At 65.2% G+C, this 56019-nt stretch carries 55 protein-coding genes (2 of these 55 only partly in view); 23 read left to right on the forward strand and 32 right to left on the reverse strand.

What is annotated here, in order from left to right:
* Together ACQY80_RS06060 and ACQY80_RS06065 are read left to right on the forward strand one after the other, a co-directional pair.
* Positions 1–142, forward strand: partial view of a beta/gamma crystallin-related protein gene (locus ACQY80_RS06060; RefSeq protein ID WP_428684634.1) — the 3' end only. Its footprint begins 473 nt before the window's first position; the window shows 142 of its 615 coding nt (coding positions 474–615); its start codon lies off the left edge, out of view; it ends in the stop codon at positions 140–142.
* Positions 143–155: 13 nt separating this feature from the next.
* Complete coding sequence (locus tag ACQY80_RS06065) at positions 156–476, forward strand: MliC family protein (protein WP_428684636.1); 321 nt, start codon at positions 156–158, stop codon at positions 474–476.
* Here the strand turns inward: ACQY80_RS06065 and ACQY80_RS06070 are convergent.
* The 10 genes from ACQY80_RS06070 to gluQRS all read right to left on the reverse strand — a co-directional run bounded on the left by ACQY80_RS06070 (position 471) and on the right by gluQRS (position 8284).
* On the reverse strand, positions 471–1613 hold the full coding sequence (locus ACQY80_RS06070; RefSeq protein WP_428684638.1) for an epoxide hydrolase family protein: 1143 nt from the start codon (positions 1611–1613) through the stop codon (positions 471–473). The two genes, ACQY80_RS06065 and ACQY80_RS06070, sit on opposite strands and share 6 nt — an antisense overlap.
* A gap of 21 nt (positions 1614–1634) precedes the next feature.
* On the reverse strand, positions 1635–2123 hold the full coding sequence (locus tag ACQY80_RS06075) for a hypothetical protein (RefSeq protein ID WP_428684640.1): 489 nt from the start codon (positions 2121–2123) through the stop codon (positions 1635–1637).
* 95 nt (positions 2124–2218) lie between these two features.
* Positions 2219–2701 (reverse strand): hypothetical protein, encoded by a 483-nt coding sequence (locus tag ACQY80_RS06080; RefSeq protein WP_428684642.1) that lies wholly within the window; start codon positions 2699–2701, stop codon positions 2219–2221.
* Positions 2702–2812: 111 nt separating this feature from the next.
* The gene (locus tag ACQY80_RS06085; RefSeq protein WP_428684644.1) at positions 2813–3289 is read right to left on the reverse strand and encodes a DUF2314 domain-containing protein; all 477 of its coding nucleotides are present in this window, start codon (positions 3287–3289) and stop codon (positions 2813–2815) included.
* Positions 3290–3309: 20 nt separating this feature from the next.
* Positions 3310–4176: a 3-hydroxyacyl-CoA dehydrogenase NAD-binding domain-containing protein gene (locus ACQY80_RS06090; protein ID WP_428684646.1), complete on the reverse strand. Its 867-nt coding sequence runs from the start codon at positions 4174–4176 to the stop codon at positions 3310–3312.
* A gap of 70 nt (positions 4177–4246) precedes the next feature.
* The gene (egtD, locus tag ACQY80_RS06095) at positions 4247–5233 is read right to left on the reverse strand and encodes an L-histidine N(alpha)-methyltransferase (protein ID WP_428684648.1); all 987 of its coding nucleotides are present in this window, start codon (positions 5231–5233) and stop codon (positions 4247–4249) included.
* Between the two features lies 1 nt (position 5234).
* Entirely contained in the window at positions 5235–6512 is a 1278-nt protein-coding gene (gene egtB / locus ACQY80_RS06100; RefSeq protein ID WP_428684650.1) for an ergothioneine biosynthesis protein EgtB, read from the reverse strand.
* Positions 6513–6604: 92 nt separating this feature from the next.
* Positions 6605–7186 (reverse strand): cob(I)yrinic acid a,c-diamide adenosyltransferase, encoded by a 582-nt coding sequence (locus ACQY80_RS06105; protein ID WP_428684652.1) that lies wholly within the window; start codon positions 7184–7186, stop codon positions 6605–6607.
* A gap of 12 nt (positions 7187–7198) precedes the next feature.
* Entirely contained in the window at positions 7199–7423 is a 225-nt protein-coding gene (locus ACQY80_RS06110) for an HIG1 domain-containing protein (RefSeq protein WP_428684654.1), read from the reverse strand.
* A gap of 9 nt (positions 7424–7432) precedes the next feature.
* Complete coding sequence (gluQRS, locus tag ACQY80_RS06115) at positions 7433–8284, reverse strand: tRNA glutamyl-Q(34) synthetase GluQRS (RefSeq protein ID WP_428684656.1); 852 nt, start codon at positions 8282–8284, stop codon at positions 7433–7435.
* 170 nt (positions 8285–8454) lie between these two features.
* Between gluQRS and ACQY80_RS06120 the strand changes: the two genes are divergently transcribed.
* From ACQY80_RS06120 to ppc, 3 genes are all read left to right on the forward strand, one after another.
* Positions 8455–9021: an HNH endonuclease gene (locus tag ACQY80_RS06120; RefSeq protein ID WP_428685768.1), complete on the forward strand. Its 567-nt coding sequence runs from the start codon at positions 8455–8457 to the stop codon at positions 9019–9021.
* 73 nt (positions 9022–9094) lie between these two features.
* Positions 9095–9517, forward strand: a complete 423-nt coding sequence (locus tag ACQY80_RS06125) for a YbaY family lipoprotein (RefSeq protein WP_428684658.1) — start codon at positions 9095–9097, stop codon at positions 9515–9517.
* A 65-nt stretch (positions 9518–9582) separates the two neighbouring features.
* On the forward strand, positions 9583–12252 hold the full coding sequence (ppc, locus tag ACQY80_RS06130; protein ID WP_428684660.1) for a phosphoenolpyruvate carboxylase: 2670 nt from the start codon (positions 9583–9585) through the stop codon (positions 12250–12252).
* A gap of 50 nt (positions 12253–12302) precedes the next feature.
* Here the strand turns inward: ppc and ACQY80_RS06135 are convergent, their stop codons facing one another.
* From ACQY80_RS06135 to ACQY80_RS06150, 4 genes are all read right to left on the reverse strand, one after another.
* Positions 12303–12821 carry a hypothetical protein gene (locus ACQY80_RS06135; protein WP_428684662.1) on the reverse strand — a complete coding sequence of 173 codons (519 nt, stop codon included), beginning with the start codon at positions 12819–12821 and terminating at the stop codon, positions 12303–12305.
* Between the two features lie 187 nt (positions 12822–13008).
* Positions 13009–13812: an SDR family oxidoreductase gene (locus tag ACQY80_RS06140; protein WP_428684664.1), complete on the reverse strand. Its 804-nt coding sequence runs from the start codon at positions 13810–13812 to the stop codon at positions 13009–13011.
* A 16-nt stretch (positions 13813–13828) separates the two neighbouring features.
* The gene (locus ACQY80_RS06145; RefSeq protein ID WP_428684666.1) at positions 13829–14947 is read right to left on the reverse strand and encodes an acyl-CoA dehydrogenase family protein; all 1119 of its coding nucleotides are present in this window, start codon (positions 14945–14947) and stop codon (positions 13829–13831) included.
* Between the two features lie 3 nt (positions 14948–14950).
* Positions 14951–16132, reverse strand: a complete 1182-nt coding sequence (locus ACQY80_RS06150; RefSeq protein ID WP_428684668.1) for an acyl-CoA dehydrogenase family protein — start codon at positions 16130–16132, stop codon at positions 14951–14953.
* Positions 16133–16302: 170 nt separating this feature from the next.
* On the opposite strand from ACQY80_RS06150, the gene ACQY80_RS06155 reads away from it, so the two are divergent.
* From ACQY80_RS06155 to ACQY80_RS06210, 12 genes are all read left to right on the forward strand, one after another.
* On the forward strand, positions 16303–17160 hold the full coding sequence (locus ACQY80_RS06155; protein WP_428684670.1) for an SDR family NAD(P)-dependent oxidoreductase: 858 nt from the start codon (positions 16303–16305) through the stop codon (positions 17158–17160).
* Positions 17157–18608: an MFS transporter gene (locus ACQY80_RS06160; protein ID WP_428684672.1), complete on the forward strand. Its 1452-nt coding sequence runs from the start codon at positions 17157–17159 to the stop codon at positions 18606–18608. The genes ACQY80_RS06155 and ACQY80_RS06160 overlap by 4 nt, the downstream gene beginning before the upstream one ends.
* A complete protein-coding gene (locus tag ACQY80_RS06165) occupies positions 18605–20044 on the forward strand; it encodes an MFS transporter (protein ID WP_428684674.1) in 1440 nt (479 codons plus the stop codon). The genes ACQY80_RS06160 and ACQY80_RS06165 overlap by 4 nt, the downstream gene beginning before the upstream one ends.
* 113 nt (positions 20045–20157) lie before the next feature.
* Positions 20158–21447, forward strand: coding sequence for an acyl-CoA dehydrogenase family protein (locus ACQY80_RS06170; RefSeq protein WP_428684676.1), 1290 nt, complete (start codon positions 20158–20160; stop codon positions 21445–21447).
* Between the two features lie 24 nt (positions 21448–21471).
* Complete coding sequence (locus tag ACQY80_RS06175) at positions 21472–22563, forward strand: Zn-dependent alcohol dehydrogenase (protein WP_428684678.1); 1092 nt, start codon at positions 21472–21474, stop codon at positions 22561–22563.
* The gene (locus ACQY80_RS06180) at positions 22560–23633 is read left to right on the forward strand and encodes a phosphotransferase family protein (RefSeq protein ID WP_428684680.1); all 1074 of its coding nucleotides are present in this window, start codon (positions 22560–22562) and stop codon (positions 23631–23633) included. Before ACQY80_RS06175 ends, ACQY80_RS06180 begins: the two co-directional genes overlap by 4 nt.
* Positions 23630–24403: an SDR family NAD(P)-dependent oxidoreductase gene (locus tag ACQY80_RS06185; RefSeq protein WP_428684682.1), complete on the forward strand. Its 774-nt coding sequence runs from the start codon at positions 23630–23632 to the stop codon at positions 24401–24403. Before ACQY80_RS06180 ends, ACQY80_RS06185 begins: the two co-directional genes overlap by 4 nt.
* Before the next feature lies 1 nt (position 24404).
* The gene (locus tag ACQY80_RS06190; RefSeq protein WP_428684684.1) at positions 24405–25208 is read left to right on the forward strand and encodes an SDR family NAD(P)-dependent oxidoreductase; all 804 of its coding nucleotides are present in this window, start codon (positions 24405–24407) and stop codon (positions 25206–25208) included.
* A gap of 15 nt (positions 25209–25223) precedes the next feature.
* Positions 25224–26171 carry an aldo/keto reductase family protein gene (locus ACQY80_RS06195; protein ID WP_428684686.1) on the forward strand — a complete coding sequence of 316 codons (948 nt, stop codon included), beginning with the start codon at positions 25224–25226 and terminating at the stop codon, positions 26169–26171.
* Between the two features lie 8 nt (positions 26172–26179).
* The gene (locus ACQY80_RS06200) at positions 26180–27382 is read left to right on the forward strand and encodes a serine hydrolase domain-containing protein (RefSeq protein WP_428685770.1); all 1203 of its coding nucleotides are present in this window, start codon (positions 26180–26182) and stop codon (positions 27380–27382) included.
* A gap of 19 nt (positions 27383–27401) precedes the next feature.
* The gene (locus tag ACQY80_RS06205; RefSeq protein WP_428684688.1) at positions 27402–29435 is read left to right on the forward strand and encodes a 3-hydroxyacyl-CoA dehydrogenase NAD-binding domain-containing protein; all 2034 of its coding nucleotides are present in this window, start codon (positions 27402–27404) and stop codon (positions 29433–29435) included.
* A gap of 151 nt (positions 29436–29586) precedes the next feature.
* Positions 29587–29799: a hypothetical protein gene (locus tag ACQY80_RS06210; protein WP_428684690.1), complete on the forward strand. Its 213-nt coding sequence runs from the start codon at positions 29587–29589 to the stop codon at positions 29797–29799.
* On the opposite strand, the gene mmsB is transcribed toward ACQY80_RS06210, so the two are convergent.
* The 10 genes from mmsB to ACQY80_RS06260 all read right to left on the reverse strand — a co-directional run bounded on the left by mmsB (position 29793) and on the right by ACQY80_RS06260 (position 37857).
* Positions 29793–30665, reverse strand: a complete 873-nt coding sequence (gene mmsB / locus ACQY80_RS06215; protein WP_428684692.1) for a 3-hydroxyisobutyrate dehydrogenase — start codon at positions 30663–30665, stop codon at positions 29793–29795. The two genes, ACQY80_RS06210 and mmsB, sit on opposite strands and share 7 nt — an antisense overlap.
* Before the next feature lies 1 nt (position 30666).
* Positions 30667–31449 carry an enoyl-CoA hydratase-related protein gene (locus tag ACQY80_RS06220; RefSeq protein WP_428684694.1) on the reverse strand — a complete coding sequence of 261 codons (783 nt, stop codon included), beginning with the start codon at positions 31447–31449 and terminating at the stop codon, positions 30667–30669.
* Positions 31446–32501, reverse strand: coding sequence for an enoyl-CoA hydratase/isomerase family protein (locus ACQY80_RS06225; protein ID WP_428684696.1), 1056 nt, complete (start codon positions 32499–32501; stop codon positions 31446–31448). The genes ACQY80_RS06220 and ACQY80_RS06225 overlap by 4 nt, the downstream gene beginning before the upstream one ends.
* Positions 32498–33643 (reverse strand): acyl-CoA dehydrogenase family protein, encoded by a 1146-nt coding sequence (locus tag ACQY80_RS06230; RefSeq protein ID WP_428684698.1) that lies wholly within the window; start codon positions 33641–33643, stop codon positions 32498–32500. The genes ACQY80_RS06225 and ACQY80_RS06230 overlap by 4 nt, the downstream gene beginning before the upstream one ends.
* Before the next feature lie 2 nt (positions 33644–33645).
* Positions 33646–34116, reverse strand: a complete 471-nt coding sequence (locus ACQY80_RS06235) for a hypothetical protein (RefSeq protein WP_428684700.1) — start codon at positions 34114–34116, stop codon at positions 33646–33648.
* Positions 34113–34436 carry a RidA family protein gene (locus ACQY80_RS06240; RefSeq protein ID WP_428684702.1) on the reverse strand — a complete coding sequence of 108 codons (324 nt, stop codon included), beginning with the start codon at positions 34434–34436 and terminating at the stop codon, positions 34113–34115. The genes ACQY80_RS06235 and ACQY80_RS06240 overlap by 4 nt, the downstream gene beginning before the upstream one ends.
* Positions 34437–34506: 70 nt before the next feature.
* Positions 34507–34812 carry an I78 family peptidase inhibitor gene (locus ACQY80_RS06245; protein WP_428684704.1) on the reverse strand — a complete coding sequence of 102 codons (306 nt, stop codon included), beginning with the start codon at positions 34810–34812 and terminating at the stop codon, positions 34507–34509.
* A 22-nt stretch (positions 34813–34834) separates the two neighbouring features.
* Positions 34835–35359 carry a hypothetical protein gene (locus tag ACQY80_RS06250; RefSeq protein WP_428684706.1) on the reverse strand — a complete coding sequence of 175 codons (525 nt, stop codon included), beginning with the start codon at positions 35357–35359 and terminating at the stop codon, positions 34835–34837.
* 47 nt (positions 35360–35406) lie between these two features.
* Complete coding sequence (locus tag ACQY80_RS06255) at positions 35407–36345, reverse strand: polysaccharide deacetylase family protein (RefSeq protein ID WP_428684708.1); 939 nt, start codon at positions 36343–36345, stop codon at positions 35407–35409.
* A gap of 6 nt (positions 36346–36351) precedes the next feature.
* Entirely contained in the window at positions 36352–37857 is a 1506-nt protein-coding gene (locus ACQY80_RS06260) for a CoA-acylating methylmalonate-semialdehyde dehydrogenase (RefSeq protein WP_428684710.1), read from the reverse strand.
* Positions 37858–37954: 97 nt separating this feature from the next.
* On the opposite strand from ACQY80_RS06260, the gene ACQY80_RS06265 reads away from it, so the two are divergent.
* Positions 37955–38842 (forward strand): LysR family transcriptional regulator, encoded by an 888-nt coding sequence (locus tag ACQY80_RS06265; protein WP_428684712.1) that lies wholly within the window; start codon positions 37955–37957, stop codon positions 38840–38842.
* Here the strand turns inward: ACQY80_RS06265 and ACQY80_RS06270 are convergent.
* Genes ACQY80_RS06270 through ACQY80_RS06285 form a run of 4 tightly spaced genes read right to left on the reverse strand, consistent with a single transcriptional unit; the run spans position 38839 to position 43697 of the window.
* The gene (locus ACQY80_RS06270) at positions 38839–40158 is read right to left on the reverse strand and encodes a mannitol dehydrogenase family protein (RefSeq protein ID WP_428684714.1); all 1320 of its coding nucleotides are present in this window, start codon (positions 40156–40158) and stop codon (positions 38839–38841) included. The two genes, ACQY80_RS06265 and ACQY80_RS06270, sit on opposite strands and share 4 nt — an antisense overlap.
* Positions 40155–41567: a glucuronate isomerase gene (gene uxaC, locus ACQY80_RS06275; protein WP_428684716.1), complete on the reverse strand. Its 1413-nt coding sequence runs from the start codon at positions 41565–41567 to the stop codon at positions 40155–40157. Before uxaC ends, ACQY80_RS06270 begins: the two co-directional genes overlap by 4 nt.
* Before the next feature lie 4 nt (positions 41568–41571).
* Complete coding sequence (locus ACQY80_RS06280; protein WP_428684718.1) at positions 41572–42879, reverse strand: MFS transporter; 1308 nt, start codon at positions 42877–42879, stop codon at positions 41572–41574.
* A gap of 23 nt (positions 42880–42902) precedes the next feature.
* Positions 42903–43697, reverse strand: coding sequence for a 2-keto-4-pentenoate hydratase (locus ACQY80_RS06285; protein WP_428684720.1), 795 nt, complete (start codon positions 43695–43697; stop codon positions 42903–42905).
* Between the two features lie 166 nt (positions 43698–43863).
* Between ACQY80_RS06285 and ACQY80_RS06290 the strand changes: the two genes are divergently transcribed.
* Together ACQY80_RS06290 and ACQY80_RS06295 are read left to right on the forward strand one after the other, a co-directional pair.
* Positions 43864–44916: a LacI family DNA-binding transcriptional regulator gene (locus ACQY80_RS06290; RefSeq protein ID WP_428684722.1), complete on the forward strand. Its 1053-nt coding sequence runs from the start codon at positions 43864–43866 to the stop codon at positions 44914–44916.
* A 4-nt stretch (positions 44917–44920) separates the two neighbouring features.
* Positions 44921–46438: a UxaA family hydrolase gene (locus ACQY80_RS06295; RefSeq protein WP_428684724.1), complete on the forward strand. Its 1518-nt coding sequence runs from the start codon at positions 44921–44923 to the stop codon at positions 46436–46438.
* 28 nt (positions 46439–46466) lie between these two features.
* On the opposite strand, the gene ACQY80_RS06300 is transcribed toward ACQY80_RS06295, so the two are convergent.
* Positions 46467–47666 carry a pectate lyase family protein gene (locus ACQY80_RS06300; RefSeq protein WP_428684726.1) on the reverse strand — a complete coding sequence of 400 codons (1200 nt, stop codon included), beginning with the start codon at positions 47664–47666 and terminating at the stop codon, positions 46467–46469.
* Positions 47667–47669: 3 nt separating this feature from the next.
* Positions 47670–50621 carry a TonB-dependent receptor gene (locus tag ACQY80_RS06305; protein ID WP_428684728.1) on the reverse strand — a complete coding sequence of 984 codons (2952 nt, stop codon included), beginning with the start codon at positions 50619–50621 and terminating at the stop codon, positions 47670–47672.
* A gap of 251 nt (positions 50622–50872) precedes the next feature.
* Between ACQY80_RS06305 and ACQY80_RS06310 the strand changes: the two genes are divergently transcribed.
* From ACQY80_RS06310 to ACQY80_RS06320, 3 genes are read left to right on the forward strand one after another with little or no spacing between them, the layout of a single operon-like run.
* Positions 50873–52252, forward strand: a complete 1380-nt coding sequence (locus ACQY80_RS06310; protein WP_428684730.1) for a pectate lyase family protein — start codon at positions 50873–50875, stop codon at positions 52250–52252.
* Positions 52249–52650, forward strand: coding sequence for a cupin domain-containing protein (locus tag ACQY80_RS06315; RefSeq protein ID WP_428684732.1), 402 nt, complete (start codon positions 52249–52251; stop codon positions 52648–52650). Before ACQY80_RS06310 ends, ACQY80_RS06315 begins: the two co-directional genes overlap by 4 nt.
* Positions 52647–53618 carry an alpha/beta hydrolase gene (locus tag ACQY80_RS06320; RefSeq protein ID WP_428684734.1) on the forward strand — a complete coding sequence of 324 codons (972 nt, stop codon included), beginning with the start codon at positions 52647–52649 and terminating at the stop codon, positions 53616–53618. Before ACQY80_RS06315 ends, ACQY80_RS06320 begins: the two co-directional genes overlap by 4 nt.
* Here ACQY80_RS06320 and ACQY80_RS06325 read toward each other — a convergent pair.
* Complete coding sequence (locus ACQY80_RS06325) at positions 53615–55141, reverse strand: carboxylesterase/lipase family protein (RefSeq protein WP_428684736.1); 1527 nt, start codon at positions 55139–55141, stop codon at positions 53615–53617. The two genes, ACQY80_RS06320 and ACQY80_RS06325, sit on opposite strands and share 4 nt — an antisense overlap.
* A protein-coding gene (locus ACQY80_RS06330) for a sugar kinase (RefSeq protein WP_428684738.1) crosses the window boundary here: on the reverse strand, positions 55128–56019 show its 3' portion. 116 nt of this gene lie beyond the right edge of the window; only the last 892 of its 1008 coding nucleotides appear in the window; the start codon falls outside the window, past its right edge; it ends in the stop codon at positions 55128–55130. The genes ACQY80_RS06325 and ACQY80_RS06330 overlap by 14 nt, the downstream gene beginning before the upstream one ends.

Here is a 56019-nt window from a genome sequence, read left to right on the forward strand (position 1 = left end):
GTCGACGGCCAATTGCGCAGCGCGCACCGCCGACACCTGGTGCCGGTCGATCGGGTGGAACGGGTCGGCGCGCGAGCATATGGAGACCGTCTCCGGTCGCGAATATCTGGCCGACGTTCTCTGCGTCCGTTCGGGCTATTGAGGGGAGAATGGCAATGAAGATGATAGTGACGCTGGCTGCCGCCGGCGCTGCGCTGGCGCTCGCCGGATGCACCTCGATGCCGCCGCGCAACACCGGCACCAGCTATGACTGCAACGGCGGGACGAAGCTGAAGGTCGACTATGTCGGCAATGGCGCGATCGTCCGGATCAATGGGCGCCGCACGGTGACGCTGCGCCAGACGCCGTCGAACCGCGGCCCGGTCTATGAGAACCGGAGTGGCATGCGGCTGGAGCGCAACGGCAATGACGTGACGTGGAACACTTCGGCGCGGTCCGCGTCCGAAAGCTGCCGCGTCGTCTACACACCGCTATAGCGTCATTTCGGCGAAGGCCGCGCGCACTTCGCCGGCGAACAGATCGGGCTGTTCCCACGCGGCGAAATGGCCGCCGCGGGGCAGTTCGTTCCAATAGACGATATTCTTGTAACGCCCCTCGGCCCAGCGCCGCGACAGGCGCATGATCTCGTTCGGGAACAGGCTGCACCCCGTCGGGACGTGGATTTCGCCGAAACCGAATTTGGCGAAGCTGTGCCAATAGAGCCGCGCCGACGAGGCCGCGCTGTTGGTGAGCCAATAGAGGCTGACCGTGTCGAGCATCGCGTCCCTGGTCACCGCCTTTTCGGGATGGCCGCCGATCGACTGGCCGCCGGGTTCGTGCCCGCAATCGGTCCAGCCATGGAATTTCTCGACGATCCAGCACATCTGCCCGACGGGCGAGTCCGCAAGGCCATAGCCGACGGTCTGCGGCCGCGTCGCATGCTGGGTCGAATAGCCATTGTCCTTCGCACGGTACCAGCCGAAGCGCGCAAGATAGGCCTTTTCGTCGTCGGTGAGCTCACCCATAGTCGCGGGGTCGGGCTGGCCGACGATCATGTTGACGTGGATACCCGCGCAATGGTCGGCGTAATTGCCACCGATCGCGCAGGTCACCGCGCTGCCCCAGTCACCGCCCTGCGCAAAATAGCGATCATAGCCGAGCGCACGCATCAGCGCGTCCCACGCCGCGGCGATATGCTCGACGCTCCATTTCGCTTCCGCCGGCTTGCCCGAAAAACCGTAGCCGGGAAGCGAGGGGATCACGAGATGATAGTCGGCCGACAACGGCTCGATGACGTCGAGAAACTCGAGCACCGACCCCGGCCAGCCATGGGTGAGGACGAGCGGCCGCGCCGCCGGGTTCGCCGACCGGATATGCAGGAAATGGATGTCGAGACCGTCGATCGTCGCGAGATGATTGGGCCAGGCGTTGAGGCGCGCCTCGATCCGGCGCCAGTCGTGGCTGCTTTGCCAATAGGTCGCGAGTTCCTGCGCATAGGCGAGCGGGACGCCCTGGTCCCAGTCGTCGACCGTCTCCTTCTCGGGCCAGCGCGTATTGGCAAGCCGCGCTTTCAGATCGTCGAGCGCCGACTGCGGCACCTCGACGACAAAGGGCCGGATATTGTCTACCTGCATCATTCCCTCCCCGATTGCCGGTTATGGCCGCGCCGGCGCCTTGCAGCCGCGCTCCAGACCGACGCCTTTCAGAAATCCGCGCCGCACCGTTCCGGCATAGACCGCCTCGGCGTAGCGGCGCCGTTCGGCATTGGCGCCGGTCACCTCGCCGATCAGGCCGCGGAACGGGATGATCGACCCCGCGACGCTACCCGCCACGCGCCCCGCGGTCTCCTCACGCTTTTGCGCACGGCTCTTGTCGACGGTCTCGTTGACGTCGGGGCCGAGCACTTCGTCGAGTTCGGTAACCTCGCGAATGATCGCCGCGCATTTACCAAGCCCGGCGAGCGAATAGGGCGCGCCCTGGATCGCCTGCAACTTCGGCGGCACTTCCTTGCCGTCGAAGGGTTCGGCGACGGTGTTGGCCGTATCCTTGACCGTCGAATCCTTGGGCGCCCCTTCCTGCGCATGCAGGGGGACGGCGGCGGCGAGAGCGAAAAGCGGCAGGCTGACGGCGAAGTGACGGAACATGGCTTGTCTCCCGTTGCCCCGCAGGCCCTTGCCGCGGGGTTCTGATATCCAACGCAAAGCGGCCCGTTCGGCTCCCTGCTCTCTGTCGCCGTCGATCAATCCCCGGTCGTATAGCCGCCGTCGATCGCTTCCTGCCCGATCGCGGCCGTATCCGACGCCCAATAATCGAAGATGCGCTTGAGCTCGCTTTGCGGCAATCCTTCGATGACATAGGCGCCGAACATATAGAGTTGACCCTGATCATTGGTGCCGATGCGCAGCAGATCGAACTCGTCGTTCATCTTTTGCATCCACGTCGGCGGCGCGTTGAGCACGTCGCTGTACGATGCGACGAGGGTCATATATTTGCAGTCCTTGCCCGCGGTGCAGCCCTGAAGCCGCAAGGTGGTGGTGAACCCCTCGATCTCGATATCGAACTCGGGCACCGTATCAGCCTTGGTAATCGGCGTCGGCGCATAGCCCATCGCCTTCAGCGTCGACCAGAAAGCGGCCGGATTCCTGATGCTGACCGACTGGGCCTGTGCCGGGGCCGCCGACACGAGAAAGGCTGCCGCCGCAGCCGCGATAAACAAACGCATGATGTCCCCCCAAAGGAAAAGCCTTCGACCCCTGCCGCAATCCTGTGCAACGCGGCGGCAGCCGTCCAGCCCTAATTTGGGAGGGCCGCCCTTTTTGCGGGAGCGGCCGTGCTACCAGCCCATATAGTCGATGGTCGACCGGCGCGTCTCTTCATCCATCAGGCCCAGCATCACGCGCGTCGTGCGATGGCCGACGATGACACCGTCGGTGCCGCGATACGCCCAGTCGCTGATATCGGACACCGGAACGCGAACCTCCTGCCCGATGCGGAAGCCCGGCTGTTCGGGGACATTGGCGAGCTGGCCGACCAGCGTATCGCCCTCGATCCGGTCGAAGCTGACCCAGATATGCTCGAAACCGCCAAGCGGATATTTGAACACGAAGCTGTCGCTATCATATCGCCCGGAGCGATAGGCGGCGAGGAAATCGGGGAAGCTGCGCTTGGCCTCGGCGATCGCCGCATTCATCTTTGCGTCGGCTGCGTCGAAGTTGATGATATCGGTGCGTTCGGCAGGCGCCGGCGGCGCGGCAACCGCACCCGTCTCCAGCGCGTACGCCATCATCACCGCAACGAACATCTTCCCCATGATCCCCTCCCTGTCCGGTGTCAGCGCGTCGGAACCGGCTCCGGCCCCGTCCAGTCATAGAAGCCGCGGCCTGCTTTCTTGCCGACCCAGCCCGCCTCGACATATTGGACGAGCAGCGGCGCGGGGCGGAATTTGGGGTCGCCGGTTCCCGACTGCAGGACACGGATAATCTCGAGGCAAGTGTCGAGGCCGATGAAGTCGGCGAGCGTGATCGGGCCCATCGGATGGTTGAGGCCGAGGCGGCAGCCGGCGTCGATATCCTGCATCGTCGCGACACCTTCGCCGAGCGCGAAGATCGCTTCGTTGATCAGCGGCATCAGCACGCGGTTGACGATGAAGCCCGGCGCGTCATTCGCATGGACGATCTCCTTGCCGAGGCCGCGGCCATAGGCTTCGACCTTCGCCAGCGTATCGTCGCTGGTGGCGAGGCCGCGGATCAGCTCGATCAGGCCCATCACCGGCACGGGATTGAAGAAATGGACGCCGATGAAGCGCGCTGGATCGGGCGCGGCCTGCGCAAGCCGCGTGATCGGGATCGAGCTGGTGTTCGACGCAAGGATCGCCGTCGCCGACAGATGCTGGCCGACGCTGGCGAAGATCGCGCGCTTGATCTCCTCGCGCTCGGTCGCCGCCTCGATCACCAGATCGGCAGGCGCGAAAGCGCTATGGTCGGCAACCGGCGTGATGCGACCGAGCAGCGCGTCGGCATCGGCCTGCGTCATCTTTTCCTTCGACACGAGACGGCCCAGCGCCTTGGCGATCCCCGTCTTGCCCGCTTCGGCGCGAGCGATGTCGATGTCGGAAAGCAGCACGTCATGACCGGCACCCGCCGAAACCTGCGCGATGCCCGCGCCCATCTGTCCCGCACCGATAACGCCGACGATCATAATATGCCCTTTCGCTGGAAACCTTGCCCGTGCCCCTACGACCTCAAGACTTCGCGTCAAGGGTGGAGCGTCAGGGCGCCGAGCGGAATTCGGTCGCCTCGGCCAGGATCAGCGCGAAGGCGGGATCGACGTCATCCCATGTCGCGACCGGCGTCCAGCCCCCGGCCCGCAGCAGCAGGTTCGCGTCGCGCGGGCCATATTTGTGGCTGTTCTCGCTGTGGATCGTCTCGCCCTTCGCCATCGCATAGCGGCGGCCGTCGATCGTGAAGACCATGTCGCACGCCGCGACGAGATGCATCTCGATGCGCGCATGGACATCGTCCCAGATTGCGCGGTGGGCGAAATTCTCGACCGGAATATCGCCGCCGAGTTCGCGGTTGATCCGTTCGAGCAAATTGAGGTTGAACGCCGCCGTGACGCCCGCCGGATCGTCATAGGCGCGCGTCAGCACATCCACGTCCTTGATCCGGTCCACCCCGATCAGCATCAGCGATCCGTCGCCGAGCGCGGCGCGCCAGTTGCGGAGCAGGTCGATCGCCGAGCGCGCGACCATATTGCCGATCGTCGAACCCGGAAAGAAGCCGAGCTTGGGAAGCGGGCATATCTCGCGCGGCAGGTCGACCTTCTGGGTGAAATCGGCCTCGACCGGATAGATGGCGAGGCCGGGAAAGCGCGCCGCGAGCGCGTCGGCGCTGGCCCGCAGAAAATCGCCCGAAATATCGACGGGCACATAGGCCGCGGGGTCGATAGCCTGCAGCAGCAGCGGCGTCTTGGTCGAGCTGCCCGAGCCGAGTTCGACAACCGCACGCCCGGGGCCGATCGCCGCCGCCATTTCGCCGGCGTGGCGCGTCAGCAGGTCGGTTTCGCTGCGCGTGGGATAATATTCGGGAAGCGCAGTAATATCCTCGAACAGCGCCGAGCCCGTAGCGTCGTAAAACCAGCGCGCGGGGATTGCCTTTTGCGATTGCGCCAGCCCGGCATGAACGTCGGCGCGAAAGGCGATATCGACACCCGCATCGTCGGCAGAAATCTGCCGAAGTTGACGCACAACACTCATGTCACAGATCCTTGGCGAGCCGCACGCCGGTGAACTGCCAGCGCTGGTGGGGGTAAAAGAAATTGCGGTAGGAGGCGCGCATATGACCGCGCGGCGTGGCGCAGCTTCCGCCGCGCAGGACGAACTGCCCGCTCATGAACTTGCCATTATATTCGCCGACCGCGCCGGGCGCGGCGCGAAAGCCGGGATAGGGGCGATAGGCGCTGCCGGTCCATTCCCACACGCTGCCGAACATCTGTTGCAGATCGGTGTCGGCGTTCGCGGCATCGGGCTGAACCGGACCCGCCGCATCGAGTTGCTGCCCCGACGACGCGTCGAAGGCCGAGGCGGCGGCTTCCCATTCGAACTCGGTCGGCAGGCGCGCCCCCGCCCAGCTCGCAAAGGCGTCGGCCTCGAAGAAGCTGATGTGCGTCACCGGCGCGGCGGGATCGATGTCGCGCCACCCCGACAGGGTGAAATATTGCCCGTCGCGCCAATAAGCCGGCGCCTCGATATCCTCCGCCTGCACCCATGCCCAGCCGTCGCTGAGCCACAGCGACGATATGTGGTAACCGCCGTCATCGATGAACTGGCGCCATTCGTCATTGGTGACCGGACGGCTGGCGAGCGCGTGCGGGGCAAGCAGCGTGTCATGGCGTGGCCCCTCGCAGTCAAAGGCGAAGCCTTCCCCGGAATGGCCGGCCGCCGCGATCCCGTCGGCGCCCTTCACCCATTTCATCGCGGAAAACTGCGTAACTTCATTCGCGATTGCAGCCTTCCACACGGCGGGGCCGAGCGGGTTTTGCGCAAAGAGATGTTTGAGGTCGGTGAGCAGCAATTCCTGATGCTGCTGTTCGTGATGGATGCCCAGCTCGACCAGCCCCTGCGCGGCGGGTGGCAGATCGGGGAGCGCGGTCTGCACTGCGGCATCGACATGCGCGCGCCACACGCAGATTTCGTCGAGCGACGGGCGCGTCAGCAGGCCGCGGCTCGGACGCGCATGGCGCGGCCCCTCGGCCTCGTAATAGCTGTTGAAAAGATAGGGATAGCGCTCGTCGAACAAGCGATAGCCCGGAAGATGATCGCGGAGAACGAAGGTTTCGAAGAACCAGGTCGTGTGCGCGAGATGCCATTTCGCGGGCGACGCGTCCGCCATCGACTGCGCGCTGGCATCGGCATCGGACAATGTCCGGACAAGGTCGAGCGACAGGCGCCGCGTCGCGGCGAAGCGACCGCCAAGCGCTTCACCAAGCTTTTCCAATGACTCGGTTTTTTTCGACATGTCGGTGCGGCTGGCCATGACTCAGACAATCCCCCGAGGTGCGATTCGGTTTCGCGACTGAACAGAATATGGTTACAGCGCGAGGGAATGTCTAGAACATTAAGGGAACATCACCGCGTCGCGCCGGGTTTCCACAATATGTCACCGCCCGCCGCCGCATTGATATGGCGCGTCATCACGAACAGATGGTCGGACAAGCGGTTGAGGTAATTGAGCGCGAGCGGATTGAGATCGCGGTCGGCATTCGCCGCGACGGCCGCACGCTCGGCGCGGCGCGTCACCGCGCGCGCCAGATGCAGCCGCGCCGCAGCCTCGGTCCCGCCGGGCAGGATGAAGCTTTTGAGCGCGTCGAGATTGTCGTTCATACGATCGATCTCGTCCTCGAGACGCGCGATCTGGCTGGGCACGATGCGCAGCGCCATGTCGTGCGGGCCAAAGCCGAACTGGATGTCGGGCGGGGTCGCAAGGTCGGCCCCGAGGTCGAAAAGCTCGTTCTGGATGCGGACGAGCATCGCCGCTTCCTCGCTCGCGCGATCGAGTACCGCCACCGCCAGCCCGACGAAGCTGTTCGCCTCGTCGACATCGCCGATCGCCGCCATCAGCGGGGCCGACTTGGCGATGCGCGATCCATCGACGAGGCCCGTGGTGCCGTCGTCGCCCGTGCGCGTGTAAATCTTGTTGAGCTTGACCATGTGCGGGTCGGCTTAGCTGCCGCCGGCGGTCAGGCCGATAATGATGAGCAGGATGATGGTGATTGCCTGCCACTTCACGCGCGCCATCATCATCTTGTTCTGCAGCACCTGATTTTCGTGCGCGGTGCCGTCCATCGCCGCGCGGTGTCCCTGCGCGAAATAGAAAAGCCCACGAGCCAGCGAGAAGAGGACGAAGCCAGCCGCTCCGATGACGGCAAGGACGAGGATGATCTGCATGACACCACTTTACGGATTTTGCAGCGAATATCCAGCGGGAAGCCGTCCCGCTCGTAAATCGGCGGCGAGCGCACGTCCGTCGACCCCGGCGTCGCGAAGCGCCGCGAGCCCGGCGGCGGCATCGCGCTTGGCGAGGCGCTTGCCGTCAGGGCCGCACACGAGGGCGTGGTGGCGATAGAGCGGCGTCGGAAGGTCGAGCAGCGCCTGGAGCAGCCGGTGAACATCGGTCGAAGCGATGAGGTCGGCGCCGCGGATCACATGCGTTACCCCCATCGCCGCATCGTCCACCGTGCTCGCGAGATGATAGCTGGCGGGCGCATCCTTGCGCGCGAGGACGACATCGCCGTGCGCCAGCGGGTCGGCGGCGCGCGTACCCTGTCCTTCCTCCTCCCAGACGAGTTCGCCAGCAAGCGCCACTGCGCGCGCCATGTCGAGCCGCCAGCAATGCGGCTCCGACGCCACGCGGCGCGCGCGTTCGGCGTCGGAGAGGTGGTGGCAGGTGCCCGGATAAAGGATACCGGAAGGTCCGTGCGGCGCGGCGAGGCTTTGCGCGATGTCGGCGCGGGTGCAGAAGCAGGGATAGACGAAGCCCCGCGCGCGAAGCCGTTCCAGCGCCGCGGCATAGTCGCCGAGATGCGCCGACTGGCGCACCGGATCGCCGTCCCATGCAAGGCCAAGCCAGTCGAGATCGGCGAGCGAGGCGGCGACAAACTCCTCGCGCGAGCGGCTGCCGTCGATGTCGTCGATGCGGATATGGAAGCATCCGCCAGCCGCGCGCGCCGCTGCATGCGCCAGTGCGGCGCTATAGGCGTGCCCCAGATGCAGGTCGCCGGTTGGACTGGGCGCGAAGCGGGTCAGCATCGCGGCGCAAACGAATCCATATGCTGTGCCGCGCCGAAATGAATCATTCCATATCTTGCGGCACATGCCCCCTTGACGCCAGATTCTGATGCGTCATGTAATGACAGTGTCACGCGCGGGAGGCAGTGGCGCGCCATCCCGTGAAGCAATGGGGGCAGCGTTACCAAGCCATGTTCCATCCCGATCTTGCCCGGCATCCCGACTCGTGTCCTGCCCTGGTATTGAACGCCGATTACACGCCGCTCAGTTACTATCCCCTGAGCCTGTGGCCGTGGCAGACCGCGGTCAAGGCGGTTTTCCTCGACCGCGTCACGATCGTCGAAAATTACGAGCGCGAGATTCATTCGCCGACGCGGACGATGCCGATCCCCAGCGTGATCGCACTCCGCCAATATGTGAAGCCGTCGCAATATCCGGCCTTCACGCGCTTCAACCTGTTCCTGCGCGACCGCTTTGCGTGCCAATATTGCGGGTCGGGCAAGGATCTCACCTTTGACCATGTCGTCCCGCGCCGCCTCGGCGGGCGCACGACGTGGGAAAATGTCGCGACCGCCTGCGCCCCGTGCAACCTCAAAAAGGGCGGCCGGACGCCGCAGCAGGCGCATATGCCGCTGCACCAGCAGCCGTGGCGCCCGACGAGCTGGCAGTTGCAGGACAATGGCCGCTGCTTCCCGCCGGGCTATTTGCACGAAAGCTGGATCGACTGGCTTTATTGGGATGTGGAACTGGAAGGCTGAGAAGGATAGTATCCCGGGACAGCGAAGGTTCACCTCGGCCATCCTATCGGGCCGCCAACAAAGGAGACCCGACATGATCCGTACCGCCCTTCCTCTCGCCCTCGGCCTCGCAAGCCTGTCGCTCGGCGCCTGCGCGACGATCATGCCTTCCGAACAGCCCGTCGCGGTGACCGGCAGCATCGCCTATCGCGAACGCATCGCGCTGCCGCCGACGGCGCAGGTCGAAATCCGGCTCGACGACGTCAGCCTTGCAGACGCGCCGTCGCGCACGATCGCGCAGCAATCGTTCACGGCGGACGGCCGGCAGGTGCCTTTTGTGTTCCGGCTGACCGTTGACCAGCGCCGCCTCGATCCGCGCCACAGCTATGCGGTATCGGCGCGCATCACCGACGCCTCGGGCCGGCTGATGTTCATCACCGACACGCGCAATTCTGTTACATTCGATGGCCGCCCGGCGATCGACATGGGCATGCTGAATCTCGTCAAGACGAACTGATCTGTCCCAGGCATAGCTATGCGCGGCTTGACCCTGCCCCTTCGCAGGTGCAGCAAGCTGGGCCCATGGGCCCACCGATCCAGATTTCGCAAAATCCCGACATCCGCTATCTCGGGCGGATCCTCGGCGATGTCATCCGCGCCTATGGCGGCGAGAAATTGTTCCGGCAGACCGAATATATCCGTTCGGTCAGCGTCGACCGGCATCGCGGCCTCGACGGCGCCGAAGCGATCGACACCGGGCTCGATGCGCTGAGCCTCGACGACACCGTCGCCTTCGTGCGCGGTTTCATGCTCTTCTCGATGCTCGCGAACCTCGCCGAGGACCGGCAGGGCGTGGCGGCCGAGCCTGAAGCAACGGTCGCCGCGGCGCTCGGCAAGCTGCGCGCCGACGGAATCGACGCGCAAGCGGTCGCGGCGCTGCTGAACGCCGCGCTCGTCGCCCCGGTATTGACCGCGCACCCGACAGAGGTGCGGCGCAAGTCGGTGCTCGACCACAAGAACCGCATCGCCGAGCTGATGGGGCTGCGCGACGCGGGGCAGGACGAGACGCCCGAAGGCGACGTCGTCGAGGACGCCATCCGCCGTCAGATCGTGCTGCTGTGGCAGACGCGGCCGCTGCGCACCGAAAAGCTGTTCGTCGCCGACGAGATCGACAATGCGCTGACCTATTTGCGCGACGTCTTCCTGCCGGTGCTGCCCAAGCTCTATGCGCGCTGGGAAGCCGAACTCGGCCAGCGTCCCGCCCCCTTCCTGCGCGTCGGAAGCTGGATCGGCGGCGACCGCGACGGCAATCCCTTCGTCACCGCCGAAACCCTCCAGATGGCGACCAGCCGCAACGCCGCGGCGGTGCTCGGCCATTATGCCGACGCCGTCCACGCGCTCGGCGCCGAACTGTCGGTCTCGTCGGGGCTCGCCCCCGTTCCCGAAGCCGTCGAGGCGCTCGCCGAGGCCAGCGGCGACAATGCGCCGAGCCGCGGCGACGAGCCCTATCGCCGCGCGCTGTCGGGCATCTATGCCCGCGTCTGCGCGACTTATGCGGGCATCGTCGGCAAGCCGCCGCCGCGCCCGTCGGCGCTGAAGGGCAAGGCCTATGCCACCCCGGCCGATTTCCGCCGCGACTTGCTCGTGATTGCGAACGGCCTGTCGGCAAGCGGCGAAGGCCAGCTCGGCGGGATCGGCGCGCTCGGGCGGCTGATCCGCGCGGTCGAGGTTTTCGGCTTTCACCTCGCGACGCTCGACATGCGGCAGAACAGCGCGGTCCACGAACGCGTGCTCGCCGAACTGCTCAAGGTGTCGGGGGTCGAGAGCGACTATCTGGCACTGGACGAAGAGGCGCGGGTTGCGCTCCTTCGCAAGGAGCTCAGCGTCAACCGTCCGCTCGCAGCAAGCTGGCATGAATGGAGCGAGGAAACCGCGGGCGAACTCGCGATCGTCCACGCCGCCGCCTCGGTTCGGGGCCGCCTCGGTCATCAGGCGATCGTCCAGTGGATCATCAGCAAGGCCGAAAGCCTGTCCGACCTGCTTGAGGTCCATGTCCTCGCGCGCGAAGCCGGGCTGTGGTCGGCCGAGGGGCAGGACACGCTGATGGTCGTGCCGTTGTTCGAAACCATCGCCGACCTCGACGACGCGCCCACGATCATGGCGCGCTATTTCGCGCTGCCCGAAATCGCGCCGCACATTGCCGCGCGCGGGCATCAGGAAGTGATGATCGGCTATTCGGATTCGAACAAGGACGGCGGCTATCTGACCTCGACCTGGGGGCTGCATCAGGCGTCCGACGCGCTGACCCCGGTGTTCGAGGCAGCCGACACGTCGATGCAGCTGTTCCACGGCCGCGGCGGCGCGGTCGGGCGCGGCGGCGGCAGCGCCTTTGCCGCTATCCGCGCGCAGCCGGCGGGCACGGTGCAGGGCCGCATCCGCATCACCGAACAGGGCGAGGTGATCGCGGCGAAATATGGCACCGCCGAGAGCGCGGCGACGAACCTCGAGGCGATGGTCTCGGCCAGCCTGCTCGCGAGCCTCGAGCCCGAGGGCGTGGCGGACGCCGACCATGGCCGCTTCGTCGCGGCGATGGACGCTTTGTCCGATACCGCTTTCGCCGCCTATCGCGGGCTCGTCTATGACACGCCGGCGTTCAGAGATTTCTTCCGCGCGATGACCCCGATCGCCGAGATCGCGGGGCTCAAGATCGGATCGCGCCCGTCGAGCCGCACCAAATCGACCGCGATCGAGGATCTGCGCGCGATTCCATGGGTGTTCAGCTGGGCGCAGGCGCGCACGATGCTGCCGGGCTGGTACGGGACGGGCGAGGCCTTTTCGGGTTTCGGCGACAAGGCGCTGCTCGCCGACATGGCGGAAAGCTGGCCCTTCTTCGGCGCGCTGCTGGGCAATATGGAAATGGTGCTCGCGAAATCCGATATGGGAATCGCGGCGCGCTATGCCGAGCTCGCGACCGGGGTCGAGGGGCATGACGCGATCTTCACCCGCATCCGCGACGGCTGGAACCGCGCGCATGACGGGCTTCTCGCCATCACCGGACAGTCGCGGCTGCTGGAAAAGAATCCGGCACTCGAGGCGTCGATCCGGCTGCGGCTGCCCTATATCGAGCCGCTCAACCTGCTGCAGATCGAACTGATGAAGCGCCACCGCGCGGGCGAAACCGACCCGCGCATCGGCGAGGGCATCCAGCTGACGATCAACGCGATCGCGACGGCGCTGCGGAACAGCGGGTAAGCCTTTCGTCATTGCGAGCGAAGCGAAGCTCCTCGCAATGACGTGGACGATCAGCTTTTCGTGATCAGCACCTTGCCCTTGGCATTGGCCCCGTCGGGGGCGAAGCTGATTGCGAAATCCTCGCCATCCTTCGTCTTGCCCGTGAGTGTGTCGCCCGAGCGCGCCACCGCGACGCTCTTCTTTGCGAACTCGGCGGCCATCCAGTCGGCGGCCTTCTTCGGCGTGGCGGGCGAGGTGAAGCCCAGTTCGACCTTCGCCTTGTCATTGCCGTCCTTGGCGAGCGGATCGACGTTGACCGTCGTGACGTTGCTGCCGGGGTAAAGCTTCACCCCGTCGATGTCGAAATCACCCTCGATGTCGAGGTTGGCGAAATCGGGAAGCTTCATGTCGAGCCCGACGCCGTCGCCGCCGATCTTGATCCGGCCGCTGCCATCCTTGTTGGTGCTGATCTGGACCCCGCCATGCTCGTCGCCGGCGTTGACCGAAACTTCGGGCTGGTCTTTCTTGTCCTCGCCCTGCCCGCAGGCGGCGAGAAGCATCATCGGGGGGATCAGATACGCGAAACGCATGGCACATCTCCTTGGTGCATTATCTGGATAATACACCCTGTGATGCTGGAGTCAACTTTTCACCCCTCGTCATGCTGAACTTGTTTCAGCATCCATGGCCGGACCCCGCCGAAAACGCAGCGTGAGCTTAGAGGTCAGGTCATGGACCCCGAAACAAGTTCAGGGTGACGAAAACTAAAGGCCGGGCTTACGCGTCGATGCTGGTTTTCAGATCGCCGTGGACGAGTCCGCCGTCGACCGCGATCGTGTCGCCGACGACATAGTCGCCCGCTTTCGATGCGAGGAAGATCGCGGCGCCCGCCATGTCTTCGGGCACCCCGATGCGCTTGACCGGGATGCTCTTCGCGACCGCGTCGCCATGGTCGCGCGCGGCCTTGTTCATGTCCGACTGGAAGGCGCCCGGCGCGATCGCGGTCACGATGATGTTGTCGGTCACCAGCCGCGCCGCAAGGCGCTTGGTGAGATAGAGGATCGCCGCCTTCGACGCGTGATAGCTGTAGGTTTCCCACGGATTGAGGCGCAGGCCGTCGATCGAGCCGATGTTGATCACTTTCGCCGGGCGTTCGGCGGTGCCCGCCGCCTTGAGCAGCCCGTGCAGCGCCTGCGTCAGGAAGAAGGGCGATTTGACGTTGATGTCCATCACCTTGTCCCAGCCCGCCTCGGGGAAGCCCTCGAACGGTTCGCCCCAGGCCGCACCGGCATTGTTGACGAGAATGTCGAGCCGCTCCTCGCGCGCCTCAAGCTCCTTCGCCAGCGCGCGGCACCCTTCGACGGTCGCGAGATCGACCGGCAGGCCGATAACCTTGCCCGGATAGCGCGTCTCGAAATCGGCGACCGCTTCCTCGATCTGCGCGGTCTTGCGCGCCGAGATATAGACGCGCGCGGCGCCCGCGGCGAGATAGCCCTCGACGATCATCTTGCCGATCCCGCGCGAGCCGCCGGTGACGAGCGCGATGCGGCCGTCGAGGCCGAACATGTCCTGAAGGTTCATCTGTCTTCTCCCCGGCTCAATAGCCGTTCATGCGGGCAACCTGGTCGATGTGGTAATGCACATCGCCCATATATTCCGCGAGCGCACGGTCGCGCTTCATATAGAGGCCGATGTCATATTCGTCGGTCATGCCGATGCCGCCGTGCATCTGCACGCCTTCGCGCACCGCAAGGTTGGCGGCACGGCCGGCCTTTGCTTTCGCGACAGAGACCATCAGCTTCGCGCCTTCGCTGCCCTCGTCGAGCAGTTGCTGTGCCTTCATCACGGTGGCGCGCGCGACTTCCATCTCGCCATAGAGATGCGCGGCGCGGTGCTGGAGACCCTGGAACTCGCCGATCAGCTTGCCGAACTGCTTGCGTTCCTTGAGGTAGGTGACGGTCATATCCATCGCGCCTTGGCCGACGCCAACCATTTCGGCGGCAGCGCCGGTGCGGGTTGCCGCGAGCAGCGCGTCGAGGATCTCGCCACCGGCATCGACCTCGCCGATCACCGCATCGGCATCGACCTCGACGCCGTCGAGCGTGACATGGCTCGCCAAGCTGCTGTCCACGAGGCGGCGCGGATCGGCGGTGACTCCCTTCGCGTCCTTCGGCACCGCGAACAAGGTGATGCCGCCGTCGGTCTTCGCCGCGACGATGCTCATGTCGGCGACATGGCCGTGGAGCACGAAGCTCTTCTTGCCGTCGAGGCGGAAGCCGTTGCCCGCGCGCGTCGCGGTCGTCGCGATACGGTCGGGGCGATGTTTGGCGCCTTCGTCGATCGCGAGCGCGATGATCGCCTCGCCCGATGCGATCGCCGGGAGCCAGCGGCCCGCCTGCGTTCCGCCCGCTTTCGCGAGCGCGGCGACCGCGCCGACGCCGGTCGACAGGAAGGGCGACGGGGTCAGGTTGCGGCCGATTTCCTCGAGCACGATCCCCGCTTCCATATGCCCCATGCCGAGCCCGCCATGCGCCTCGGGAACGAGCATGCCGGGCAGGCCCATTTCGGTGAACTGCGCCCAGAGGTCGCGCGAGAAGCCGGTGGCATCGGCGCTGTCGCGCAGGCTGCGGAGGTGCGACACGGGGGCCTTTTCGGCCACGAAGGGCGCGACGCTGTCCTTGAGCATCGCCTGGTCGTCATTGTGATAGAGCGGCATGGATCAGGCTCCGGGCAGGTCGAGGATACGCTTGGCGATGACGTTGAGCATGACTTCGCTCGTCCCGCCTTCGATCGAATTGGCCTTGGTCCGCAGCCAGCCGCGTGCCCGCGCGCCGCCCTTGGTCTCTTCGCTGTCCCATTCGAGCGCTTCGCTGCCGCCGCCCGACATCACGAGTTCGTGGCGGCGCTTGTTGAGCTCGGTCCCGACATATTTCATCATGTTCGACGAAGCGGGGTGTGCCCGCCCGGTCTTCCACATATCCATGAAGCGTTCGCCCATCGCGCGATAGGCGAAGACATCGACGTCGAACACCGCCATTTCGGCGCGCAGGATCGGATCGTCGAGCTCGCCCGCCGCATTCTTGCCGAACGCCTTGGCAAAGGCGCCGCCGATGCTGACCATGTCGCCGCCCGCGCCGCCGCCCGAGATCATCTCGCGTTCGTGGCCGAGCAGATATTTGGCGACGTCCCAGCCGCGGTTGATCTCGCCGATGAACTGCGTCTTCGGCACCTCGACATCGTCGAAGAAGGTCTCGCAGAAGGGCGAGTTGCCCGAAATCAGCAGGATCGGCTTGGTCGTGACGCCCTTGCTCTCCATGTCGAAGAGCATGAAGGTGATGCCCTGGTACTTGTTCGCCTTGTCGGTGCGGACGAGGCAGAAAATCCAGTCGGCCTTGTCGGCATAGCTGGTCCAGATCTTCGATCCGTTGACGACCCAGTGATCGCCCTTGTCTTCACCGAAAGTCTGCAAAGACACGAGGTCGCTGCCCGAACCCGGCTCCGAATAGCCCTGGCACCAGCGGATTTCGCCGCGCGCGATCGGGTTCAGATACTGGACCTTCTGCTCCTCGGTGCCGAATTGCAGCAGCGCGGGGCCGAGCATCCAGATGCCGAAGCTGTCGAGCGGCGAGCGCGCATGAATGCGCTTCATTTCCTGCTTGAGGATCTTGGTCTGCTCGGCCGTCAGGCCGGCGCCGCCATAGGGCTTCGGCCAGTCGGGAACGGTATAGCCCTTCGACACGCAGGCATCGAGCCACCGCTTCTGCGCGGCGTTCTTGAACTTGAAATTGCGCCCGCCCCAGCAGACGTCATCCTCGTCGCGGATCGGCTCGCGCATTTCGGGGGGACAATTGGCTTCCAGCCACGCGCGCACTTCGGCGCGGAAGGCGTCCAGATCGCTCATTTTCAGGCTCCTCTTCTGGACCCGAAACTAAGGCCTGATCGCTGCTTTACGCAAGCGTCAACTTGAACCCCGAAACCGACGCTACGGCGCCGTAACGGAAGGTCGACGGCCGTTGACGGGGGCCGCTTCGCCCCTAAGCTAGGTGGCAAAATAAAACGGGAGCAGAGGATATGCGATTCGCAGGCAAGGTCGCCGTGGTCACTGGCGCAGCATCGGGCATCGGCAAGGCCGCGGTGCTGAAACTCGCGGGTGAAGGCGCGCATGTCTTCGCTGCCGACATCGACGAAGCGGGCGGCAAGGCGCTGGCCGAACAGTCGAACGGCAAGATCGACTTCGTCCGCTGCGACGTCACCGTCTCCGCCGATATCGAGGCGCTGATGAACGCGGCGGCAGCAAAAGCGGGCGGCATCGACATCGTCTTCAACAACGCTGCAGCGGGCGGCGACCGCGCCCCGATCGACGAGATCAGCCCCGAAGGCTGGGACCGGACGATGGACCTCGTCCTCAAATCGGTCGCGATGGGGATTCGCTACGCCGCCCCGCACATGAAGGGCCGCAAGGGTGCGAGCATCGTCAACACCGCAAGCGTCGCGGCGCTCGGCGCAGGCTATTCGCCGATCGCCTATGCCGTCGCGAAAGCCGGCGTACTCCACCTCAGCAAGGTCGCGGCGACCGATCTGGCGCAATACGGCATCCGCGTGAACGCGATCTGCCCCGGCTTCATCAACACCAACATCTTCACCGCCTCGCTGGACGTCCCGGGCGAGCTCAAGACGCAGGCGAATGAAGTGATCGCGCAGATGAGCGCGCAGGCGCAGCCGGTCGCGCGCGGCGGCCAGCCCGAGGATATCGCCAACGCGGTCGCCTATCTCGCGAGCGAGGAATCCTCCTTCATGACCGGCACCCACCTGCTGGTCGATGGCGGGCTGACGATCGGTCAGCGCCATGCATGGGATAAGGAAACGCCGGGGATGTTCGATGCCCTGCTGGCCATGGAGGAAGCGGCGAAAGCCGGTACCGCGGCGTGAGCGCCGATACCCCGGCGTCCACGCGCCTGCCGATCCGGCTCAAGCTGTTCCACGGCCTCGGCAGCGTCGCCTATGGCGTCAAGGACAACGGCTTTTCGACCTTTCTGCTGATCTTCTACAGCCAGGTCGTCGGGCTCGACGCCAGCCTCGTCTCGCTGGCGCTGATGTTCGCGCTGCTCGCCGATGCCTTCGTCGATCCGCTGATCGGCTATTTCTCCGACCGCACCTACACGCGCTGGGGCCGGCGGCATCCGTGGCTCTACATCGCCCCGATCCCGCTCGGCTTTGCGTGGATGCTGCTGTGGTCGCCGCCCGAGGACCATAGTCATATCTTTGCCTATCTGGTGGTCGTCGCGGTCTTGGTTCGCACGCTGGTGTCGTGCTGCGAGGTGCCGTCGCAGTCGCTCGTCGCCGAGCTGACCAGCGACTATGACGAGCGCACCGCGCTGGTCCGCTTCCGCTTCCTCTTCGCGTGGGGCGGCGGGCTGCTCGTCTTCTTCCTCGCCAACACGGTCTTCCTGCGCCCTGATGCGACGCACGAGTTCGGCCAGCTCAATCCGGCCGGCTATTGGCTCTACGGCCTCTGCGGCGCGATCATCATGGCGGTGACGGTGCTGATCTCGGCGCTCGGCCAGCATCGCCGCATCGCGCACCTGCCGGCGACCAAACCCGAGCCCGGTTCGCCGAAACGTCTTTTTGCCGAGATATGGGAGTCGCTCCGTCACCCCGCCGCGCTGATCCTGCTCGGCGCGTCGCTGATCGCGATTTCGAGCACCCAGATGACCTTCACGATCTCGAACTTCCTCTACCTCTACGTCTGGCGGTTCTCGGACGGCGCCTTTGCCGCGCTGCCGTGGCTGCTGATGGTGAGCGTGCTGGCGTCCTTTGTGCTCGTGCAGCCGCTTCACCACCGCTTCGGGAAAAAGCGGGTCGCGGTCGTATGCGGCGTGATCAGCACGATCTTCTGGGTCGTGCCGTTCGCTCTGTTCCTGTCGGGCCATTGGCCCGCAGCGGGAACGGGCTTTTCGAGCAATCTGCTGATGGGCTTCATCCTGATCTCCAACGTCAATGCGGTGATGGTGATGATCTCCGCCCAGTCGATGCTCGCCGACGTCGTCGAGGCCTCGCAGGTCGAGACCGGACGCCGTACCGAAGGGGTGTTCGCCGCGGGCTGGATGTTCGTCCAGAAATGCGCGACCGCCGTCGGCATCGGCCTCACCGGCCTGCTCATCAGCCTGTCGGGGCTGCCGTCGAAGGCCGTGCCCGGACAGGTTGCGCCCGAAGTCGTCGACCGGCTGGTCCTCAGCTACAGCGTCATCGTCATCGTCGCGACGATCCTGTCGACCTGGATTTTCTCGCGCTTCCCGATCAACCGCGCCGACCATGAAGCGCGGCTCGCCGCGCTCGCGGTGGCAGAGGCATCGTCGGAAGCGACCGGCCTACAATGACCGCCGCCGCTCTCCCCGGCGCGCTGCCGGCGCGGATCAAGCTCGCGCACGGACTGGGGGCGGTCACGCTCGGCATCAAGGAGGCGGGACTCACCACCTTCTTCATGCTCTATTACAATCAGGTGCTCGGCTTCGATCCGCGCACCGTGTCGCTGGTGCTGATCGCCGCGATGTTCGTCGATGCGATGGTCGATCCGCTGATCGGCCGCCTGTCGGACGCGACGCGCACGCGGCTGGGCCGGCGGCTGCCCTGGCTCTATGGCGCTGCGGTGCCGATGGCGATCGCCTGGGCCCTGCTGTGGGTCTCACCCGACATCGCGACGCATTCGACGCTGGGCCTTGCGCTCAATGTCATCGCGGTGCGTGTCCTCGTTTCGGCGTGCGAAATTCCGTCGATCTCGCTCGTCGCCGAACTGACGCGCGACTATGACGAGCGCACCACGCTGGTGCGCTTCCGTTTCCTCTTCGGCTGGCTCGGCGGGCTCGTCGCGACCGCGCTGGCTTACAACATTTTCCTGAAGTCGGACGATCCGACGAAGAGCGGCCTGCTCGATCCCTCGGGCTACACCGCCTTCGGCCTGTTCGGTGCGGTGCTGATCCTCGTGACCACGCTGGCGTCGGCGGCCGGCCAGCACCGCCGCATCCTGTCGCTGCCCGTCGCGGCAACGCCGCAGCATGGTAAGTCGATGCTCGCCGACATCCTGCTCGCCTTCCGCAACCCCGCCTTCCTCGCGCTGGCGGTCGGGGCGCTGTTCATCATCACCGGCTATGCGACGACGATCTCGTCGATCAACTATGTGATGCTTTACGTCTGGCAGATGACCGACGCGCAGCTTCGTCTCTATCCGATCGGCCTCGCAATCGCGGTGTTCGGGGCTTTCGCCGCAGTCGGGATCGCGCATCGCCGCTTTGGCAAGCGCGACACGGCGATCGCTGCGGTCCTGCTGAGCGGGGCGATCGCCTTTCTCCCCTACGCGGCACGCAACCTCGGCTGGTGGCCCGACCTCGGCAGCTGGACCTCGATGACGCTGCTGCTCGCCTTCATGACGGTGTCACTCTTTGGCCTGATCGTGGCCAACATCTCCTCCTCGTCGATGGTGGCGGAAATCGTCGAGGCGCACGAGATCGAGCATGGCACGCGGATCGAAGGCGTCTTCTTCGCCGGCTATCTGATGGTGCAGAAATTCGGGCAGGCGCTCGGCATCTTTCTGGTCGGTCAGCTCGTCGCCTATGTCGGGCTGGGCGAGCAGGTCCGGCCCGAGGACTGGCCCGCGAGCGCCGCCGCGACGATGTCATGGATTTTCGCCGCGCTGATGGTGCTGATCGCCGCCGCAGCCGCGACGGGCCTGCGCCGCTATGCCATCGACCGCGCGAGCCACGAAGCCCGGCTCGAGGCGCTCGCGGGCGTCAAGGATCGCGAACCGCCGGTGCCGTAACGCAAGCTTGCGCGACGGCCTGCGCGGGAGCAATTTTATGCGCCGCGGGACTTGGCAAGGCTGGCGAATCGGTCCAAGGGTTTACGTAAACGTAAAGGGAAAGGAACGCGCAGATGGACTTCGATCTCACTGACCGGCAGAAGCATTGGCAGGGCCGGGTCCGCGAATTCATCGAGCGCAAGGTCCGCCCCGCCGTCCCCGTCTACAAGGAACAGGATGCCGCCGGCGACCGCTGGAAAGTCATCCAGGTCGTCGAGGATCTGAAGGCCGAGGCGAAGGCCGCGGGCATCTGGAACCTGTTCATGCCGCCCAAGTCGGCCGCGCACCATCATGTCGACGAGACGTTCGAATTCGAAGGCCCCGGCCTCACCAACCTTGAATATGCGCTGTGCGCCGAAGAAATGGGCCGCGTCGGCTTCGCGAGCGAGGTCTTCAACTGCTCGGCGCCCGACACCGGCAACATGGAAGTCTTCCACCGTTACGGAACCCGCGCGCAGAAGGAAAAATATCTCGGGCCGCTGATGAATGGCGAAATCCGCTCGGCCTTTCTGATGACCGAACCGCAGGTCGCCTCGTCCGACGCGACGAACATCGAAACGCGGATCGAGCGCGACGGCGACGATTATGTCATCAACGGCACCAAATGGTGGTCGTCGGGCGCAGGCGATCCGCGCTGCACCGTGTCGATCGTGATGGGCAAGACCGACTTCGGGGCCAAGCGCCATGCGCAGCAGTCGATGCTGGTCGTGCCGATGGATACGCCGGGCATCAACATCAAGCGCCACCTGCCCGTCTTCGGCTATGACGATGCGCCGCACGGCCACATGGAAATCGAGCTGAAGGATGTCCGCGTCAACGCCGAGGACGCGATGCTGCTCGGCGAGGGCCGCGGGTTCGAGATCGCGCAGGGCCGCCTCGGGCCGGGCCGCATCCACCATTGCATGCGTACGATCGGCACTGCCGAGGAAGCGCTGGAACGCATGTGCAAGCGGCTGCAGTCGCGCGTGGCGTTCGGCAAGACGATTTCCGAACACAGCGTCTGGGAACAGCGCATCGCCCGCGCGCGCATCGATATCGAGATGACGCGCCTGCTCTGCCTGAAGGCGGCCGACATGATGGACAAGGTCGGCAACAAGTCGGCCGCGGCCGAAATCGCGATGATCAAGGTGCAGGCGCCGAACATGGCGCTGCAGATCATCGACGATGCAATCCAGGCACATGGCGGCGGCGGCGTCAGCGATGATTTCGGGCTCGCCAAGATGTACGCCGGCCAGCGCACGCTGCGCCTTGCCGACGGTCCCGACGAGGTGCACGCCCGCGCGATCTCGCGCATCGAACTCGCCAAGCATTCGCCCGCCAGCGACCCCGGCTTCTCGTCGGGCGACATCGGCGTTTCGCGCTAGAATCTGATCATCCGGAGAGAGAGATTGACCAAAGCTGCCGTTCTGATCGAGCCGGGCAAGCCGCTCGTCATCGAAGATGTCGTCGTCGACAAGCCCGGTCCGCACGAGGTCCGCATCCGCACCGCCGCCTGCGGGCTTTGCCATTCGGATCTGCATTTCATCGACGGGGCCTATCCGCACCCCCTGCCCGCGATCCCCGGCCATGAGGCGGCGGGCATCGTCGAGGCGGTCGGCAGCGAAGTGCGGATGGTGCAGGTCGGCGACGCGGTCGTCACCTGTCTTTCGGCCTTCTGCGGCCACTGCGAGTTCTGCGTTTCGGGCCGCATGTCGCTTTGCCTCGGCGGCGACACGCGCCGCGCGCCGGGATCGGCGCCGCGCATCACGCGTCCCGACGGCTCGCCGGTCAACCAGATGCTCAACCTCAGCGCCTTTTCGGAGGTGATGCTGGTCCACGAACATGCCTGCGTACGGATCGATCCCGACATGCCGCTCGACCGCGCCGCGGTGATCGGCTGCGCGGTGACGACCGGCGCGGGAACGATCTTCAACGCGTGCAAGGTGACCCCGGGCGAAACCGTCGCGGTCGTCGGCTGCGGCGGCGTGGGCCTAGCGACGATCAACGCCGCGAAGATCGCCGGCGCGGGCCGCATCATCGCCGCCGACCCGGTTCCCGAGAAGCGCGAGTTGGCGAAGAAGCTGGGCGCGACCGACGTCGTCGATGCTCTCGCCGACGATGCGGCAAAGCAGATTCTCGAGCTGACCAAGGGCGGCGTCGACCATGCGATCGAAGCCGTCGGGCGTCCGGCGTCGGCCAGCCTCGCGGTCGCATCGCTTCGCCGCGGCGGCACCGCGACGATCCTCGGGATGATGCCGCTGTCGGAGAAGGTCGGCCTCAGCGCGATGGACCTGCTGAGCGGCAAGAAGCTGCAGGGCGCGATCATGGGCGGCAACCGCTTCCCGGTCGACATTCCGCGCCTCGTCGATTTCTACCTCCGCGGCCTGCTCGACCTCGACAGCATCGTCGCCGAAACGATCCCGCTCGAACGGATCAACGAAGGCTTCGACAAGATGAAGAAAGGCGATGCCGCGCGGTCGGTCATCGTGTTCGACCAATGACGGCGGCGATGGACGCGCAGAAGCTGTTCAGCGGCACGGTGGCCCCCGAGGGCGCCGACCTGCTCGACGAAGCGAAGCTCACCGCCTGGATGGAGGCCAATGTCGAGGGCTTCGAAGGCCCGCTGACGCAGGGCAAGTTCGCCGGCGGCCAGTCGAACCCGACCTACAAGATCAGCGCGCCGTCGGGCAATTATGTGCTGCGGCGCAAGCCCTTTGGTCAGCTTCTCCCCTCGGCGCACGCGGTCGACCGCGAATATAAGGTGCAGGCGGGCCTTCATAAGACCGGCTTCCCCGTCGCGCGCCAATATGGGCTTTGCACCGACGACAGCGTCGTCGGCAGCTGGTTCTATGTCATGGGCATGGTCGACGGCCAGACGATCTGGGATGGATCGATGCCGGGGTCGACGCCGGAAAACCGCCGCGCCACCTATGACGCGATGATCGACACGCTCGCCGCATTGCACAGCGTCGACGTCGAGGCGGCGGGCCTGTCGGACTTCGGCAAGCCCGGCAATTATTTCGGCCGTCAGGTCGATCGCTGGACCAAGCAATACCGTCTCTCGGAAACCGAGACGATGGACGAGATGGAACAGCTGATCACCTGGCTGACCGCCACCCTGCCCGAACAGACGCGCACCAGCGTCGTTCATGGCGACTATCGCATCGACAATATGATCTTTGCGAAAGACCGTCCCGCAGTGCTCGCGGTGCTCGACTGGGAGCTGTCGACGCTCGGCGACCCGCTCGCCGATTTCACCTATGTGGCGATGGCGTGGGTGACGGAGAATGGCGGCCGATCGGGGGTCATGGATCTCGACCGCAAGGCGCTCGGCATTCCCGAACTCGACGAGGTCGTTGAACGCTATTGCGCCGCCACCGGTCGCGACGGCGTGCCCGACATGAACTGGTATTTCGCGTATAACTTCTTTCGCCTCGCAGGCATCATGCAGGGGATCAAGAAGCGCGTCATCGACGGCACCGCCTCGTCGAGCCATGCGAAGGAAATGTCCGAGCGCGTTCTGCCGCTGGCGCAGAAAGCGTGGGACTTCGCGAAGAAAGCGGGCGCATGAACCTGTTCGACATGACCGGCCAGGTCGCGTTGATCACCGGATCGTCGCGCGGCATCGGCAAGGCCATTGCGGAAGCAATGGCCTTTCACGGCGCCAGGGTCGTGATTTCGAGCCGCAAGCAGGACGCCTGCGACGCGGTCGCCGCCGAACTCAACGCGAAATATGGCGACGGCACGGCGATCGCGATCGCCGCGAATATCTCGTCGAAGGAAGGTTTGCAGAATCTCGTCGACGAGACCGTCGCCGCGCTCGGTCCCGTTACCACGCTCGTCTGCAACGCCGCGTCGAACCCCTATTATGGGCCGTCGGCGGGGATCAGCGACGACCAGTTCCGCAAGATCATGGAGAACAATATCCTGTCGAACCATTGGCTGGCGCATATGTGCGCGCCCGCCATGCTCGCGGCGGGCAAGGGATCGATCATAATCATCAGTTCGATCGGCGGTCTCAAGGGATCGTCGATCCTCGGTGCCTATGCGATCTCGAAAGCCGCCGACATGCAGATGGCGCGCAATCTGGCCGACGAGTTCGGTCCGCAGGGCGTCCGCGTCAACTGTATCGCACCCGGCCTCATCAAGACCGACTTCGCGCGCGCGCTGTGGGAAAACCCCGACAATCTGGAAGTCTCCACACGCCGCTCGTCGCTGCGCCGCATCGGCGACCCCGAGGAAATTGCGGGCGCCGCGGTCTTTCTTGCGAGCCGCGCGGGCGGCTTCACCACCGGCCAGACGATCGTGATCGATGGCGGCAACACTTCGAGCGGAGGATAAAATGGGCGCTTTGGACGGCAAGATCGCGATCATCACCGGCGCCGGTTCGGGCATCGGCCGTGCGAGCGCGCTGCGCTTCGCTGCCGAAGGCGCAAAACTCGTCATCGGCGACAAGACCGCGGCGGTGCATGAAACCGCGCGGTTGGTGAAGGATGCCGGCGGCGAGGCCGCCGCGCTCGAGATCGACGCGGGCGTCGAGGCCGATGTCGTATCGTTGGTCGCGGCCGCAAAGGATACTTATGGCGCGCTCGACATCGCCTTCGCCAACGCCGGGATCATCGGCGACATGGGCGGCATTTTCGATTTCGATCCGGCCGCCTGGGCCGAGACGCTGCGCGTCAATCTGATCGGCCCCGCACTGATGGTGAAGCACGCCGGCAAGGCGATGGTCGATCAGGGCCGTGGCGGCGCGATCGTGCTTACCGCCAGCGTCGCCGGGCTCAATTCGGGCGCCGGTCCGGGCGCCTATTCGGCGTCGAAGGCGGGCGTCATCAACCTCGCCAAGGTCGCAGCGCAGCAGCTTTCGACCAGCGGCGTGCGCGTCAACGCGGTGTGCCCCGGCCTGACCGAAACCGGCATGACCAAGCCGACCTTCGACTATGCGAAGGCCAAGGAGGTTACGCACAAGCTCGGCCAGCTCAATCCGCTGCGCCGCGCGGCGCAGCCCGAGGAGCTGGCGAATGTCGCGCTCTTCCTTGCCAGCGATCAGGCGAGCTATGTCAACGGACAGGCCATAGCGGTCGATGGCGGCCTTACCAGTTCGCACCCGGTGACGCGCCAGCTGCTGGGCCAGACCTCGCACTAAAGAGGATTTCGGACGATGCAGTATCGGCAGCTTGGCGACAGCGGGATCGAGGTTTCGGCAATCTGCCTCGGCAGCTGGCTGACCTATGGGGTCGGCGTCGACGACAGCGCCGGGCGCGCCTGCGTCGATGCGTCGTTCGATGCCGGGATCAACTTCATCGATACCGCGAACATCTATGGCCGCGGTGCGGCGGAAAGCTTTCTCGGCGACGTGCTGAAAGGCCGACCGCGTGACAGCTATGTGCTCGCCACCAAGCTGTTCTTCCCGATGACCGAGACCGACAAGGGGCTGCCGGCCGCGCAGGTGGCGGAGCAGATCGATGCCAGCCTGACGCGGCTTCGCACCGACTATGTCGATCTCTATCAATGTCACCGCTACGATCCCGACACGCCGCTCGAGGAAACGATGGCGGCGCTGTCCGAGGTCGTACGCAGCGGCAAGGCGCGCGCGATCGGCTTTTCCGAATGGTCGCCCGAACAGATCGAGGCCGCGGTCGCGCTGGCGCCGCCGTCGGTCAAATTCGTGTCGAGCCAGCCGCAATACAGCCTGCTCTATCGCCGGCCTGAGGCGAAGGTGATCCCGGTCAGCATCGCGAACGGTATCGGCCAGATCGTCTGGTCACCGCTCGCGCAAGGGGTGCTGAGCGGCAAATATCTGCCCGGCGCGGCACGGCCCGAAGGAAGCCGCGCGACGGGCGACGATGCACATTATATGCAGCAGTTCCTGACCGATCCGGTGCTTGAGGCCGTGCAGAGCCTGAAGACAATTGCCGACAAGGCCGGCTGTTCGCTTCCCCAGCTTGCGATCGCCTGGGTGCTCGCGCAGCCCGGAATCACCAGCGCGATTGTCGGTGCAAGCAAGCCCGATCAGTTGCGCGAGACCGCCAGGGCAGCCGATCTGGACATAGACCCGGCGCTTCTTGCCGAAGCCGCCGCCATCCTCGAAGGAGTTCGCGTTTCGTGAGCCGCAAAGTGATTCAGGGTTTCGATACCGCGCGGCTGGACCGCATTCCGGCCTTTCTGGACGCCAAATATGTCAGCACCGGCCGCCTGCCACACGCCGCGACCTTGGTGTCGCGCCGCGGCGAGATCGCGCATCTGTCGTGCATCGGAGAGGCGCGTCCCGGCGAGGCGCTGCAAGAGGATGCGATCTTCCGCATCGCCAGCATGACCAAGCCGATCACATCGGTCGTCTTCATGATGCTGGTCGAGGAAGGCAAGGTCGCGCTCAGCGATCCGCTGGTCAAATTCTGCCCCGAATTCAAGGAAACCGGCGTTTTCGTCGCGGGTGGCGGCAATGTGCCCTTCCTGACCCGTCCGCCGGCGCGCCCGATCCTGATGGTCGACTTGCTCCGCCACACTGCGGGGCTGACCTACAGCTTTCAGGAGCGCACGCCGGTCGACGCCGCCTATCGCAAGACCAAGATCGACGATTTCGACGCCGATTACACGATGGACAGCTTCATCGCAGGTCTCGCGAAGATTCCGCTGCAGTTCGACCCCGGCGCGCACTGGAATTATTCGATGGCGACCGACGTTCTCGGCGCGGTGATCGAACGGATCGAGGGCAAGCCCTTTGCACAGGTTCTGCAGGATCGCCTGTTCGGCCCGCTCGGCATGGTCGACACCGGCTTCAAGGTGCCCGCCGACCAGCAGCACCGGCTGACCGACTGCTATGCCTTCGATCCCAAGGAGAAGATGAAGGCGTTCGATGGCGGCGATCGCAGCCGCTGGGCGAAGGACCGCAGCTTTCCGTCGGGCGGCGGCGGACTGGCCTCGACGCTCCACGACTATCATCGTTTCTGCCTGATGCTGCTGGGCGGCGGCAAGCTCGGCGATGTGCGGATCATCAGCCGCAAGACGCTCGACCTGATGACGTCGAACCATCTCGTCGGCGGCGGCGACCTGACGCAGCACAGCGTCGGGATCTTTTCCGAAGACGAAAATGCCGGGGTCGGCTTCGGCCTCGGCTTCGCGGTCACGCTCGATCCGGCGCAGGCCGGCATCCCGGGCTCGGCCGGCGATTTCTATTGGGGCGGCATGTTCTCGACCGGCTTCTTCGTCGATCCGGTCGAGCAGATCTGCATGGTCTTCATGACCCAGCTCATGCCCTCTTCCACCTATCCCGTGCGGCGCGAGGTCAAGACGCTTGTCCACGCCGCCATCGATGACTGATTGAACCAAGGAGTCTCCCATGTCCGAAGAAACCCCCATCAGCGTGACGATGCAGAAGGATGGCGAAGTCGCCGTCGTCATCGTCAACAATCCGCCGGTAAACGCGCTGTCATGGCACGTCCGCCAGGGCCTTGAGGATCATTTCAAGGCGGCGCTTGCCGATGACAGCGTCAAGGCGATCGTGCTGCGCTGCGACGGCAGCACCTTCATCGCCGGCGCCGACATCAGCGAATTCGGCAAAGCCCCGCGCGGCCCCGATTTCAACGCCGTGCTCAACATGATCGAAGCTGCCGCGAAGCCGGTCGTTGCGGCGATTCACGGCACCGCGCTCGGCGGCGGTCTCGAAACCGCGCTCGTCTGCCATTACCGCGTCGCGGTTCCCTCGGCGAAGCTCGGCGTGCCCGAAGTGAAGCTCGGCCTGCTGCCCGGCGCGGGCGGCACGCAGCGCCTGCCGCGCGTCGTCGGTGTCGAAGCCGCGGCGACGATGGTTTCGTCGGGCGATCCGCTCCCCGCATCGAAAGCCAAGGAACTCGGCCTCGTCGACGAACTCGCAGGCGAAGACAGCCTCGCCGCCGACGCGATAGCCTTTGCGCGCGCGAAAATCGCCGACGGCCCGCGTCCGACGCGCGACCGTGCCGTGTTCGGCGACGTCGCGGTGATCGAACAGCTCAAGACCGCCAACGCCAAGCGCTGGCGCGGGTTCGAGGCACCCTATGCGAACCTCGCCTGCGTCGAGGCCGCGACGCGCCTGCCGTTCGACGAGGGGCTCGCCTTCGAGCGGCAGGAGTTCACCAGGCTGATGTTCGGCAGCCAGTCGGCGGCGCAGCGCCACATCTTTTTCGCCGAGCGTCAGGCCGCGAAGATTGACGGCCTGCCCAAGGATACGCAATTGCGCGACACCAAAAAGGTCGGCGTGATCGGTGCCGGCACGATGGGTGGCGGCATTTCGATGAACTTCCTGCAGAAGGGCATCCCGGTGACGATCGTCGAGATGCAGCAGGAAGCGCTCGACCGTGGCGTCGGCGTGATCCGCAAGAATTACGATGCAAGCGCCGCCAAGGGCCGCTTCAAGCCCGAACAGGTCGACCAGATGATGGGGATTCTGACCCCCACGCTCAGCCTCGACGACCTCGCCGACTGCGACCTGATTATCGAGGCGGTCTATGAGGATATGGGCGTCAAGAAGGACATATTCGGCAAGCTCGACAAGATCGCCAAGCCCGGCGCGATCCTCGCCTCGAACACCAGCTATCTCGACATCGACGAAATCGCGACCGCGACGAGCCGCCCCGGCGACGTGCTGGGCATGCACTTCTTCTCGCCAGCCAACGTCATGAAGCTGCTCGAAGTCGTGCGCGGCGACAAGACCGCGCCCGACGCCCTGGCGACGGCGATGGCGATCGGCAAGAAGATCGGCAAGGTGGCCGTGGTCGCCGGCGTGTGCGACGGCTTCATCGGCAACCGCATGCTGAAGCCGCGCCAGCTGGAAGCGATGAAGCTGCTCATGGAAGGCGCCACCCCGGCGCAGGTCGACAAGGTTCATGTCGAATTCGGCATGCCGATGGGCCCTTTCCAGATGAGCGACCTCGCCGGTGTCGACATCGGCTGGCACCGCGATCCGAACCGGATCGAGAGCATCCGCGACGCGCTCTGCGCAGAAGGCCGCTGGGGCCAGAAGAAGCAGGCCGGCTTCTATGACTATGACGAAAAGCGCAATCCGTCGCCCAGCGCGCGCGTCGCCGAGATCATCGACCAGTTCCGCGCCAAGGCCGGCGTCGAAAAGCGCGAGATCACCGATCAGGAAATCATCGAGCGCACGCTCTATCCGATGGTCAACGAAGGCGCGCTGATCCTGACCGAAGGCAAGGCGCAGCGCGCGAGCGACATCGATGTCGTGTGGATCTATGGCTATGGCTGGCCGGTCTATCGCGGCGGCCCGATGTTCTGGGCCGGCCTCGAAGGCACCGACAAGATCGTCGCGGCACTGGAGAAGCATGGATTCGACGTCGCCCCGCTGCTCAAGGAAAAGGCCGAGGCGAAGAGCGGCTTCTAAGCCTGTTTCGGCAAGCAATGGCAGGCCGCCTGTCCCGGCACGGGGCGGGCGGCCTTTGCTTTATGCGTAAGGCGCGCGCCGCGGTGCAATAAAGCGGCGATTCAGGGTTAAAGGCATGGCGGCAGCGGCCGTTAGGGCAATCATGGCCCCCATGTCCCTGATCGCCGTTCTGCTGTTTGCCGGAAGCGCCGCGACGCCGCCGCAGGCGACCGCGGTCGGTGTCGCCCGCGCGCGCATCCTGTCGCCTGCCGAAGTGCGGCGGATCGACGGGCGGCTGGACGTCCGGGTCGGCGACAGCAAGGCCCCGACGCAGCTGCACCGCACCGACCGCCGCGATGGCGGTGAGACCGCCGACTTTTACTGAAGCGTCTTGATGATCGCCGAAAAGTCGCGGCCGTCCTTGTCTGCCTCGACGAACGCCTCGTACAGCTCGCGCGCCTTCGTCCCCATCGGCACATCGGCGTCGACACTCGCCGCGGCTTCCATCGCGAGGCGCAGATCCTTGAGCATCAGCGCCGCCGCGAATCCGCCCTTGTAATTATTGTCGGCGGGCGTCGTCGGCCCGACGCCGGGCAGCGGGGCGTAGGAGGTCAGCGACCAGCACTGGCCCGACGAGACGCTGGCAATGTCGAAGAATTTCTGCGGATCGAGCCCGAGCTTCTGCGCGAGCGCAAGCGTCTCGCACGTCGCGACCATCGAGGCGCCGAGGAGCATATTGTTGCAGATCTTCGCGCCTTGTCCGGCGCCCGCGTCGCCGGCGTGGATCACCGCCTTGCCCATCCTGGCAAGGATCGGCTCGGCGCGCGCAAAGCCTTCTTCGGTGCCACCGACCATGAAAGTCAGCGTGCCCGCGTTCGCGGCCGCGATGCCGCCCGAGACGGGCGCGTCGACCGCAACGAGGCCGTTGGCTGTCGCCGCTTCGATGTTGGAGCGGGCGGTCGCGACGTCGATCGTCGAGCAATCGAGGAGCAAGGTGCCCAGCGCTGCATTCGGGAAGACGTCGGCCTCATACACCGAGGCGACATGCTTGCCCGCGGGGAGCATCGTCACGACTGCCTCGGCGCCGGTGACGGCCTCGGCCGCCGAAGCGGCACGGGTGCAACCGGCTTCGACAGCACGCGCGAGCGCTTCCTCGCTGAGGTCGAAGGCGCGGACCTCGTGCCCCGCCTTCGCCAGATTCGCAGCCATGCCGCCACCCATGTTACCGAGACCGATGAATGCGATTTTCATGTCACCGCCCCTTCCACACGCCTTCGCGTTTCTCGATGAAGGCGGCCATGCCTTCGGCCTTGTCCTCGGTCGCGGCGAGAATCTGGAACAGGCGGCGTTCGTAGATCAGCCCCTGGTCGAGCGTCGTTTCGAACGCGGCGTTGACCATGTCCTTGTTCACCATCGCGGCCATCGGCGGCATCGACGCGATCAGGGTCGCGGTCTTAACGGCTTCGTCGACCAGCGTTTCGTGCGGCACGACGCACGCGACGAGGCCCGAGCGTTCGGCTTCGGCGGCGTCCATCATGCGGCCGGTGAGGCACATTTCCATCGCCTTCGCCTTGCCGATCGCGCGGGTCAGCCGCTGCGATCCGCCCATGCCCGGCGCGACGCCGAGCTTGATTTCGGGCTGGCCGAATTTCGCCTTGTCGCTCGCGATGATGAAGTCGGCCATCATCGCCAGTTCGCAGCCGCCGCCGAGCGAGAAGCCGTTCACCGCAGCGATCCACGGCTTGCGGACCTTCTTCACGAAGTCGCTCGTCCATTTCGAGAAGAAATCTTCCAGATAGAAATCGGCGGCGGGCTTGTCGGCCATCTCCTTGATGTCCGCGCCCGCCGCAAAAGCCTTGTCGCCCGAACCGGTAAGCACGGCGCAGCGTTGACTGTCATCGGCCTCGAACGCCGCGAAGGCCGCGATCAGATCGTCGAGCACGCCCGAATTCAATGCATTCAGAGCCTGCGGGCGGTTGAGCGTCACCAGCGTGACGGCCCCGCGCGTTTCGACGAGGAGAGTTTCGTAGGTCATAGCGGGGTCCATTTCTCATTATCGGGTAGGGGAGCGAAGATCGCGTCGATCCAGTCGTCGGTGACGGCTTCCGCAGTCGGCGGATCCCATTTCGGGCTGTTGTCCTTGTCGATGATCAACGCGCGGACGCCCTCGATGAAGTCGTGCATCGCGACGACGCGGCTGCCGATCGCATATTCCTGCGTCATCTGCGCGGCGAAATCGTGCATCTCGCCGCCTTCCTTGAGTTGGCGGAGCGCGACCTTGCATGTCTGCGGCGATTTGCCGTGGAGCGTCGCCAGTTCCTTCGCCGCCCACTCTCCGCCATCGGCTTCGAGCGCGGCGAGAATATCTTCATAGGTGTCGCTGGCGAACAGGCGGTTGATCCGGTCGATATGCTGGGTGATCCCGGCCGGCGGCGCGGTGACAGCGAGGTCGCCCAATATGCCGCCGATGCGGTCGGGGTGCGCGGCAATGCGTTCCTTGGCCTCGGCCAGCTTTTCGGACGGCAGGTAATGCGTCGCAAGGCCCAGCGCGAGGCATTCGGCACCGTCGAGCCGCGCGCCAGTGAGCGCCAGATAAGCCCCGACACGGCCTTCAAGGCGCGGCAGATACCAGCCGCCGCCGACGTCGGGGAAAAGGCCGATTCCGGTTTCGGGCATCGCGAAGCGCGTATGTTCGGTCGCAACGCGGTATTTCGCGGGCTGCGAAATCCCGACCCCGCCGCCCATCGTGATACCGTCCATGAAAGCGACGACGGGCTTGGCATAGGTGAAGAGCAGATGGTTGAGGCGATATTCGGTGTGGAAGAAGACGCGCGCGTCCTTCCCGTCCTTCGCCCCGCTCTCCGCGAGCATACGGATATCGCCGCCGGCGCAGAAGCCGCGGCCTTCGCTATGGTCAATGATCACCGCCTCGACAGCATCGTCGCCCTGCCATTTGACGAGCGCGTCGATCATCGCCTGGCACATCGGCAAGTTCAGCGCGTGAATCGCCTTGGGGCGGTTGAGCGAGATACGACCGGCGCGGCCGTCGATCGAAATCAGGACGTCGTCTGTGTGGTCAGCGGTCATTGGCGCAACAAATCCCTTCCGACGATCATTCGCATGACCTGATTGGTGCCTTCGAGGATCGAATGGACGCGCAGGTCGCGCCAGAAACGCTCGATCGGATAATCGCGGAGATAGCCATAGCCGCCGAACAATTGCAGCGCGTCGTTGACGATCTTGCTGCCGTTATCGGTCGCGAGCCGCTTCGCCATCGCCGAAAAGCGCGATTTGTCGGGGGCGTTCGCGGTGACCTTTGCCGCCGCCAGATAGAGCAAGGCGCGCGACGCTTCGAGGTCGGTCGCCATGTCGGCGAGCGTGAACTGCGTGTTCTGGAAATCGGCGATCGGCTGCCCGAACTGCTGGCGGTCCTTCGTATAGGCGATCGCCTCGTCGAGGCAGCGCTGCGCGCCGCCCAAGGAGCAGGCGCCGATGTTGAGGCGGCCGCCGTCGAGACCCGCCATCGCGAAGCGGAAGCCGTCACCCTCCGCGCCGACCAGATTTTCGACCGGCACGCGGCAATCCTCGAAGATCACCTGTGCGGTCGGCGAGGCATTCCAGCCAAGCTTCTTTTCGGGCGCACCGAAGTTCAGCCCCGGCGTGTCCTTTTCGATGACGAGGCAGCTGATGCCCTTCGACTTTTCCTCGCTGGTGCGGACCATGCAGACATAGATGTCGTTATAGCCGGCACCCGAAATGAACTGCTTGGCGCCGTTCAGCACATAATGGTCGCCGTCCTTCTTTGCCGTGGTCTTGAGCGCCGCGGCGTCCGAGCCCGAACCCGGCTCGGTCAGGCAATAGCTCGCAATCTTTTCCATGCTCACGAGATCAGGCAGGAAGCGCGCCTTGATCTCGGCGCCGCCGAAGCGGTCGATCATCCACGTCGCCATATTGTGGATCGAGACATAAGCGCTGGTCGCGGGGCAGCCATAGGCCATCGCCTCCATGATCAGCGCCGCCTCGAGCCGGCCGAGCCCGATGCCGCCCGATTCCTCGGCGACGTAAATCGCGCCGAAGCCGAGTTCGCCCGCCGCCTTCCACACGTCGACGGGATAATGATGCGTCTCGTCCCATTCGGCCGCGAAGGGCGTGATGCGATCGGCGGTGAATTTGCGCGCCATATCCTGAATGGCGAGCTGGTCGTCGGTAAGCTGGAACTGGTCAGTCATGGTCATTCCCAAGAAAAAATCGTTTTCAAATTGCAGCCTTCGGGCTCCTGCCCTTCTTCGAACAAATCGACGCGGTCAATTGCCGCCAACTGCGCTTTGGTGATCGGAACGGGTGACGAGAAATAGGCCGCACCGTGCGAGCCATTCCATATCGCCACCATATATTTGCCGTCGACGCGGCGCTGGGCAAAGCGAACATGGCCCGTCGCACTATTCTTCAACGCCACCTCGCCCTTCGGGGTGCTGGCCCAACCAATGCCGCTGACTTCCAAGGATCCGAAGTCACCCGTCCAGCGAAATGTTCCACCGTGGATGCCACCGGTCAGCGTTTCGATCCGCTCATCGGGCAGCAGGTCTATGATTGGGGAATAGCCGCAAAACCGGCCGGGTCCGCTCAACTCTCCGGCCGATACTGACGGAGCAGCGAACATGGCGGCAACAACGCACCCAACAGGAAGGGCTCGCGATATCATGCGGCGCCCCCAACGATGGCTTCGGCTTCGATTTCGACTTTCCACTCGGGGCGGATCAGCGCGGGGATGACGAGCATGGTCGACGCGGGGCGGATGTCGCCGAAGACGGCTCCATGCGCCCGGCCGACGAGATCGGCATCGGCGGGGTCGGTGATATACATGCGCGTACGCACGACGTCGGCGGGCGAACCGCCGAGCGCTTCCAGCGCTTCGCGGATGATCGTCAGGCAGCGCGCCGCCTGTGCCCCGGCATCGCCGGGGGTCGAGCTTCCGTCGGCCTCGATCGGTGCGCAGCCCGCGACATCGATGCGGTTCCCCACCCGAACCGCACGGCTATAGCCGTAGACCGGTTCGAACGGGGACGCCGAAGAGTGATTGCGACGCGAGCCGTCAGCCACAGGTGACCTGCGTGATCTTGTAGGCGTCGTCGTACATCACGTTCACGCGGTCCTGACGATAGTCCATCGTCATCGCCGAACGCGGCGGGCCCCAGCGCAGCGTGCGCGCGCCGGTCGCCTTGGCGATCGCGCTGCCGGCATCGATGCTGGCGGTCTGGCCGACGAAGCTTGCCGCCGCTTCGGCATTGCACGTCATTTCGGCGGGCGGCGGCGGAGCCGATTCGACGGGTGTCCGCTCCTGCGTGCAGGCGGCGAGCGGCAGGAGTGCGGCGATACCAAGCAAACGAATGTCCATCATGCGTCTCCCTTTCAAATTGCCATCAGGCACAGCGCGTATAGCGCATCGTCTCACCGGTCGCACCCTTACCCAGGTCGCGCCGGACGAGGGTCTTGCCGTCGTCGGCGAGCTCGAGCTGCACCCGCTGATCCCAATCCTGCCCTTCGCCGCTGAATTCATAATCGGCAAGGATTTGCTTCGCGTCGCTCGAACGAACCCGCGCCAGTTCGCCATGCGATTCGTAAAAGCGCAGGTTCGTTGCATCGATCACCAGCGCGGTCAGGTCAGTGCCGCGTTTCGCAGTGCAATCCGCCGCCTTCAGCGCCCAGCGTCCCCGGATGCCGGCCGGAATGACGCTGCCGCCCGCGGGGCTTTCGATTTCGGGCGGCTCGGGCGCCTTCTCGTCCGATTGCGCGGGCAGGTCGGCGTCCACCTTCGCTTCGGGTGCGGTGCGGTCGGCCTTTTGCAGGGGGCTGATCGTCGCCCTGTCCTCGGGTTCGGACCTGTCATCGCCGCCGCTGCACGCGGCAAGCAGCAGCAGGCTGGCGGGAAGCATGAAGCGGGTCATCTCTCGTCTCCTTCGGGAGGAGAAATGCGCGGCAAACGAAGCAGGTTTCATTCGCCTGCCTCTTCGTGCAGCACCCGGGCGCGGAATTCAGCGGTCGCGGGCGCGTCCTCATTGTAGCGATACCAGCGCGGCGCGGGCAGTCCGCGCTCCCACGCCAGCGCCTCGGTCAGCGTGCCGTTCGCGGCGGGCGTGTCGGGCATCAGCGCGCCGACCGGATCGGCATACGCGGTATCGGCGCTGACGATCGTCCAGCCGTCCTTGCGCAGCGCATCGATGAGATCGCCGATATGGAGCGCGGCAAGGTCGGTCTCGTGGAGCAGCATCATATGCACCGGCTGACGCCCGATCGCCTGCCGCATCAGCGTATCGGCGAAGTCGGCCGCCGCGACGTGCCAGCGCACATAAAGGGCGCCGAGCGCCTTGCGGTCGACAGGCTTCCCTGCGCGGACCGCGTCGGCGGCGAGCGCTTCGAGCCGCCAGTCCGAACTTTCGGCGGTGACATAGCCGTTGCGCAGTCCACGTGCGGCAAGGCCGACCCGCACCGCGTCGCGCTTCGCCTTGTCCGTCCCGCCCTCGTCGAGGAAAGGAAATCGGAACCAGGGACGATGGCCGGGCTGATCCCTTAGCCAGCTCTCGGCCGCGTCGATGTCGGCGAGATAGGCCTCGGCCGTAATCGCGTTCAGATGCGGATGCGTGCAACTGTGGTTGGCGATGACATGCCCCGCCGCGACATAGGCCGCGATCCGTTCGGCGCCGCCCACGCCGTCACCCGTCCCGATCCGGCAGGGATTGACGAAAAAGACCGCCTGCGGCGCCTTTGCCTTCTTCAGCCCGGCAATGATCCGCTTCGTGCGCTCTTCGGGCGGGAAGAAGGCGCCGCGGCCGCGCGGTACATCGTCGAACGACAGCGCGATCATCTTCTGCGCTGCCGCCGGAACCGGCAGCAGCAACAGCATCAGCAGGGGAAGAAGCAGCCGCCGCAGCAAACGGCATCAGCCCATCGTCGGGATCACAAAGGCGTTGCCGCCGTCAGGCGAGCCATCGGGCCAGCGCGCGGTGACGGTCTTGACCTTCGTCCAGAACTTCACGCCTTCCATGCCGTGCTGGTTGGTGTCGCCGAACGCCGAGCGCTTCCAGCCGCCGAACGTATGATAAGCGACCGGCACCGGGATCGGGACATTGATGCCGACCATACCGACATTGACGCGCGCGGCGAATTCGCGCGCGGCGTGGCCGTTGCGCGTGAAGATCGCGACGCCGTTACCGTACTGATGCTTCGACGGCAGTTCGAGCGCGGTTTCGAAGTCGGGGGCGCGGACGATCTGCAGCACGGGGCCGAAGATTTCTTCCTTGTACGATTCCATGTCGGTGGTGACATGATCGAACAGCGTCGGGCCGACGAAGAAGCCTTTCTCATGCCCCTGCAGCGTGAAGCCGCGGCCGTCGACGACCAGCTCGGCGCCTTCGTCGGCGCATTTCGCGATCCAGCCCTCGACCTTGTCCTTGTGCGCCTGCGTCACGACGGGACCGTAATGCGCCTCGGCATCGGTCGACACGCCGACGCGCAGCGCCTCGATTGCGGGGATCAGCTTTTCGCGTAGGCGGTTCGCGGTGTCCTCCCCGACAGGAACGACAACGGGCAGCGCCATGCAGCGCTCGCCCGCCGAGCCGAAAGCGGCGCCGGTCAGGTCATTGACGACCTGGTCGAGGTCGGCGTCGGGCATGACGATGCCATGGTTCTTCGCGCCGCCCATTGCCTGCACCCGCTTGCCCGCCGACACGCCGCGGTTGTAGACATAATGCGCGATGTCCGACGAGCCGACGAAGCTGACCGCGCCGATATCGGGGTGATCGAGGATCGCGTCGACCATTTCCTTGTCGCCGTGGACGGTCTGGAAAATGCCCTCGGGCATGCCCGCTTCGAGAAACAGTTCCGAGAGGCGCACGGGGACCGAGGGGTCGCGCTCGCTGGGCTTGAGAATGAAGGCGTTGCCGGTCGCGGTGGCAACGCCGCCCATCCAAAGCGGGATCATCGCGGGGAAGTTGAACGGGGTGATGCCGGCGCCGATGCCGATCGGCTGGCGCATCGAATAGACGTCGATGCCCGGGCCCGCGCCCTGCGTATATTCGCCCTTCATGACATGCGGGATGCCGCAGCAGAATTCGATCACTTCAAGGCCGCGCTGGATGTCGCCCTTTGAATCGGCGATCACCTTGCCATGCTCGGCCGACAGCATTTCGGCGAGCTGGTTCATATTGGCTTCGACGAGGCGCTTGAATTCGAACATCACGCGGGCGCGGCGCTGCGGGTTGGTCGCGGCCCAAGCGGGCTGCGCGGCCTTCGCGGCGGCCACGGCGCGGTCGAGGATGGCGCGGTCGCCGAGCGCGACCTGCGCCTGCACACCGCCGTTGTTGGGATCAAGGACTTCGCCGAAGCGCCCAGAACCGTTGGCGCTGCCGCCGGCACCGCCGACAATGTGATGGTCGATCTGTCGCATATTCGAGTCTCCCACAAGATGTTGCCGCTGCCACAGACGAGTTACGGGTCGATTGCAAGGGATAGACTTGCAGGCGCATCCTGCATATTTGCAGCCTATGGACTGGGATAGACTGCAATATTTCCTGTTCGTCGCGCGCCACGGTACCCTCGCGCGCGCCGGCGCGGCGCTGCAGGTTGATGCGACCACGGTGAGCCGCCGCGTCAGCGCGCTCGAAACCTCGCTCGGCCAGACCCTGTTCGAACGCGCGCCGACCGGTTTCGTTCTGACCGCGGCGGGCCGGGCGCTCGTTCCGCACGCCGAAGCGATGGCGGCGGCGGCGGCGCGCATCCATTCGGCGCAGCCGGGCGGGCCGGCGCTGTCCGGACAATTGCGCGTCAGCGTGTCCGAAGGTTTCGGCAACAGCTTCATCGCACCGCGGCTGGGAAGGTTCGTCGCGGCGCACCCCGAACTCGAGATCGACCTTGTCGCCTCGTCGGGCTTCCTCAACCCCTCGCGGCGCGAGGCCGATATGGCGGTGCTGCTCGCGCGGCCGCGAAAGGGCCCGCTGATCACCCGCAAGCTGTCGGATTACAGCCTCGGTCTCTACGCCCCCGCCGACCGGCCTGACTGGCAGCATGCGGTCGCGGTCGCACCGCTGTCGCGCGCCGGCATTCCGGTGATCGGATACATGCCCGACATTCTTTACGCGCCCGAACTCGATTATCTGGGCGAGATCGAACCGGGCCTGCGCGCCAATGTCCGCTCCTCGTCGATCCTCGCGCAAAAGCGGATGATCGCGGGCGGTGCAGGGGTCGGTGTCCTCCCCTGCTTTCTAGCGAGCGGCGATCCGGCGCTGGTGCGGGTCCGGCCCGAGCAGACGATCGCGCGCGCCTTCTGGCTGGCGCTCCACCGCGACGTCGCGCCGCAGCCGCGCATCCGGGCGTTCATCGACTGGCTCGACGCCGAGGTGCGAGAGAGCCGGGGGCTGCTGGTGCCGGGCTAGGCCGGCCGCCAATCCGATACGACAAGCCCGCCCTCACCGAACAGCTTTTGCATTGCATCGGGGGCGGTCGCGGCCGCCCGCAACCGGTCCGCGAGCGGATCGTCGACGGGACAATCGCTGCGCAGGAAGGCTATCCATGCCGTGATCGCCGCCTCCAGCGACGGGCAGCGTTGCCCGCGTGCCTGATGCCAGGCGAGGGTTTCGAGCCAGCGCTGCGGGATCTTCTGGCTGCCGTCCATTGCGATCTGGATCAGCCGGTGGTGGAGCGCGGGCTTGACGAAGCGGTCGAGGAGCGCATCGGCGTAGGCCACGAGATTCTGTCCCGGCGCCGCATCGATCGTCGGCGCGGCCTCCTCGCGCATCAGCCGTTCGATGACCGGCCGGATCTCCGGATCGGCGATGGCCTGATGAACATATTCGCGGCCGACGCTGAGCCCGATATAGGCGAGCGCCGAATGCGCGCCGTTGAGCATCCGAAGCTTCGCGGTCTCATAGGGCGCGACATCGGCGACCAGTTCGGCGCCGACATCTTCCCAGCGCGGGCGCGGGCCGGCAAAATCATCCTCGATCACCCACTGGCTGAAGCCTTCGGTGACCACCGTGCCTTCGTCGCGCGCGCCGAGTTCGGCTTCGACGTCAGCGCGGTCGGCCTCGGTCGTCGCGGGAACGATGCGGTCGATCATCGTCGCGGGGCTGCGGCATTCGCTGTCGAACCAATCGATGAGATCCGGATGTTCGGCGGCGAGATATTGCCGCATCAACGCCTTCAGCGCCGCACCATTGCCCGCGAGATTGTCACAGCTGAGCAGCGTCAGCCCCGGCAGACCCGCCGCTCTCCGCGCAGCGAGGCCGGAGCCGACGAAGCGATAGAGGCTCGATGGCCCCTTCGCGGCAGCGAGGTCGAGCGTGCCGTCGGCGCTCCGAAGATAGCCCTTCTCGGTCACCGTAAAGCTGACGATATGCGTCGTCGGCGCAGTGATGGCGTCTATCACCGCCTGCGGATCGTCGGCCGCGACGAGTATCTTTTGCACCGCGCCGATCAGGCGGAGCCGCGTGCCCGCCGCGCTGCGCGCGCTGACCGTATAAAGCCCATCCTGCGGGTTCAGCTGCGCGGCAACGTCGCCCGAGCGCAGCGACACGCCGACAATGCCCCAGTCGCGGTCGCCTGCGCCCATCGCATCGTCGGTGTAGACCGCCTGATGCGCGCGGTGGAACGCGCCGATGCCGATATGAACGATCCCCGCGGCCTGCGCGGCGCGGTCATAGGCCGGCGCCTGCACCGACGCCGGGAGCGGCGTTTGCGCCGACAGCCTCACAGCCTGTACGCGGCCTTGGCGAGCGTGTAGCTGAGGTCGGTCGCGAGTTCGGCGGCTTCCCACTCCTCCATCCGGTGCTCGGCGACGAGCTGCGCAAGGAAGCCGCAGTCGATACGCCGCGCGACATCGTGTCGCGCCGGAATCGACAGGAAGGCGCGCGTGTCGTCGTTGAAGCCAACGGTATTGTAGAAGCCTGCGGTCTCGGTCATCTGCGACCGGAAGCGGCGCATCCCTTCGGGGCTGTCGTGGAACCACCAAGCGGGACCGAGCTTCAACGCCGGATAATGGCCCGCGAGCGGCGCGAGTTCGCGCGCATAGCTCGTCTCGTCGAGCGTGAAGAGAATGATCGTCAGCGCCGCTTCATTGCCATAGCGCGCCAGCAGCGGGCGCAGCGCGTGGACATAGTCGGTGCTCGTCGGAATATCGGCGCCCTTGTCGCGGCCATAATGGTCGAACAGCCAGGGGTTGTGATTGCGGAACGCGCCGGGGTGAATCTGCATGACGAGGCCGTCGTCGAGGCTCATCCCCGCCATCATTGTCAGCATATGCGCGCGGAACAGCTCGGCATCGGCGGCACTCACCTCGCCGCGCGTGACGCGCGCGAACAGCGCCTCGGCCTCGGTCTTCGACAGATCGGCGGTCGCGGCGGTCGGATGGCCATGGTCGGTCGAGGTCGCCCCCATCGCGGCGAAGAAGCCGCGGCGGTTGCGGTGCGCGGCGAGATAGCCCGTGTAGCTGTACGCGTCTTCGCCCGACAGCTCGGAGAAGCGCGCGAGATTGCCGTAAAATCCCTCGAACTCCGGATCGACGACCGGATCGGGGCGATAGGCGGTAATGACCCGCCCGCTCCATTCACCGCTGACGTTCGCGGCCCGGATCACCGCATGATGATCGAGCGTATCGAGCGGGCTTTCGGTTGTTGCTATCGCCTCAATCCCGAAACGGTCGAACAGGGCTCGCGGCCGGTAGGCATCGCTCGCGAGCTTTTCGGTGATCAGGTCGTAATAGAGATCCGACGTCGCAGCCTCGAACTGCACATCGATCCCGAAGGCCTCGGCGAAAACCCAATCCATCCACATGCGGCTGGGAGTGCCGCGGAAGAGATGGTAATTTTGCGCGAACAGCCGCCAGCTCTCGCGTGGATCGGCATCGCGGTTACGAATGCCCAGAGCATCCAGCGATACGCCCTGCGAATAGAGCATCCGGAATATATAATGATCGGGATGCAGCAGCATTTCGGTCGCGTTGCCGAAGGGCTGATTGACGGCGAACCAGCCTGGATCGGTATGGCCGTGCGGGCTGATGATCGGCAGGCCCGCCACTTGCCTGTAGAGCCGGCGCGCGATGTCGCGCTGCACCGGGTCGGACGGAAACACGCGGTCGGGGGAGAGGGCCAGCGGACGCGGCATCCGGTCAGGCCTTGCTTTCGACGGTGACCGGCGCGAGGCGCGGACTGAGGAGATGGATCGACAGCACGGCAAGAAAATAGACGGTCGTGCAGGCCGCGAAGATGATCGTGTAGTTTCCGCCCGTCGCGTCGAGCACGAGCCCGGTCGACTTTGCCATGATCATGCCCCCGACGCCGCCGGCGAAGCCGCCGAGTCCGATCACCGAACCGACCGCGCGTTTCGGGAACATGTCCGGCGGGATCGAGAGGATCGTCGACGAAAAGGCCTGATGTCCCGCGAGCGCGATGCCGATCAGCACCACCGCGAGCCACATATTTTCGAGGCCCGAGACAAAGAGCAAAGGCAGGACGCAGCAGCCCGCGCCGAGCATCGTCGCCTTGCGCGCGAAATTGACGCTATGGCCGGTCTGGATCAGTTTCGATGACACCCAGCCGCCGAGGATGCTGCCGACGTCCGACAGCAGATACATCACGATCATCGGCAGCAGCACGACCTTGAGATCGACGTTGTAGGTGGTGCTGAAATATTTGGGCAGCCAGAAGAGCATCAGGAACCAGACCGGATCGGTCAGGAACTTGCCGCTTGCATAGGCCCACGCCTCGCGCTTTGTCACGATCGCGCCCCAGCCGAGCCGTTCGATCTTTTCGGGCGGATCATGCTCGATCCACGCAAGCTCGGCGTCGCTGACCTTCCCGCTTTCTCGCGGGTTGCTGTAGAGCCAGAGCCAGAGCAGCAGTAGGATCGCGCCGAAGGCGCCGGTGACGATGAACGTCTCGCGCCAGTCGAAACCCAGAATCCGCATGAATAGCGCGATCGTCGGTGCGGTCAGGATGACGCCGATCGTCGTCGCGCTGTTGACCCAGCCGATTGCATAGGAGCGCTCCTTCTGGGGGAACCATTCGCTCGACGCGCGCACGACCGACGGGAAATGCCCCGCCTCACCCACGCCGAGGATCACGCGCGCCAGCATGAACGAGGCGACCGACGAAGCGAAACCATGCGCGACATGCCCGATCGTCCAGATCGAGATGGCCACCGCATAGCCGATTTTCGGCCCGAAACGGTCGATCAGCCACCCCATGAGCAGAAAGCCGAGCGCATAGGCGGCCTGGAACGCGGTGACGATGTTGCCATAGTCATTCTCGCTCCACCCCAGCTCGGTGCCGAGCGTCGGCGCGAGCAGGCCAAGCATGGTGCGGTCGATATAATTGACCGTGGTCGCGGCGAACAGCACCCCGACGATCAGCCAGCGGTAACGTCCGGACCGGGGCACCGGCGTCGCCATCCCCCCGTCCGCGAATGCCTGCGCCATAAACCTCTCCCGATTCTTCTGTCTTATCCCGTAATCGCGCAGCCGACGCGGATTTTTCCGTTGAAGAGCGCGTCGCCCCGCTGGCCGGGGCGGATTTCATGGATGCCGGTGATTGCGCCGGTCGACACCCAGGTGCCGGCGGGAATCGCGATCCCGCGCGCGCGCAGCACGCGGATCAGAAACAGCGCCGACCCGAAGGGACCATCAAGCATCGTCTCCATCGTCGCCGCACCCACGGACGCATCGTCGATGAAGAATTCGACCGGCATGCGGATGAGGTCGGCGGTCCGCCAGTCGGGGATCGCGGGCCCGAGGATCAGCCCCTTGTTATTGCCATAGTCCGACGCGGTGACCGCGGGGCCATGGCGATTGATTTCCCGGAAGGGTGAACTCGCAATCTCGATGCCGGTACGCACTTCGGTGATGCAGTCCTTCACCGTCTCGATATCATGATCGCGCGTCCCGACGTCGCCGAGGCGGAGCAGCACTTCGGCTTCGGCGGCGGCAAAGCCATCGGCATAGACGGGCATGGCCGGACGCTCGCCCGCGCTGCCGTCGAAGATTTCGTCGGTGAAGATGGGGCCGGCCAGTCGGTTGTCGAGATAGCGGTCCACCAGCTCGGCGGGAATGCGCCCGACTTTCCAGCCGCCGACCGTGCGGCCGTCAAATCCGATCGCCGCGTCCTGGATCGCATAGGCCTCGCCCATCGTCGCGGGCATCGCACCGGGATATAAGGTAAGCGGTGTCTTTTTGGCGCGCGCCGAAAGGAACGCCTTGGCAATTTTCTGCTGCTCTTCGCTCGCGGGCATTTTCATCATTTCCCTCTTCCGCCGATTGCTCTAAAAGACACCGGTGTCAAAAGCAAGCGATTAGCCATTGGTGCGGTTGATTTTGCCCCCCCGAACGCCCACAGGGATGCGATCGGGTCGGAAAAGTGGGGCATTCTTCCAGGATGCGCCGGCGCGGTGGAGAGAAAGCGGACTTATGGCGGCTCGAACGACCGGCAAGAACGGCAAACAACCGACGATCAACGATGTGGCGGCGCTCGCCGGGGTTTCGAAGAAGACCGTCAGCCGCGTCATCAACCGCTCCGAATTCATCAGCGAAAAAACGCGCAAGGCGGTGCAGGATGCGATCGAATCGCTCGGCTTCGTGCCCAACCCGCAGGCGCGCGCGCTCGCTTTTCGTCGCAACTTCCTGATCGCGCTGCTTCACGACAATCCGAACGCGCAGACGGTGCTCAACTTCCAGCAGGGCGTGCTCGACGCGATCAAGGACAGCGACCTTGCGCTGCTCGTCCGCCCCGTCGATCGCGGATCGGACCGGATGCTCGACGATGTACGCATCTTCCTCGAAAAGCAGCGCCCGATCGGCGCGATGCTGCTGCCGCCGATTTCGGAAAATGACGATCTGGCAAAGCTTTGCGAGGATCTGGGCGTCCGCTACGTCCGCGTCGGATCGGCGCTGCTCGACGATGCGAAGCATTGCGTCTCGTCGAACGACCGCGAAGTCGTTGCGGAGGCGGTCGGCAAGCTGGTCGCGCTCGGTCACCGCCGCATCGGCTTCGTCCGCGGCCCGGTCGGCTTCCGCTCGGCTGCCGAGCGCGAACAGGGCTTTCGCGAAGCTCTCGCTGCAGCGGGCCTGTCGCTTCCGGACGAACTCTATGCGCCGGGCAATTACCGCTACACCGCAGGCGTCGACGCGGGCGAGGCGATGCTGTCGCTTGGCGAACCGCCGACGGCGGTCTTCGTATCGAACGATGAAATGGCCGCCGGCGTGATGAGCGTCGCGCACGGCAAGGGTCTGTCGGTCCCCGCCGATCTGTCGATCATCGGATTCGACGATTCGCCGACCGCGACTCACATCTGGCCCGCGCTCAGTACGGTACGTTGGCCAATCCGCGAGATGGGGTCCCGCGCCGCCCGCACGCTCGTCCCCGATTTTCTCAGCATCAATGCCAAGCCAACGGACGACGAGAATCCGGTGATGCCGTCGACCTTCATCGAGCGCCAGTCGGTCGCGCCGCCAAAGCGCTGACGCGATGACGCACGATCCCGGCCACGGCCCGAGAATGACACCGGTAACCGCATTGCGCATCCACCGGCTCGACAATGTCGCCACCGCACTCGCCGATCTGGACGCGGGCGCCGAACTGTCGATCGACGGCTTCGATATCCGCCTGACCGATCCGGTCGCGCGCGGTCACAAGGTCGCGCTGGTGCCGATCCATGCCGGCGCAGCGGTGATCAAATACGGCTTCCCGATCGGAACAGCGACCGCCGCCATCGCGCCCGGCGCGCATGTCCACAGCCACAATCTGGTGACCGCACTCGGCAGCGCGGCGGACTATCATTATGAAATGCCCGACGCCGCGCCTCCCGTCGCTGCGTCGCCGAAGACATTTCAAGGCTATGTCCGCGCCGACGGCCGCGTCGGCACCCGCAACGAGATATGGATCATCCCGACCGTGGGCTGCGTCGGCAATCTCGCGGCGCGCGTTGCACGGGTGGCGGGTGATCGCCACGCCGGGCGGGTCGATGGCATTCATGCCTTCAAACACCCCTTCGGCTGCTCGCAGCTCGGCGACGACCTTGGCCACACGCGCGCGCTGCTCGGCGCGCTCGCGCAGCATCCGAACGCCGGCGGCGTGCTGATCGTCGGGCTGGGATGCGAGAGCAATCAGCTCGGCCCGTTGCTGGACGGTATCGCCCCCGAACGCCGGGCGACCATCCGCACCCTGTCGGCGCAGTCGGTCGAGGACGACGAAGCCGCCTGCCTCGCGGTGATCGACGAGCTGGTCGAAGGTTGCACCGACATGCCGCGCACCGAAGTGCCGCTGTCGAAGCTGGTGCTCGGGGTCAAATGCGGCGGATCGGACGGGCTGTCGGGGCTGACCGCCAACCCGCTTGTCGGGCGTATGGCCGATGCCGTCGCCACGGCGGGCGGCAAGGTCGTGCTCACCGAAATTCCTGAAATCTTCGGTGCCGAGCAATTGCTGATGAACCGCGCGGTGTCGCGGACCGTCTTCGACGAAACGGTCACGCTTGTTCGCGACTTCAAGGCGTATTTTATCCGCAATGGCGAACCGGTGAGCGAGAATCCCTCGCCCGGCAATATCGCGGGCGGGATCACCACGCTCGAGGAGAAATCGCTCGGCGCGGTGCAGAAGGGTGGCAAGGCACCCGTCGTCGATGTCCAGCGCTATGGCGGCGAAGCGCGCCTGCCCGGCCTGACCCTGCTCGAAGCGCCGGGCAATGATGCGGTGTCCTCCACCGCGCTGACCGCGGCGGGCGCGACGGTCATCCTGTTCACGACCGGGCGCGGCACCCCGCTCGGCTTCCCCGCGCCGACGCTGAAGATCGCGTCGAACAGCCCGCTGGCGGAGCGCAAATCGGGCTGGATCGATTTCGACGCAGGGCAAGTGCTCACGGCCGGCTTTGACGACAGCGCCGATGCGCTCCTCGACCTCATCGCCGCGACGGCATCGGGCACGCCGACAAAGGCCGAGCGCAACGACGAGCGCGACATCGCGATCTGGAAATCGGGCGTGACGCTCTAGCCCCGCGCCCCACAGGGCGGGTTGCCGCCTATTGCGAAAGGTCGGGCCAGCCTCCGACATCGGCCTCATTGTCGATAATCCGTCCGGACCGCGTACGGACATCCTCGACAATACGGCGATCGACGGCATCGCGGCGATGCGATGCGCCAGCCTCGCCCAGAACGCGCGCGCAACCTCCGGTCGCCGGATCGCGTGTCACCGGCGCAACGTCGGGCGCGCGCGCCAGCGCGTTGTGCAGTCCCTTGACCAATTCCCACTGATCGACGGGAATGACCCCGTTCAGACTATTGCCCTCGAACCAGCTCAGCGCGTTGGGATTTTCCTCGCGAAAGATGTGGAGCCCCTGGGTGTCGGGGCCCGCAATGTAGCAATTGTCGATGAAGGCATAGGTCGCTGCGCTGTCGCGGTCGGCATTATAGCCCGATGCGGTGCCGCCCCAATTGTAGAAGATGTTCGACCGGAACTCGATCAGCGGCCCGTCCGGATCCTCGGCGATCGGGGTATAGTTGCCCGGGCGCGGCATGCGCTGGACATGATGCGCCCAGAGATTGTGGTGAAAGCTGAACCGCGATCCCCGGCCGCCGCGGATCAGGCTGCCATAGCCATGATCGCCCTTGCTGTGCCCGGCGCGGCGCAGCGATTCCGATATGATCGACCATTGCACGGTCACGTCGTAGATGCCCGGCGTCCGGTCATAGCGCGCGGACACCGACAGGGTTTCGTCGACCGACCAGCTGGCCGAGACATGGTCGAGGATGATGCGTCGTCCGCCGACAATCGAAACGGCGTCGCCCTCCTCGCCCGACTGGCTGCCGAGGCGTGAACGGATATAGCGGATGACGACGTCGTCGGCATTTACGATCAGGCTGTGGTCTGCCAGCGCGACCCCGCCCGCGGGCGCGTCCTGCCCGTTGATCGTGATCTGCGGGTGCCGGATCACCAGATCGCTTTTCAACCGGATCGTCCCGGCGACATCGAACCGGACGATGCGCGGGACATTCTGCTCCACCGCAGCACGCAGACTTCCAGGGCCGGCATCGTCAAGGTTCGTGACATGCAGAACGCGGCCGCCGCGGCCACCGGCAGCAAAGCGGCCAGCGCCCTCGGCTCCCGGAAAGGCAAGCTCGGGTTCGGATGGCTTGGCGGGTGCACCCGATAGGGCCGGCGAATAGAGCAGAAGGGCGCAACCAAAAAGCTGCGCCCCCCCGATTTTGACGATCGAAACCACGCCTCAGAACTTGAAGCGGAAGCCCGCGAGAATCTCGCGCCCCGTGTGGTTGTAGACCACCGCGCTGTTGCGGTCGCGGCTGATGAACTGGTCGTTGAACTCGTCGGTCAGGTTGACGCCTTCCAGCGTCAGCTCGAACTGGTCGTTCAGCTCGTAGGTCAGCTGCGCATCGACGTTGAGCGTGCTGTTCTTGCCCTCGACGTCGTTATTATTCTGCCCCGGCACGCGCTGCAGATAGTCCGAACGATAGGCGACCGAGCCGCGCGCGCTGAACTTGCCGTCGTCGTAATAGAGCGTCGCGTTCCAGCTTTCGGGCGACAGGTTGAGCAGGTCGTCGCGGATCAGCGTCGTCGCGGTCGGCGACACCTGATAATTGATCTTCGACTGAACGCGCGTGTAGTTCGCCGTCATGCCGAAGTGGCTGAGGAAGCCGGGCAGGAAATCGAACGGCTGCTGCACGTTGATTTCGAAACCCTTGAGCGGCCCGCCGCTGGTGTTGATCGGCGTGGTGACCTGGAAGATTTCCTCGCCGGTGAAATTCGACGGCAGCAGGCTCAGCGGCAACCCCGTCTGGTTATACGGAACATTGCTCCGCAGACTCTGAATATAGGTCCCGATATCCTTGTAGAACAGCCCGAGGCCGATGAAGGCGCCCTTGCCGTGATACCATTCGAAGCTGGCGTCGAGCGTGTTGGCGCGGAACGGCTTCAGGAACGGATTGCCGCTCGTCACCGACAGCGTACCGGTGGTGCTGATCGTGCCGCCCGGGTTGAGGTTGCCAAGCTGCGGCCGCGCCATGACCTTCGCCGCCGCAAAACGGACGATGAACTCGTCGGTGATGTTCGCAGACAGGTTGAGCGAGGGTAGCCAGTCTTCATAACGGTTGTTCACCGTGACGAGCGTTCCGCCGCCCGTCGCAAGATAGCCCTGCGCCGTGATGTCGGTTTCGACATAGCGGACGCCGAAATTGCCGCGCACCGGAACGCCCAGGATGTCGTGCTTGAAATCGAACATCAGAAAGCCCGATTTGTCCTTTTCGACGATGCGGCGGTTATTGCCGCGCGCATTGCCGTTGGTGATCGACGACAGGGTGAAGTCACCCGGGCCGCCGGCCGGACCGCTCTTCAGGCAGTTACAATAAATGTCATAGGCCGCGGCGATCGCCTTGAGGTCGGGAATGACCCAACTGGTCACCGATCCCGCCGGCAGGTTCAGCCCCTTGCCGAACCCGTTGACCGTCGTCGTCAGCCCGGCCGATCCGCCCACGGGGGCAAAGATGGTGTCGTTCTGATTGACGCGGCGGAACTCGTACGTGTCGAACGTATATTTCTTGAAATCGGCGCCCATATTGACCGTGAACGCGTCGGGCACGATGTCCCACGCCAGATCGACGTGCAGCACATCGTTGCGGTTCGATGCCCCCTGCGGCCGAATGCGGATTTCGCTGGTGGTCGTGTTGGTAACCGTCGTCGGCTGGGTGCCGCTGGTCACGACGGGAACCCCGACAATCTGCAATGCGCCGGTGGGATTGGTCGGGTCGAAGCCATAGCTGATCGAGGGCAGCCGGTCATTCTGGCGGAAGTCGATCGTATAGCCGTTGACGTTGAGCGCATCGAGCGTGGTCGTCGTCTGTACGGGGTTGCGGAATTTCGAATCCGCGCGGCCGATACGCGCATTAAGACGCAGGGAATCGCTGAAGGCATGCTCCAGCGTCAGCGTGGGTTGCGTGAAGGTGGTCGATAATTTGTCGAAGCGTGATTCCGCACGGATATCGACACCGTTGTAGACGCCATAGAGCAGCGCTCCGTTGGAGTCATATTCGGTCTGGACAACACTGGTCTGCGGTTTGCCGCCCTGGGTTGCAGTGCGGCTGAACGAGATCGCCTCAAGGAAGTCTTCCTGCCGCGTCGCCTTGAGCTTCGCATAGAGGAATTCGGCGGTGATCGTCGTATTGTCGCTCGGTGCCCACTGCGCCGACGCCGTGATGCCGAGGCGGTCCTGATCGTGCGTCAGGCGGCCATAGCGCGGCAGCCTGGGATGGAAATTAGCGGCACTGTTCGCCAGATTATACGCCGCGACATTGGCCGGCGTGTTCGGCAGCCGCGCGACGCCCTGCGCGGCGGGACCGCAGGTCGCCTGGGTCGCGTTCGTGCCTTGCGAGGTAAGCCCGATCGGGGCGCAGAACCCCTGCGACGAGGGGCCATTGTCCCAGCGGACGGTGCTGAAGCCTTCTTCGAGCAGGCGGCGCTTTGAATAGGCAGCCGACACGAGCACGCCGAAGCGACCGTCGGCGAACGTGTTCGAAATCAGCAGCGCCGCACGCGGATCGACCTTCTGGTTCAGGTCGTTGTAGCGGCCCTTGATCGAACCCGCGATGCGGAAGCCGTCGAAATCAAAGGGACGTGCCGCCTGCAGATCGACCGTGGCGCCGAGCGACCCCTCGTCGACATTGGCCGACGCGCTCTTGCGGACCGTGATCGAATTGAACAGCTCCGATGCGAAGACGTTGAAATCGAAACCGCGCGACCGGTTCGCACCGCCCGAGCTGTCGGTGCCGCCGGTTGTCGCGAGCGCCTCGATTCCATTGATGCGAATGCGGGTGAAATCCTGACCGAGGCCGCGAACGACGATCGAGCGGCCTTCGCCCGCATCGCGATCGATCACGACACCGGGGATGCGCTGCAACGATTCGGCGAGGTTGGTATCAGGGAATTTGCCGATATCCTCGGCCTTGATGACATCGACGATGCCGCCGTCGGCACGCTTTGCGTTCAGCGCCGCATCGAGCGATGCGCGAAAACCGGTGACGACGATATCGCCTTCCGCGGCCACTTCGTCGTTGCCCTGCGCCGGCGCTTCCTGCGCCCAGGCCGGCGAGACCGCCAGCGCGGCAAGCGATGCACTGCAAGCCAGCCGAGTGAGCGTGCGAATCCCCCGCGCGTTGTGAATTGCCATCGTCATCCTCCCTTATCGCAGCGCCACTCCCTTAATGACAAGGAATGACACCGGTTACCTCTGCAGAACAGGCAAATCGGCAAAACCGCCTGTCCAAAAATTTCAGAGAGTACGCTGATGCGCCGTCGCTCTTGCGACTGGCCGTGGCGCCCTCTCCCCCGTCTTGTCGTTGCCGGTTAGGTAACCGGTGTCAAAAAGAATTGAAGGAATGTGACGTCTATGTCAAGACCCCAATCAACAAGGAGAGAGTGATGCTCAAAAAGCTGTTCCTAGCTGCGCTTCTGGTCGCCCCGGCGCTTCCCGCAAATCCCGCGATTGCCGCCGATTCCGGCGGCGTTTCCTTCCCAGGAGCGGTCGGGCCGGCCGCGACGACTCCGGGTGGCCGTGGCGGCAAGATCGTCCGTGTCACGACGCTCGCGCCCGATGGCCCCGGGTCATTCAAGGCGGCGGTCGAGGCGAAGGGACCACGCATCGTGGTGTTCGAAGTCGGCGGCGTGATCGACATGGGACGCCGGACGATCACCATCACCGAACCCTATCTGACCATCGCCGGCCAGACCGCGCCCGGCCCCGGCATCACACTGATCCGGACCGGTATCGACGTGAAGACGCACGATGTCGTGATGCGGCACCTGCGCGTCTATACCGGCGTCGACGGGCAACCGAAGCGCAGCGGCTGGGAAGCCGACGCCTTTTCGACCGTGGCGGCGCATAATGTCATCGTCGACCATTGCACGTTCCTGTGGGCGATCGACGAGAATATGTCGGCTTCTGGCCCCCGCTTCACCGGAAAGGACGTCGCCGCGTGGCGCGAGGGGACGAGCAAGAATGTGACCTTCTCGAATAATCTTGCCGCCGAGGGCCTTGCCGACGCAAGCCACCCGAAGGGCGAGCACAGCAAGGGGTCGCTGATTCACGACAATGCGACCGGCATCGTCTTCTATCGCAATATCTGGGCGCATAATGTCGAGCGCAGTCCGCTGATCAAGGGCGGCGCGCAGGCGCTGCTGATCAACAATCTGATCTACGACCCCGGCCACCGCGCGGTGCACTATAATCTGATGAGCCTTGAATGGACCGGTCATCCCTATGTCACCGGCCAGATTACCGCCGTCGGCAATGTCATGCGCGGCGGCAACAGCACCGACGAGGGCCTGCCCTTCCTGATGCTGGGTGGTGACGGCGATCTCGAATATTATGGCAAGGACAATCTGGCGGTGGATCGTCATGGCAATGCGTTGCCCGAATTCGGCCGGTACGGCGAAACGCAGGCCAAGCTGGTCCGTGCCAAGGCGCCGTTGGCTCCACTTGGCGGCTATCGCATCCTGCCGGTCCGCGATGTCGAAACCTCGGTCCTCTCGACCGCCGGAGCACGCCCCTGGGCACGCGACGCCGAAGAGATCCGCATCCTCTTCTTCGTCGCCGAAGGGCGCGGATCGATCATCGACGACGAAAAGCAGGTCAGCGCCTATCCGAAGGTCGAGACACCGGTACGCGCCCCCTTCGTCGACACGGAATGGGATCTGGCGACGATGGAACCGAAGTCGGGAATGTATCCGGCGCAGACCGTGCCGATGCCGCAGGAACATCTGTCGGCGCGCGACCTTGATTCGCGCGGCGGCGTGAAATGAGCGCGCTGCTCGCCCTCCTTCTCGGGGTCGCCACAGCGCCCGCGATGGTCGTGATCGACGAGGCTGCGACGGTGCGCGAGGAGGCGCCGCCGCACGGCGCGATCGGCATGTCGACCGCCTGGCGGATCAGCGACAGCGTGCCCGCCCCGCGCAGCTTCGAGTTTCGCAAGCGCGCGCTCCATGCCGGCGCCGCGATCGGCGTGCATCCGATCGACCATGACGAAATCTATTATGTCCTCTCCGGCACCGGCATCGTCCATTCGGACGGCGAGGAGAAAGCGCTGAAGGCCGGCACCGCGGCGTGGCTCTACAAGGGGGCCCGCGTCGGCATTCGTCAGACCGGCAGTGAACCGCTGGTGCTGATCATCGCCTATCCCAACAAGGTGCCCGCGCCATGACGCTCGGCCGCCGCACGCTGCTGACGGCGAGCCTCGCGCTGCCGTTTGCGAGCGCCGCGGCGCAGGCGGCATGGACGCGCCCCGCAGGCCTCGCTCCCGACGCGAGCATCCCGCTCTGGCCCGAAGGCCATATCAAGCCGCCGCCCGGCCTGATGGAACAGGTCGTCCAGCGCAGCAATGACCCGGACGCCAGCGACCGGATGCTGCAAGGGATCACCCGTCCACGGCTCGATATCTTCCGTCCCGCCAAGCCGAACGGCGCGGCCGTCATTCTCGCCCCCGGGGGCGGCTACCGTTATGTCGTGATCGACAAGGAAGGCTATGAGCTCGCTCGCTGGCTGAAGGAGCGCGGGGTCACCGTCTATGTCCTGTTCTATCGCCTGCCGGGCGATGGCTGGACCAACGGCGCCGACGTCCCGCTAAGCGACGCACAGCGCGCGGTGCGGCTGGTGCGCAGTCGCGCAAAAAGCGATGGCGTCGATCCTGCACGAATCGCCTTCGGCGGCTTTTCGGCGGGCGGACAGGTCGCGACAAGCCTGCTCACGCGCTTCGACGCAAAGGTCTACGATCCGGTCGATGCCGCCGATACGCTATCGGCGCGACCCGATGTGGTGGCGGGCTTCTATCCGGTCGTCTCGATGGCCCCGGCGATCGCCCATGCCGTGAGCCGCGAGAAGCTGATCGGGACGAACCCCGATGCGGCGCGCGAAACGCTGTATTCGCCCGAGCGCAACGGCCGTGCCGACATGCCGCCGCTTTTCCTGCTCCATGCCGAAAACGACAGCGTGGTGAAGGTCGAGAACAGCCTCCACCTCCATGAAGCCGCACGAAAAGTCGGCGTGCCGTGCGAGGCGCATTATTTCGCCGAGGGCGAACATGGCTTCGGGCTGATGAAGGCTACCGGCCTGCCGGTTGCGATCTGGCCCGATCTGTTCCGGAACTGGCTCGCGGCCAGAAAGATCGTCTAGCTGCCCGGCTGGATATAGGGCACCCGCGCGAACAGCTCGCGCTCCCATTTACGGGGATCATTCTCGACACGGCTCGCGGTGTCGAAGATCATCGTCTGCCGCTTTGCGAGCGTATAAGCCGGCCAGCCCGGATGGCCGGTGCGCGCAAAGCGCACGAACGCATCCATCACCCGGTCACTCATCGCCTGCTGCGCAGCGGTGGGATCGGGGATCGTGTCAAAGCTGAGGCCGATGTCGTCGGCATGCTTCGCGCGCTCGAAATCGAGCTGATAGACGAAGCCCGGATGGCCGGCGCGGGCGCGTGCCTCGGCCTCTTCGACCTGGCCGCGCCAGCTGCGCGCGGACGTCACGATGCGATGAAAGAGTTCCAGCGCGTCGGCTTTCGGATAGCGCGCGCGAAACTGACCCACGACCCACGATGGCTCGATGTCGATCCGCATTTCGGGCGCGATCCGTGCGGCGAGATTATCGAAGGTCAGTCCCGACAATGGCTTGCTGTCCGGCGCGTAAAAGGCGCGCGTTTCCATCACGACATTGCCGAGCATCATCGGAATGCCCAGCGATTGCGGCGCGGCATCGGGCCAGAAGGGATGGCGCATCAGATGCTTCATGTCGAGCACTGGCCCCATATAGACCCCGCCGCCGAGGATCGGGTCGATCGCCGACAGCGCCGCGACGAGCTGCTCGACCGGCGCGGTTGCGGGATCGACGCCTTTGCCGAGCTTGTCGAGAAACGCCTGCGCGCGTTTCGTCGCATTGAGCGGGCCCGAGGCGGTGACCTGTTGCCCGCTCATGGTGATCGCCTTGTGGAACAGGCCCTTCGCTTCGGGCATCGCCATCAGGGTGGCGATCTTCGCGCCGCCACCAGACTGCCCGAAAACGGTGACATTGGCGGGATCGCCGCCGAAGGCCGCAATATTGCGCTTCACCCATTGCAGCGCGGCGACCAGGTCGAGCTGCCCGGCATTGCCGCTGTCCGGAAAGCGCGGATCGACACCGGCAAGGTAGAGATAGCCGAATGCATTGAGACGGTGGTTGACCGTGACGACCACAACGTCGCCGCGCGCGGCGAGCCTCGCCCCGTCGTTGACCGGATCGGTAACGCTGCCCGTCGAATAGGCGCCGCCGTGAAAATAGACCATCACGGGCCGCCTCGCAGGCCTTTCGATGTCGGGCGTCCAGACGTTCAGGAACAGGCAGTCCTCGTCCTGCGGCAGGTACCGGTCGCCCGTCTGCGGACAGGCGGGGCCAAAGACGTCGCCCCGCAATTGTTCGGCCGTCGTTAACGCGACCGGAGCCAGGAAACGCTCGGCGCGCCCATAGCGAATGCCGGTAAAGGCCCAGGATCGGCCGTCCCCGAAGCTGCGAAAGGAATCCGAACGATACGCCCCATCGGACGCATTGACCGCTCCGACATGTTGAACCGGCGTGAAGACTTCGGCCCGCGCGACGGCTGAAACGAGAAACGCGCTGCCGGCCGTTGCCAGAAGTGCGCGGCGGCCGACCGAATCAGCGCCGGACATCGAGCCCGCCGCCGTGAAAGGCGTCGATGTCGGCCTGTCCGAAGCGGCTCGCATCGCCCGGCAGCGAATGTTTGAGGCAGGTGAGCGCGAGGCCCGACTCCGCCATCGCGCGCGCGTCTCCGCCCGAAAGATGCGCGTGCAGCACGCCGGCGGCAAAAGCGTCGCCTGCGCCGATGCGGTCGACGATGCCGGTGACGTCGACGTCGACCGTCTGGTAACAACTGCCACGCAGGTCCACGCGCGCCGCGATGCGATGATGATCGGCGGTGACGGTGTGCCGCGCGGTCGAGGCGATCAGCTTGAGATCGGGGAAGGCCACAAAACCGGCCTCGGCGGCTTCGCGGCGCCGATCCTCACCCTCGCCGCTGAATTCCTGACCCAGCACCAGCGAAAGGTCGCGGTGGTTGCCGAAGAGAATGTCCGCGGCGCCGATCAGCTCGGACAAGATGGCGCGCGGGTCGCTGTCCCACGCCTGCCACAGCATCGCGCGGTAGTTGCCATCGAAGCTGACCGGCACGCCGAGCCGCTTCGCTGCACGTGCCGCCGCCAGCGCGGCTTCGGCCGAGCGCGGCCCAAGCGCTGGCGTGATACCCGACAGGTGGAGCAGCCCCGCCCCTGCCAGCAGCCGGTCGAAATCATAATCTTCGGGTCCGGTCGCCGCAAAGCTCGACCCTGCGCGATCGTAGACGATCTCCGACGCGCGCAGCCCGGCGCCGACGCTCAGGAAATAAAGCCCCATCCGCCCCGGATGAAGCGTGACGGCGGTGCAGTCGACATTTGCGCCGCGCACCGCCGCCACTGCACCGCGACCCAGTGCATTTGGAGGCATCTTGCTGACCATCGCGCAGTCGTGGCCAAGATGTGCAAGCCCGATCGCG

This window comes from Sphingopyxis sp. (assembly GCF_965279755.1).
Lineage (GTDB): Bacteria > Pseudomonadota > Alphaproteobacteria > Sphingomonadales > Sphingomonadaceae > Sphingopyxis.

Excerpts from the sequence above, each read along its gene's own strand:
- ACQY80_RS06205 (WP_428684688.1), top strand. The coding sequence starts at position 27,402 with ATGTCCGAAGAAACCCCCATCAGCGTGACGATGCAGAAGGATGGCGAA.
- egtD (WP_428684648.1), bottom strand. The coding sequence starts at position 5,233 with ATGAGTGTTGTGCGTCAACTTCGGCAGATTTCTGCCGACGATGCGGGT.
- ACQY80_RS06280 (WP_428684718.1), bottom strand. The coding sequence starts at position 42,879 with ATGGCGCAGGCATTCGCGGACGGGGGGATGGCGACGCCGGTGCCCCGG.
- ACQY80_RS06145 (WP_428684666.1), bottom strand. The coding sequence starts at position 14,947 with ATGCCGCTCTATCACAATGACGACCAGGCGATGCTCAAGGACAGCGTC.
- ACQY80_RS06265 (WP_428684712.1), top strand. The coding sequence starts at position 37,955 with ATGGACTGGGATAGACTGCAATATTTCCTGTTCGTCGCGCGCCACGGT.
- ACQY80_RS06150 (WP_428684668.1), bottom strand. The coding sequence starts at position 16,132 with ATGAGCGATCTGGACGCCTTCCGCGCCGAAGTGCGCGCGTGGCTGGAA.
- ppc (WP_428684660.1), top strand. The coding sequence starts at position 9,583 with ATGGGCCCACCGATCCAGATTTCGCAAAATCCCGACATCCGCTATCTC.
- ACQY80_RS06155 (WP_428684670.1), top strand. The coding sequence starts at position 16,303 with ATGCGATTCGCAGGCAAGGTCGCCGTGGTCACTGGCGCAGCATCGGGC.
- ACQY80_RS06165 (WP_428684674.1), top strand. The coding sequence starts at position 18,605 with ATGACCGCCGCCGCTCTCCCCGGCGCGCTGCCGGCGCGGATCAAGCTC.
- ACQY80_RS06295 (WP_428684724.1), top strand. The coding sequence starts at position 44,921 with ATGACGCACGATCCCGGCCACGGCCCGAGAATGACACCGGTAACCGCA.
- ACQY80_RS06080 (WP_428684642.1), bottom strand. The coding sequence starts at position 2,701 with ATGCGTTTGTTTATCGCGGCTGCGGCGGCAGCCTTTCTCGTGTCGGCG.
- ACQY80_RS06260 (WP_428684710.1), bottom strand. The coding sequence starts at position 37,857 with ATGCGACAGATCGACCATCACATTGTCGGCGGTGCCGGCGGCAGCGCC.
- ACQY80_RS06135 (WP_428684662.1), bottom strand. The coding sequence starts at position 12,821 with ATGCGTTTCGCGTATCTGATCCCCCCGATGATGCTTCTCGCCGCCTGC.
- ACQY80_RS06065 (WP_428684636.1), top strand. The coding sequence starts at position 156 with ATGAAGATGATAGTGACGCTGGCTGCCGCCGGCGCTGCGCTGGCGCTC.
- ACQY80_RS06220 (WP_428684694.1), bottom strand. The coding sequence starts at position 31,449 with ATGACCTACGAAACTCTCCTCGTCGAAACGCGCGGGGCCGTCACGCTG.
- ACQY80_RS06170 (WP_428684676.1), top strand. The coding sequence starts at position 20,158 with ATGGACTTCGATCTCACTGACCGGCAGAAGCATTGGCAGGGCCGGGTC.
- ACQY80_RS06250 (WP_428684706.1), bottom strand. The coding sequence starts at position 35,359 with ATGACCCGCTTCATGCTTCCCGCCAGCCTGCTGCTGCTTGCCGCGTGC.
- ACQY80_RS06225 (WP_428684696.1), bottom strand. The coding sequence starts at position 32,501 with ATGACCGCTGACCACACAGACGACGTCCTGATTTCGATCGACGGCCGC.
- ACQY80_RS06320 (WP_428684734.1), top strand. The coding sequence starts at position 52,647 with ATGACGCTCGGCCGCCGCACGCTGCTGACGGCGAGCCTCGCGCTGCCG.
- ACQY80_RS06230 (WP_428684698.1), bottom strand. The coding sequence starts at position 33,643 with ATGACTGACCAGTTCCAGCTTACCGACGACCAGCTCGCCATTCAGGAT.
- gluQRS (WP_428684656.1), bottom strand. The coding sequence starts at position 8,284 with ATGCTGACCCGCTTCGCGCCCAGTCCAACCGGCGACCTGCATCTGGGG.
- ACQY80_RS06120 (WP_428685768.1), top strand. The coding sequence starts at position 8,455 with ATGTTCCATCCCGATCTTGCCCGGCATCCCGACTCGTGTCCTGCCCTG.
- ACQY80_RS06315 (WP_428684732.1), top strand. The coding sequence starts at position 52,249 with ATGAGCGCGCTGCTCGCCCTCCTTCTCGGGGTCGCCACAGCGCCCGCG.
- ACQY80_RS06285 (WP_428684720.1), bottom strand. The coding sequence starts at position 43,697 with ATGATGAAAATGCCCGCGAGCGAAGAGCAGCAGAAAATTGCCAAGGCG.
- ACQY80_RS06075 (WP_428684640.1), bottom strand. The coding sequence starts at position 2,123 with ATGTTCCGTCACTTCGCCGTCAGCCTGCCGCTTTTCGCTCTCGCCGCC.
- ACQY80_RS06180 (WP_428684680.1), top strand. The coding sequence starts at position 22,560 with ATGACGGCGGCGATGGACGCGCAGAAGCTGTTCAGCGGCACGGTGGCC.
- ACQY80_RS06090 (WP_428684646.1), bottom strand. The coding sequence starts at position 4,176 with ATGATCGTCGGCGTTATCGGTGCGGGACAGATGGGCGCGGGCATCGCG.
- ACQY80_RS06185 (WP_428684682.1), top strand. The coding sequence starts at position 23,630 with ATGAACCTGTTCGACATGACCGGCCAGGTCGCGTTGATCACCGGATCG.
- ACQY80_RS06070 (WP_428684638.1), bottom strand. The coding sequence starts at position 1,613 with ATGCAGGTAGACAATATCCGGCCCTTTGTCGTCGAGGTGCCGCAGTCG.
- mmsB (WP_428684692.1), bottom strand. The coding sequence starts at position 30,665 with ATGAAAATCGCATTCATCGGTCTCGGTAACATGGGTGGCGGCATGGCT.
- egtB (WP_428684650.1), bottom strand. The coding sequence starts at position 6,512 with ATGGCCAGCCGCACCGACATGTCGAAAAAAACCGAGTCATTGGAAAAG.
- ACQY80_RS06085 (WP_428684644.1), bottom strand. The coding sequence starts at position 3,289 with ATGGGGAAGATGTTCGTTGCGGTGATGATGGCGTACGCGCTGGAGACG.
- ACQY80_RS06105 (WP_428684652.1), bottom strand. The coding sequence starts at position 7,186 with ATGGTCAAGCTCAACAAGATTTACACGCGCACGGGCGACGACGGCACC.
- ACQY80_RS06325 (WP_428684736.1), bottom strand. The coding sequence starts at position 55,141 with ATGTCCGGCGCTGATTCGGTCGGCCGCCGCGCACTTCTGGCAACGGCC.
- ACQY80_RS06190 (WP_428684684.1), top strand. The coding sequence starts at position 24,405 with ATGGGCGCTTTGGACGGCAAGATCGCGATCATCACCGGCGCCGGTTCG.
- ACQY80_RS06210 (WP_428684690.1), top strand. The coding sequence starts at position 29,587 with ATGTCCCTGATCGCCGTTCTGCTGTTTGCCGGAAGCGCCGCGACGCCG.
- ACQY80_RS06110 (WP_428684654.1), bottom strand. The coding sequence starts at position 7,423 with ATGCAGATCATCCTCGTCCTTGCCGTCATCGGAGCGGCTGGCTTCGTC.
- ACQY80_RS06305 (WP_428684728.1), bottom strand. The coding sequence starts at position 50,621 with ATGGCAATTCACAACGCGCGGGGGATTCGCACGCTCACTCGGCTGGCT.
- ACQY80_RS06140 (WP_428684664.1), bottom strand. The coding sequence starts at position 13,812 with ATGAACCTTCAGGACATGTTCGGCCTCGACGGCCGCATCGCGCTCGTC.
- ACQY80_RS06245 (WP_428684704.1), bottom strand. The coding sequence starts at position 34,812 with ATGATGGACATTCGTTTGCTTGGTATCGCCGCACTCCTGCCGCTCGCC.
- ACQY80_RS06235 (WP_428684700.1), bottom strand. The coding sequence starts at position 34,116 with ATGATATCGCGAGCCCTTCCTGTTGGGTGCGTTGTTGCCGCCATGTTC.
- ACQY80_RS06195 (WP_428684686.1), top strand. The coding sequence starts at position 25,224 with ATGCAGTATCGGCAGCTTGGCGACAGCGGGATCGAGGTTTCGGCAATC.
- ACQY80_RS06125 (WP_428684658.1), top strand. The coding sequence starts at position 9,095 with ATGATCCGTACCGCCCTTCCTCTCGCCCTCGGCCTCGCAAGCCTGTCG.
- ACQY80_RS06310 (WP_428684730.1), top strand. The coding sequence starts at position 50,873 with ATGCTCAAAAAGCTGTTCCTAGCTGCGCTTCTGGTCGCCCCGGCGCTT.
- uxaC (WP_428684716.1), bottom strand. The coding sequence starts at position 41,567 with ATGCCGCGTCCGCTGGCCCTCTCCCCCGACCGCGTGTTTCCGTCCGAC.
- ACQY80_RS06290 (WP_428684722.1), top strand. The coding sequence starts at position 43,864 with ATGGCGGCTCGAACGACCGGCAAGAACGGCAAACAACCGACGATCAAC.